This is a genomic window from Methanococcoides sp. LMO-2, assembly GCF_038432375.1.
Classification (GTDB): Archaea; Halobacteriota; Methanosarcinia; order Methanosarcinales; family Methanosarcinaceae; genus Methanococcoides; species Methanococcoides cohabitans.
In genome coordinates this window covers 173015-230685 of the sequence record NZ_JBCAUS010000002.1, presented here as the reverse complement: position 1 = coordinate 230685, position 57671 = coordinate 173015, and the positions used below count along the sequence as shown (strand labels likewise).

Annotated in this window: 60 protein-coding genes and 1 tRNA gene (2 of these 61 running past the window's edge); 35 read left to right on the top strand and 26 right to left on the bottom strand. The window is 41.3% G+C overall.

Translation table 11 applies throughout. The features are described from left to right. A protein-coding gene (locus WOA13_RS01275) for a hypothetical protein (RefSeq protein WP_342126194.1) crosses the window boundary here: on the top strand, positions 1-2888 show its 3' portion. Its footprint begins 850 nt before the window's first position; only the last 2888 of its 3738 coding nucleotides appear in the window; its start codon lies off the left edge, out of view; the stop codon is at positions 2886-2888. A 2-nt stretch (positions 2889-2890) separates the two neighbouring features. Continuing rightward, entirely contained in the window at positions 2891-3490 is a 600-nt protein-coding gene (locus tag WOA13_RS01270) for a hypothetical protein (protein ID WP_342126193.1), read from the top strand. A 237-nt stretch (positions 3491-3727) separates the two neighbouring features. Here WOA13_RS01270 and WOA13_RS01265 read toward each other — a convergent pair whose 3' ends face one another. After that, positions 3728-4390, bottom strand: a complete 663-nt coding sequence (locus tag WOA13_RS01265; RefSeq protein WP_342126192.1) for a SagB/ThcOx family dehydrogenase — start codon at positions 4388-4390, stop codon at positions 3728-3730. A 58-nt stretch (positions 4391-4448) separates the two neighbouring features. Between WOA13_RS01265 and WOA13_RS01260 the strand changes: the two genes are divergently transcribed. Then, positions 4449-5171 (top strand): DUF434 domain-containing protein, encoded by a 723-nt coding sequence (locus WOA13_RS01260; RefSeq protein ID WP_342126191.1) that lies wholly within the window; start codon positions 4449-4451, stop codon positions 5169-5171. Positions 5172-5239: 68 nt separating this feature from the next. Here the strand turns inward: WOA13_RS01260 and WOA13_RS01255 are convergent, their stop codons facing one another. Next, positions 5240-5551, bottom strand: a complete 312-nt coding sequence (locus WOA13_RS01255) for a cupin domain-containing protein (protein ID WP_342126190.1) — start codon at positions 5549-5551, stop codon at positions 5240-5242. A gap of 171 nt (positions 5552-5722) precedes the next feature. Here WOA13_RS01255 and WOA13_RS01250 point away from each other — a divergent pair, with 171 nt between their 5' ends. The 3 genes from WOA13_RS01250 (at position 5723) to cuyB (ending at position 8531) form a co-directional block, all read left to right on the top strand. Further along, the gene (locus WOA13_RS01250; protein WP_342126189.1) at positions 5723-6925 is read left to right on the top strand and encodes a multidrug effflux MFS transporter; all 1203 of its coding nucleotides are present in this window, start codon (positions 5723-5725) and stop codon (positions 6923-6925) included. A gap of 87 nt (positions 6926-7012) precedes the next feature. Next, complete coding sequence (locus WOA13_RS01245; RefSeq protein WP_342126188.1) at positions 7013-7645, top strand: hypothetical protein; 633 nt, start codon at positions 7013-7015, stop codon at positions 7643-7645. 145 nt (positions 7646-7790) lie between these two features. After that, complete coding sequence (gene cuyB / locus WOA13_RS01240) at positions 7791-8531, top strand: cysteate racemase (RefSeq protein WP_342126187.1); 741 nt, start codon at positions 7791-7793, stop codon at positions 8529-8531. Between the two features lie 26 nt (positions 8532-8557). Here the strand turns inward: cuyB and WOA13_RS01235 are convergent, their stop codons facing one another. Then, positions 8558-8707, bottom strand: coding sequence for a cupin domain-containing protein (locus tag WOA13_RS01235; RefSeq protein ID WP_342126186.1), 150 nt, complete (start codon positions 8705-8707; stop codon positions 8558-8560). Positions 8708-8832: 125 nt separating this feature from the next. Between WOA13_RS01235 and WOA13_RS01230 the strand changes: the two genes are divergently transcribed. Both WOA13_RS01230 and WOA13_RS01225 read left to right on the top strand, forming a co-directional pair. After that, complete coding sequence (locus tag WOA13_RS01230; protein ID WP_342126185.1) at positions 8833-9381, top strand: ferredoxin domain-containing protein; 549 nt, start codon at positions 8833-8835, stop codon at positions 9379-9381. 87 nt (positions 9382-9468) lie between these two features. After that, entirely contained in the window at positions 9469-10053 is a 585-nt protein-coding gene (locus WOA13_RS01225) for a hypothetical protein (RefSeq protein ID WP_342126184.1), read from the top strand. Between the two features lie 33 nt (positions 10054-10086). On the opposite strand, the gene WOA13_RS01220 is transcribed toward WOA13_RS01225, so the two are convergent. After that, entirely contained in the window at positions 10087-10995 is a 909-nt protein-coding gene (locus WOA13_RS01220; RefSeq protein WP_342126183.1) for a hypothetical protein, read from the bottom strand. Positions 10996-11158: 163 nt separating this feature from the next. Continuing rightward, entirely contained in the window at positions 11159-11428 is a 270-nt protein-coding gene (locus WOA13_RS01215) for a 2TM domain-containing protein (RefSeq protein ID WP_342126182.1), read from the bottom strand. 271 nt (positions 11429-11699) lie between these two features. On the opposite strand from WOA13_RS01215, the gene WOA13_RS01210 reads away from it, so the two are divergent. Continuing rightward, complete coding sequence (locus tag WOA13_RS01210; protein WP_342126181.1) at positions 11700-12188, top strand: AraC family transcriptional regulator; 489 nt, start codon at positions 11700-11702, stop codon at positions 12186-12188. Between the two features lie 75 nt (positions 12189-12263). Here WOA13_RS01210 and WOA13_RS01205 read toward each other — a convergent pair whose 3' ends face one another. From WOA13_RS01205 to WOA13_RS01190, 4 genes are all read right to left on the bottom strand, one after another. Continuing rightward, complete coding sequence (locus WOA13_RS01205) at positions 12264-12761, bottom strand: flavodoxin family protein (protein WP_342126180.1); 498 nt, start codon at positions 12759-12761, stop codon at positions 12264-12266. Between the two features lie 160 nt (positions 12762-12921). Continuing rightward, positions 12922-14358, bottom strand: a complete 1437-nt coding sequence (locus tag WOA13_RS01200) for a TrkH family potassium uptake protein (protein WP_342126179.1) — start codon at positions 14356-14358, stop codon at positions 12922-12924. A 295-nt stretch (positions 14359-14653) separates the two neighbouring features. Continuing rightward, positions 14654-15484 (bottom strand): YihY/virulence factor BrkB family protein, encoded by an 831-nt coding sequence (locus WOA13_RS01195; RefSeq protein ID WP_342126178.1) that lies wholly within the window; start codon positions 15482-15484, stop codon positions 14654-14656. A gap of 142 nt (positions 15485-15626) precedes the next feature. Then, a complete protein-coding gene (locus WOA13_RS01190; RefSeq protein ID WP_342126177.1) occupies positions 15627-15893 on the bottom strand; it encodes a DUF3303 domain-containing protein in 267 nt (88 codons plus the stop codon). A gap of 163 nt (positions 15894-16056) precedes the next feature. Here WOA13_RS01190 and WOA13_RS01185 point away from each other — a divergent pair, with 163 nt between their 5' ends. Then, positions 16057-16905, top strand: coding sequence for a hypothetical protein (locus tag WOA13_RS01185; protein ID WP_342126176.1), 849 nt, complete (start codon positions 16057-16059; stop codon positions 16903-16905). A gap of 107 nt (positions 16906-17012) precedes the next feature. Here WOA13_RS01185 and katG read toward each other — a convergent pair whose 3' ends face one another. The 3 genes from katG to WOA13_RS01170 all read right to left on the bottom strand — a co-directional run bounded on the left by katG (position 17013) and on the right by WOA13_RS01170 (position 20352). After that, positions 17013-19205, bottom strand: coding sequence for a catalase/peroxidase HPI (katG, locus tag WOA13_RS01180; protein WP_342126175.1), 2193 nt, complete (start codon positions 19203-19205; stop codon positions 17013-17015). Positions 19206-19491: 286 nt separating this feature from the next. Beyond that, a complete protein-coding gene (locus tag WOA13_RS01175; protein WP_342126174.1) occupies positions 19492-19980 on the bottom strand; it encodes a GbsR/MarR family transcriptional regulator in 489 nt (162 codons plus the stop codon). A 54-nt stretch (positions 19981-20034) separates the two neighbouring features. Beyond that, positions 20035-20352 (bottom strand): DMT family transporter, encoded by a 318-nt coding sequence (locus tag WOA13_RS01170; RefSeq protein WP_342126173.1) that lies wholly within the window; start codon positions 20350-20352, stop codon positions 20035-20037. A gap of 334 nt (positions 20353-20686) precedes the next feature. Between WOA13_RS01170 and WOA13_RS01165 the strand changes: the two genes are divergently transcribed. Continuing rightward, positions 20687-21478 (top strand): DUF1638 domain-containing protein, encoded by a 792-nt coding sequence (locus tag WOA13_RS01165; RefSeq protein WP_342126172.1) that lies wholly within the window; start codon positions 20687-20689, stop codon positions 21476-21478. Between the two features lie 74 nt (positions 21479-21552). Here the strand turns inward: WOA13_RS01165 and WOA13_RS01160 are convergent, their stop codons facing one another. Next, positions 21553-21828 carry a DUF3303 domain-containing protein gene (locus WOA13_RS01160; RefSeq protein ID WP_342126171.1) on the bottom strand — a complete coding sequence of 92 codons (276 nt, stop codon included), beginning with the start codon at positions 21826-21828 and terminating at the stop codon, positions 21553-21555. A gap of 426 nt (positions 21829-22254) precedes the next feature. Here WOA13_RS01160 and WOA13_RS01155 point away from each other — a divergent pair, with 426 nt between their 5' ends. Together WOA13_RS01155 and WOA13_RS01150 are read left to right on the top strand one after the other, a co-directional pair. Next, positions 22255-22713: a pyridoxamine 5'-phosphate oxidase family protein gene (locus WOA13_RS01155; RefSeq protein WP_342126170.1), complete on the top strand. Its 459-nt coding sequence runs from the start codon at positions 22255-22257 to the stop codon at positions 22711-22713. A 41-nt stretch (positions 22714-22754) separates the two neighbouring features. Then, on the top strand, positions 22755-24692 hold the full coding sequence (locus WOA13_RS01150; RefSeq protein ID WP_342126169.1) for a hydantoinase/oxoprolinase family protein: 1938 nt from the start codon (positions 22755-22757) through the stop codon (positions 24690-24692). Positions 24693-24705: 13 nt separating this feature from the next. Here WOA13_RS01150 and WOA13_RS01145 read toward each other — a convergent pair whose 3' ends face one another. After that, a complete protein-coding gene (locus tag WOA13_RS01145) occupies positions 24706-24981 on the bottom strand; it encodes a DUF1905 domain-containing protein (RefSeq protein ID WP_342126168.1) in 276 nt (91 codons plus the stop codon). Between the two features lie 98 nt (positions 24982-25079). On the opposite strand from WOA13_RS01145, the gene WOA13_RS01140 reads away from it, so the two are divergent. Beyond that, entirely contained in the window at positions 25080-25931 is an 852-nt protein-coding gene (locus tag WOA13_RS01140; RefSeq protein ID WP_342126167.1) for a class I SAM-dependent methyltransferase, read from the top strand. 34 nt (positions 25932-25965) lie between these two features. Here the strand turns inward: WOA13_RS01140 and WOA13_RS01135 are convergent, their stop codons facing one another. Beyond that, on the bottom strand, positions 25966-26481 hold the full coding sequence (locus WOA13_RS01135) for a GNAT family N-acetyltransferase (RefSeq protein WP_342126166.1): 516 nt from the start codon (positions 26479-26481) through the stop codon (positions 25966-25968). 556 nt (positions 26482-27037) lie between these two features. On the opposite strand from WOA13_RS01135, the gene WOA13_RS01130 reads away from it, so the two are divergent. The 3 genes from WOA13_RS01130 to WOA13_RS01120 all read left to right on the top strand — a co-directional run bounded on the left by WOA13_RS01130 (position 27038) and on the right by WOA13_RS01120 (position 30541). Continuing rightward, positions 27038-27541: an NTPase gene (locus tag WOA13_RS01130; protein ID WP_342126165.1), complete on the top strand. Its 504-nt coding sequence runs from the start codon at positions 27038-27040 to the stop codon at positions 27539-27541. 67 nt (positions 27542-27608) lie between these two features. Continuing rightward, positions 27609-29294: an acetate--CoA ligase gene (locus WOA13_RS01125; RefSeq protein ID WP_342126164.1), complete on the top strand. Its 1686-nt coding sequence runs from the start codon at positions 27609-27611 to the stop codon at positions 29292-29294. Next, on the top strand, positions 29291-30541 hold the full coding sequence (locus tag WOA13_RS01120) for a Glu/Leu/Phe/Val family dehydrogenase (protein ID WP_342126163.1): 1251 nt from the start codon (positions 29291-29293) through the stop codon (positions 30539-30541). The genes WOA13_RS01125 and WOA13_RS01120 overlap by 4 nt, the downstream gene beginning before the upstream one ends. 31 nt (positions 30542-30572) lie before the next feature. Here the strand turns inward: WOA13_RS01120 and WOA13_RS01115 are convergent, their stop codons facing one another. Genes WOA13_RS01115 through WOA13_RS01105 form a run of 3 tightly spaced genes read right to left on the bottom strand, consistent with a single transcriptional unit; the run spans position 30573 to position 33643 of the window. Next, a complete protein-coding gene (locus WOA13_RS01115; protein ID WP_342126162.1) occupies positions 30573-31508 on the bottom strand; it encodes a thiamine pyrophosphate-dependent enzyme in 936 nt (311 codons plus the stop codon). 3 nt (positions 31509-31511) lie between these two features. Beyond that, positions 31512-32732 (bottom strand): hypothetical protein, encoded by a 1221-nt coding sequence (locus tag WOA13_RS01110; RefSeq protein WP_342126161.1) that lies wholly within the window; start codon positions 32730-32732, stop codon positions 31512-31514. Then, positions 32732-33643, bottom strand: a complete 912-nt coding sequence (locus WOA13_RS01105; RefSeq protein ID WP_342126160.1) for a 2-oxoacid:acceptor oxidoreductase family protein — start codon at positions 33641-33643, stop codon at positions 32732-32734. Before WOA13_RS01105 ends, WOA13_RS01110 begins: the two co-directional genes overlap by 1 nt. A gap of 61 nt (positions 33644-33704) precedes the next feature. Between WOA13_RS01105 and WOA13_RS01100 the strand changes: the two genes are divergently transcribed. Genes WOA13_RS01100 through WOA13_RS01090 form a run of 3 tightly spaced genes read left to right on the top strand, consistent with a single transcriptional unit; the run spans position 33705 to position 34901 of the window. Continuing rightward, positions 33705-33842, top strand: coding sequence for a hypothetical protein (locus WOA13_RS01100; RefSeq protein ID WP_342126159.1), 138 nt, complete (start codon positions 33705-33707; stop codon positions 33840-33842). Between the two features lie 5 nt (positions 33843-33847). Beyond that, positions 33848-34204, top strand: a complete 357-nt coding sequence (locus WOA13_RS01095; protein ID WP_342126158.1) for a CidA/LrgA family protein — start codon at positions 33848-33850, stop codon at positions 34202-34204. Beyond that, positions 34197-34901, top strand: a complete 705-nt coding sequence (locus WOA13_RS01090; RefSeq protein WP_342126157.1) for an LrgB family protein — start codon at positions 34197-34199, stop codon at positions 34899-34901. The genes WOA13_RS01095 and WOA13_RS01090 overlap by 8 nt, the downstream gene beginning before the upstream one ends. A gap of 59 nt (positions 34902-34960) precedes the next feature. Here the strand turns inward: WOA13_RS01090 and WOA13_RS01085 are convergent, their stop codons facing one another. After that, entirely contained in the window at positions 34961-35533 is a 573-nt protein-coding gene (locus WOA13_RS01085) for a PGF-CTERM sorting domain-containing protein (RefSeq protein WP_342126156.1), read from the bottom strand. 164 nt (positions 35534-35697) lie between these two features. On the opposite strand from WOA13_RS01085, the gene WOA13_RS01080 reads away from it, so the two are divergent. The 9 genes from WOA13_RS01080 to WOA13_RS01040 all read left to right on the top strand — a co-directional run bounded on the left by WOA13_RS01080 (position 35698) and on the right by WOA13_RS01040 (position 47884). Then, positions 35698-36105, top strand: coding sequence for a DUF1801 domain-containing protein (locus WOA13_RS01080; RefSeq protein WP_342126155.1), 408 nt, complete (start codon positions 35698-35700; stop codon positions 36103-36105). Positions 36106-36208: 103 nt separating this feature from the next. After that, positions 36209-36484, top strand: a complete 276-nt coding sequence (locus tag WOA13_RS01075) for a zinc ribbon domain-containing protein (RefSeq protein ID WP_342126154.1) — start codon at positions 36209-36211, stop codon at positions 36482-36484. A 130-nt stretch (positions 36485-36614) separates the two neighbouring features. After that, positions 36615-37478 carry a hypothetical protein gene (locus WOA13_RS01070; RefSeq protein WP_342126153.1) on the top strand — a complete coding sequence of 288 codons (864 nt, stop codon included), beginning with the start codon at positions 36615-36617 and terminating at the stop codon, positions 37476-37478. A gap of 172 nt (positions 37479-37650) precedes the next feature. After that, positions 37651-37854: a hypothetical protein gene (locus WOA13_RS01065; RefSeq protein ID WP_342126152.1), complete on the top strand. Its 204-nt coding sequence runs from the start codon at positions 37651-37653 to the stop codon at positions 37852-37854. A 533-nt stretch (positions 37855-38387) separates the two neighbouring features. Then, positions 38388-40487 carry a histidine kinase dimerization/phosphoacceptor domain -containing protein gene (locus WOA13_RS01060; RefSeq protein WP_342126151.1) on the top strand — a complete coding sequence of 700 codons (2100 nt, stop codon included), beginning with the start codon at positions 38388-38390 and terminating at the stop codon, positions 40485-40487. A gap of 407 nt (positions 40488-40894) precedes the next feature. Continuing rightward, the gene (locus tag WOA13_RS01055; protein WP_342126150.1) at positions 40895-41923 is read left to right on the top strand and encodes a GNAT family N-acetyltransferase; all 1029 of its coding nucleotides are present in this window, start codon (positions 40895-40897) and stop codon (positions 41921-41923) included. 160 nt (positions 41924-42083) lie between these two features. After that, the gene (locus WOA13_RS01050; RefSeq protein ID WP_342126149.1) at positions 42084-43079 is read left to right on the top strand and encodes a GNAT family N-acetyltransferase; all 996 of its coding nucleotides are present in this window, start codon (positions 42084-42086) and stop codon (positions 43077-43079) included. 113 nt (positions 43080-43192) lie between these two features. Beyond that, positions 43193-46039 (top strand): NosD domain-containing protein, encoded by a 2847-nt coding sequence (locus WOA13_RS01045; protein ID WP_342126148.1) that lies wholly within the window; start codon positions 43193-43195, stop codon positions 46037-46039. Positions 46040-46207: 168 nt separating this feature from the next. Then, entirely contained in the window at positions 46208-47884 is a 1677-nt protein-coding gene (locus tag WOA13_RS01040; RefSeq protein ID WP_342126147.1) for a NosD domain-containing protein, read from the top strand. Positions 47885-48266: 382 nt separating this feature from the next. On the opposite strand, the gene WOA13_RS01035 is transcribed toward WOA13_RS01040, so the two are convergent. The 3 genes from WOA13_RS01035 to WOA13_RS01025 form a co-directional block, all read right to left on the bottom strand. Then, positions 48267-49256 (bottom strand): GNAT family N-acetyltransferase, encoded by a 990-nt coding sequence (locus WOA13_RS01035; protein ID WP_342126146.1) that lies wholly within the window; start codon positions 49254-49256, stop codon positions 48267-48269. 219 nt (positions 49257-49475) lie between these two features. Next, positions 49476-49877: a DUF2178 domain-containing protein gene (locus tag WOA13_RS01030; protein WP_342126145.1), complete on the bottom strand. Its 402-nt coding sequence runs from the start codon at positions 49875-49877 to the stop codon at positions 49476-49478. A 20-nt stretch (positions 49878-49897) separates the two neighbouring features. Continuing rightward, entirely contained in the window at positions 49898-50095 is a 198-nt protein-coding gene (locus WOA13_RS01025; RefSeq protein ID WP_342126144.1) for a helix-turn-helix transcriptional regulator, read from the bottom strand. Positions 50096-50437: 342 nt separating this feature from the next. Between WOA13_RS01025 and rsgA the strand changes: the two genes are divergently transcribed. Continuing rightward, positions 50438-51541, top strand: coding sequence for a ribosome small subunit-dependent GTPase A (gene rsgA / locus WOA13_RS01020; RefSeq protein WP_342126143.1), 1104 nt, complete (start codon positions 50438-50440; stop codon positions 51539-51541). Between the two features lie 16 nt (positions 51542-51557). Here the strand turns inward: rsgA and WOA13_RS01015 are convergent, their stop codons facing one another. Further along, positions 51558-52310, bottom strand: a complete 753-nt coding sequence (locus WOA13_RS01015; protein ID WP_342126142.1) for a class I SAM-dependent methyltransferase — start codon at positions 52308-52310, stop codon at positions 51558-51560. A gap of 182 nt (positions 52311-52492) precedes the next feature. On the opposite strand from WOA13_RS01015, the gene WOA13_RS01010 reads away from it, so the two are divergent. From WOA13_RS01010 to WOA13_RS01000, 3 genes are all read left to right on the top strand, one after another. Next, positions 52493-52675, top strand: a complete 183-nt coding sequence (locus tag WOA13_RS01010) for a hypothetical protein (protein ID WP_048193046.1) — start codon at positions 52493-52495, stop codon at positions 52673-52675. Between the two features lie 231 nt (positions 52676-52906). Continuing rightward, a complete protein-coding gene (locus WOA13_RS01005; protein ID WP_342126141.1) occupies positions 52907-53224 on the top strand; it encodes a glycine zipper family protein in 318 nt (105 codons plus the stop codon). A gap of 548 nt (positions 53225-53772) precedes the next feature. Continuing rightward, complete coding sequence (locus WOA13_RS01000) at positions 53773-54540, top strand: hypothetical protein (protein WP_342126140.1); 768 nt, start codon at positions 53773-53775, stop codon at positions 54538-54540. Between the two features lie 68 nt (positions 54541-54608). On the opposite strand, the gene WOA13_RS00995 is transcribed toward WOA13_RS01000, so the two are convergent. Next, a tRNA-Leu gene (locus WOA13_RS00995) sits at positions 54609-54693 on the bottom strand. A gap of 162 nt (positions 54694-54855) precedes the next feature. Between WOA13_RS00995 and WOA13_RS00990 the strand changes: the two genes are divergently transcribed. Beyond that, positions 54856-55602, top strand: a complete 747-nt coding sequence (locus WOA13_RS00990; RefSeq protein ID WP_342126139.1) for an MBL fold metallo-hydrolase — start codon at positions 54856-54858, stop codon at positions 55600-55602. 48 nt (positions 55603-55650) lie between these two features. Here WOA13_RS00990 and WOA13_RS00985 read toward each other — a convergent pair whose 3' ends face one another. Beyond that, complete coding sequence (locus WOA13_RS00985; protein WP_342126138.1) at positions 55651-56283, bottom strand: metallophosphoesterase family protein; 633 nt, start codon at positions 56281-56283, stop codon at positions 55651-55653. 23 nt (positions 56284-56306) lie between these two features. Beyond that, a complete protein-coding gene (locus WOA13_RS00980; RefSeq protein ID WP_342126137.1) occupies positions 56307-57086 on the bottom strand; it encodes a TIGR00266 family protein in 780 nt (259 codons plus the stop codon). Positions 57087-57345: 259 nt separating this feature from the next. On the opposite strand from WOA13_RS00980, the gene WOA13_RS00975 reads away from it, so the two are divergent. Further along, on the top strand, positions 57346-57671 hold the 5' portion of the coding sequence (locus WOA13_RS00975; RefSeq protein WP_342126136.1) for an META domain-containing protein. 175 nt of this gene lie beyond the right edge of the window; only the first 326 of its 501 coding nucleotides appear in the window; it begins with the start codon at positions 57346-57348; its stop codon lies beyond the right edge, outside the window.

Below are 57671 nucleotides of genomic sequence, written 5' to 3'. Positions count from 1 at the left end.
CAGTAGTTCAGATATATGGGAATCTTAAGACTTCCTCTTATGGCGGAAAGAAAAAGATTGAAGCTGAAAAGCTGGCAAAAACAATATCAGAAGCTCTTGTGCCCGGTTCAACTGAAAGAAAATATTCTGCATATGGAATATTTGAAAGATATGGTTATGGAAAAGGACTGTATGGCCATATTCAAAATGAATTAAGGCCTATATGGAAACACACAAAGAATTCGCCTCTTCCTCAAAAGCTATATACAGACTATTTAGGAGATACACTCAATAAGAAGTTTGCTATTAGCTTTCTTGAAAATACTTCTGATAAAGATTTGCTTCGGATTGGAAAAAATCCAGACGGGAGAAAAGCACTATCTCTGTTGTATCATGCTTTAACTTACAGTTCTAACAGTAAAGCATCAGAACACACAAATCGTATTATGGCTACCTTAAGCTATCTTGATGCCAAACAATTTGTAGGTAAAATTGTCAATAAAGAAAAAATTCCTCTTATACCCACAAGTGCTGCCATGTTTAGAGGGATCTTACCCTTTGCATACCTGAATAAAGATGGTAACATCCTTCTGAATATTGGTTATCTTAGTTCTTTAAATGAAAAATATAAAAAAGAAATCTCTACATTACCTGATTCCGTAAGTACCATGGATGGTGCAATGTTTAAACCGGATCAATTAATTGGCATAGTTAATTATGATCAAGGCGGCATTGTCATGTATCGTCCTGCAATCTATTTGCTCCAAATGAATAAAAAATCGTTAGAAGCCGTATCAGATAAAATCTGGACAAGTGTTGAACTGGGTGTTTCTATCGGCACATTAGGCGTGGGTCTTGCTCCAAGTATTCTAGAAAAAGCAGCTGAAATAACTACAATAGCCCTTACTGCGATCAATATTGCTGTAAAAGAATATCAGGGGTGGATAATCAGTAATTATAAAGAGAAGGGTAAGGAATTCATCAATTTAGTAGACGCAGTAACTTTTTGTGCAAATATTGCTATGATGGGAGAAGTTGTGGTTTCACCCCTATTAACAAAATTAATCAACTCATGGGATGAATTAAAAAATATCAATCCTGCATTAACTGCATCAAAAGAATTCAAAGCAATAAATTCAGATGTAGACAAATTAAGTAAAAACTTGAGAAAAATTGATGAGGTCCCTAATGCAGATATACGTGTTTCCAGAAGAAGAAATGCATCACAGGAAAGAGCTCCTGTTCAACGTACTAATAAAGGAGTGGATGAAGAATCCAGATTTTTTGGAAGGAGGGATGTTCCAAATACAGAAGCAACTGTTCCCTCTTCAACTAATAAAAATCTGTCACTTACCATGAAGAAGAATCTGGTTAAGGACGATAAATTGACAACACTTTTTGTTCATGAAGTAGGAGCTAATGAACTTCACAAAGATTATATGTTTCATACTCCAGAAACAGGAAAATCAATACCCTATGACCACGATAGTGATAAGGATTTTAAATTTTTATATGGATTATCAGAAGCAGCACAATCCAATGATAGAAATGAGATTATAAAAGCAGCGAAGAAGCATAGTGTTAAACATGAAGATGGAGGACATCATGCTTCTTACACAGATACTAACAATTGTACTGAAAAAGCGTATGATCAATGGTCAAATGTTGTCCGGTTGCCAATGATACGTGATAGGTGGATCACTCCGGGGGATATTGCTATGAGTGATACAGTAGCTGAATTCATTCGGAGATATGATAATAAAAAATTTTATCCGGGACCGGATAAATATAAAACCCCTGAAGCAAAGGTCAAAACTGATCAAAAGTGGAAAGAAGCTAGAGAATATACTTTAGATTATATCCGCAAGAAATTCAATATAAATCCCGATACCACGACAATGGAAAAATATATGGCACTTTTGGAGACAATGGGAGATAAAATTGGCAGACCAGAAATTGATCGTATTCGTCGGGAATTACGTTTATCAGAAGAGATGGCATCAAACACTCCCAGAAGAGAATTTCCTTCTCCTCTGAATGAAAATGTTTCTCCTGATACAAGACTTGTTAATGATACTAAGCCAGATATTGATGACACTTTACCAGGTGCACAGAAAGATACAATACCAATATCTCCTAAAAGAGGTTCCTCTCCAAATGAAGATGTTCCTCCTGGAACAAAACTCGTTAATGATACTCAGCAGGATATAGGAGATACATTACCAGGGTTGCCGGGTGAACCACACTATTCACGTATAAATATCCGAACTCTTGGTGATGAATGTACTAACATGGTGAAACAGTTAAATATGTCTGAACAGGACTTGAACGATTATTTATTTATTCATGAGAAGGCTTCAAGAATTGATGGAGACTGGAAAGAAGGAGCTTTCCAGAAGGTTGTTCAGGCAGAGATAAAGAAAACGTACGAAACATTGGGCCCTCAACTTGGAAAGGAAATGATTTCCTTTGGGCATAATCCTCACAGTATATCAAATGCTATAGACCAATTGAAAGATTCTGGTTATGACAATAAGGCTATTCAAAAGGTATTCAAAGTCGAGAATAAATTAGCCGAGTCTTTACAATCTATGTTAAATGGTTCCCGCCAAGATGCAAGGAGTGCAATCAGGGGAAGTGATGGTGATGTGACAAAAGCGATAGAGAACCAAAAGTGGAAACAACTAGTAAATTCCTGGAATAAAGAACATTCTTCATCAATGCGACAGATGACTCTATCGGAGAAACAGCAGATACAGAAAGAGGCAGAAAATTTTGCTAAAACAGAAGAAAAAATAGCTAAAAATAAAGTTAAGAATGAATTCACAGATGAAAGCAAATTGAAAAATAGGGAACCGGATGAATTGAAGGAATCTCAAAATCAATTTAAAGAAAAGGTTGGGCGATAAAAGTGTCAACCGAAAAATCAAGAAAATTCTTTGCTAAAAAACGTAAAGAAATGGAAGAACGGAGACAAAATACTCAGGAGAAATTCAGGAGTTGGATAAACAAAAGTTATCTGGGTACGAATAAAGAAAGGGGTAGTGGAGAAGTAGAATTATCATCATATTCCGAAGAGTTTTTACAACGTTCTGAAAAAAGGCATCAAGAGAATCTAAAATTATATGGTGGTAAAAAACCAAAGGGTGGTAGATTAGATGGAGGTGAAGAACCAGAGGGTGGTGGACTAGACAAAACTGATGTTAATGCTGTTGGAAGCAATTTAAACTTGAATTCCAATGTAAAAGGCGATTTAGGTAACGTTTCCGACATAGGTTCCAACATTGAAGCTGATTTTGGTAACGACATAATTCTAGATTCCGAAGCTGAAGCTGATTTTGGTAACGACATAATTCTAGATTCCGAAACTGAAGCTGATTTTGGTAACGACATAATTCTAGATTCCGAAACTGAAGCTGATTTTGGTAACGACCTCTTTCTAGATTCCAAAGGTAAAGGTGATTTTGGTAGCGATTCCAACTTTGTTTCTGATCAGGCACCTATGGAATAACTTATTGAGAATTTGGCTCTGTAAAAAACCTCGATGTTCTGGCAAAAATGAAAGTTAATAATAATTCAAAATATGCTGTCAGCTATTGAATATACATACTTATTTTTCCCTGTTGACAGTGACTTCGACATGTTTTCTACATAACCGAAACATTATTCTGTTAAGTACTTAGAACTGCAATATAATCAGAGTATGCATCATGTAAATTCAAATCAACGTATTTCTATTCAAGGTTCATTACATATACCCCAGAGGCAGTAGCAGCAACGGCTCTTCATCGACCGGCAGGTCAAGGATAGCAGCAACTTTCTCGTCCTCGAACGCACCTACTGCACACGTCCCGATTCCAAGTGACATTCCCTGAAGATATATATTCTCAGCAGCACAGCCCACTTCGATATGTGCATACCTGACCCCGCGATTCCCGTACTTTACCATTATGCGTGAATAGACTGCTGTGATCACGACAACCGCAGCAGCATCCCTTATCTGTGGTTGTGACAGCGATACCCTGCAGAGATCATCCCTTTTGTCGCCATCAAGGACTTTTACTATTGAATGCCTGGATGGCACATACCTGTAAACACCAGCATTCATCCCATCCACATTACCGACGACCAGGTATACCTCAAGAGGATAAAGTGCACCGGCTGAAGGTGCTGTCCTGAAGAAGTTATCCAGGGTCAAACCCTGTGCAGCCCACATTAATTGTGACACATCGGAAAGTGATAACGCCTCCCCTGAATAGGAACGAAGTGATCGCCTTTCTGAAAGGGTTTGTTCGATGGAAAAGCCGCTTTGAATTGTCGGTTCCGGAAGTTCGATCTCAGGTGATGGATCAACAGGATCTGCTCCCGGATCAAGCTGATCGTTTCTGTCTTTTTGTCTATCCCCACTCATCAAAATAAGAGATTGTCCTGCGACATCTATAAATCTTACTCACAGCAAAGTATTTGCAATGTCTGATGGACAACCTCTTCCAGTCAATAAACTTAGAGAAAAGCTCTTAGAGCCTGCAACCGACATAAGGTACCTGCTCTCAAAGGGCTATGTAAGAAAGAGTGCGATCACTTTCGTAAGCAACCATTACAGGCTTACCGAACATGAAAGGCATGTACTCGCAAGACTGGTACTCTCATCCGAAACTGCAGAAAGACGCAGTAAAAAGAAACTCAGTTGCTCAAGGTTAGAAGGATGCGACGTTCTAGTTGACGGTTACAACGTCATAATAACCATAGAAAGTGCACTGAAAAATGAACCAGTGTGGTCTGCAGACGATGGATTCCTGCGTGATACCAGTGGAATATTCGGAAATCACAGGATCACGGATACGACCTTCCTGGCAATTGATGAGATGCTGGCAACTCTTTCGGCTTTGAAATTAAAATCAGCTACTATCCTTCTTGATTCACAGATGAGCAACAGCGGGAAATTGGCACAGTATATCCGAGAAAAGGCCAAAAGTAATAACTTTAAAGCCAATTCAAGAACCTCAAAACATGTGGATTTCGACCTTAAGGAAGCGGGGGCGGATTCTGTGATAGCAACTGCTGATGGCATTATAATCGATGCTGTGGAGAAGGTGGTTGATGTTACGGAATGCTGGATGATGCAGAGTGGGAAGATCGATGAGACTTTCAGTCTTAATTCTCATGGGAAGAGAACTAAAGAAAAGAACTGAAATGTGGGATATGCCAAAATGAGGTGAGATAATGTTTTTTAACCCTCCCCACCTTCCTTTGATCAAAATCACTTAGTCAGACAGAGCAATATTGCCAGATCCTCATCTGCATGAAGGGAGTGAGGTGCATTTGCCGGCATGAAAATAAAGGTTCCTTCTTTCATCTCGATGGCCTTATCGAACAACCTGAAAACGCCTTTTCCTTTCAATACCTGAACCACTCCTGTTTTCGTAGAAGTATGCTCATCAATGTTCGTTCCGGCAGCAAGGCACATCAAAGTATAATTGTAGCCTTCGTCATTGGCAAGAACCGTACTGAAAATTCCCTCTGTCGGGAACTGCATCAATTCATTCAGGTCTTTTGAGAATCCTTTATCCATATCTAATACCTCTTTTTAATATTCGTTTTTGATAATTTATAGATTTGCATATTCTTTAGCAGGTTCACATTTGTTAATGGTAAAAATCAGAAAATTAATAAGCAATGTTATTATTCCCACTCTCAACAATAGGCAGCCATCGATTTCGTAATAAAGCAAAAGGAATTTCTCATGTCTTTTAAGCAAAATGAAGGTATCATCAACGGAAGCCTAAAAGGAGTAATTCCCCTCCTTGCCCTTCTGACAGCCTTCCCCGCCCTTTCAACCGACATGATCCTGCCAGCCATACCACTACTTGCGGAAAACTGGAACCAGCCGATATCTGTTGTTAACCTTATCCTTGTCTGCTTTTTTGTAACCTATGGATTCTTCCTTCTCTTCTACGGACCGATATCCGATCGATTTGGTCGTCGCCGTCCTTTACTTCTTGGGCTTGGCGTGTACATAATTGCAAGCTTCCTCTGTGCTTTTGCAACCACAGCCCATATGCTGATCCTCTTCCGGATACTCCAGGCAGCAGGAGCAGCAGCCAGCTCATCGCTTTCCATGGCCATGACAAAGGATCTCTTTGCCGGCCAGGAGCGTGAAAGAATACTGGCACACATCGCGATCATCATGGCAATTGCCCCAATGATGGCCCCGGTACTTGGTGGCTGGATACTGCTTGAACTTTCCTGGCCATGGATATTTTTCAGTCAGGGACTTCTGGGAGTAATCGGATTGGTTGGCGTCCTCCGTTTTCCTGAAACCCTGTCTCATGCTTCCGATGCACCTCTATCCAGGGTAATGCATGCTTATGGTCGATTGATGCTGAAACCTACCTATGTTGTCATGGTCTTTGTCATGTCAGCAACACTCTTCCCGATGTACAGTTTCATCGCAGGATCTTCTGACATATACATAAACGGATTCGGCCTTACAGAGCAGAAGTTCAGTTACTTTTTCGCGTTCAATGCTATTGCCCTGATGATGGGGTCTTTCTTCTGTCTACGATTAACAAAATACATCAATTCAAAACATCTGATGACAACCGGTTTCATGGGAATTTTACTTGGCGGGTTTATTCTTATCATGAACAGACATCAGGACCCGTGGGGATTTGCTCTTCCGATGTTCCTCGTTACATTTTCAATCGGCTTGAGCCGTCCACCCAGTAATAACCTTGTACTTGAACAGGTAGACAAGGATGTAGGTTCGGCCTCCTCACTGCTGATATTCACTTACTTCACCATGGGTGCTGTGGGAATGTGGCTCATCTCCCTGGAATGGGCAGACAAGATCAATACACTTGGATTGATCACACTGGGATGTGGTTCTATGATACTGATCGCATGGTTGATCTTGCAGAAAAAAGAATGCATTGCTCCATCATAATGCTTACATGATTATCAATGATATCTGAAGATCGGAATATTTTGCTTAACAGACATATTTATAAAATTGAATGCCTTCTTCTATTTTATGAAAAAAGTCGACGTACAGGAACTATACAGGGAATCCTATGTTGACAACAACTTTGAAAGAGCAGATCTATTTGAAACCCTGAAAACCAGATTCAACATAAAAAGATCTCTTTATCCGGGAAGTTTTGCCCATGTGACTCCTTCTTTTTTCATTCCTGAGGTCGTATATGTAGATACCGATCCACGAGCAAAGAAGTTCTTTGAGCAAAAAGATGCAGTTGCTGACCTGATCTCAAAGAAGAAGACCTATGACACAGATACTATGCTACACTTCATATCTTCTGACTACTCAGGACCACTTGACCTTAAAGAGAAAAGTTTCGATCTGCTCATCTCCCAGTACGCTGGATTTGTTTCACAGGAATGCAAAAAGTACCTGAAAGTTGGTGGCATACTGCTTGCAAACAACAACCATGGGGATGCAGGGATGGCATTCATCGATGATGACTATGAACTTATCGCGGCTATCGATGTAAAGAGTGGGAAATACAATATAACAGATCGAGACCTTGGATCCTATTTCTTCCCTAAGAAGCAAATTCCTGTTACAAAAGAATACCTCAGGGAACTTGGAAAAGGGATCGGATATACTAAAACAGCCAATTCGTATCTTTTCAGGCGGATCTCCTGAGAAGATTGCTTACTTCGGATCTAACTGCACCAAATTTTTTTGTGCGCATGGATAAAGATACCAAATTGATTTATGATAATAGCCCAATTTTAATATCCAGTACTTAATTTTAAGCAAATATTAGATCCAGGGGGGAGATCTACAAATGAATAACTTTGAGGAGCAGCTGCCGAAAGTTAAAGCACATGATAAGACCGTAGGCATTTTAGGTGGTGTGGGATCCGAATCAACTGCACGTTTTTTCCTGAAGCTCATAAAAAATACTCCTGCCAAAACCGATCAGGACCATTTGAGGATCTTCATCGATAATAATCCAAACATACCAGACCGCACACAGGCAATTCTTGGACTTGGTGTAAGCCCCGTAGAGGAAGCAAAAAAGTCTATTGAGATCCTGGAAAATGCCGGTGCAGAGATCATCGCAATACCATGTAACACAATGCATTACTTTTATCCCGAGCTACAGGCAAGCACAGAAGTCCCCATAATAAACATGATCACGGAAACTGCCTCTTACATCCAGAAAGCATTTCCGGATATGAAAAAGATTGGTTTATTAGCCACTACCGGTACAATAAAGACCAGACTATATCATGAGGCCATCAATGGGTTCGAACTAATAACTCCGGATGAAGAATTACAGGAAAAGGTCATGAACTCGATCTATGGGGAAGATGGGATAAAGGCAGGGTACACAGAAGGAAGTCCGAGGGATGATATTCTAAAAGTAATTGAAGTGCTAATCGAAAAAGGTGCTGAAGCCATAGTTCTTGGTTGTACCGAACTCACTTTACTTTCTATAAAAGAGGAAGTTCCTGTTCCATTGGTAGACCCATCATTGATCCTTGCAGAAGTTGTGGTCAAAAAGGCAAGGTTGCAGATCTGAGATAATAAAAGAATGGTTTCTCGCCATCATTCAAAAAATTCTTCCCTGATAGAGTGGAACACTTCTATTGCCACGGAATCCTCAAGGATCTCTGCTTTATTAGATTCGTTGCCTGCAATGCTCCAAGAATTACTCGAATTTACTTCAAAAGTTTCCTCACCTATTGTCAGCAGCATCTTACCGAAAACCAGATAGCCAGTATGCTCATGAACGTGATCATGTTCCGGCAGGAAAAAATGTTCCTGCTCTTACTACTATTTTCATCACAATGAGTAAATATCATTGAACGTTTTCTTTTCTCATGAAACAAAATCCTGAACTCGAAGTACTTGAGTCCCTTGCAAAGACCATTCTTGTAGCTGCAAGAACCGCACCCAAGGGAAAGGGAATCGATGACATCGTGACCTTCCTGCTGGATGACACTGACAGAATGCAACTTGCAGATAAGATGGAAGAGCTTAGTGACATAAAGGGTATGAAGTTCCTGATACGTGATGCTAAGAATGTCAGAGATGCTGATTCACTTGTAATTATAGGCCTGAAATCCTCAGGAGTGAGCTCACTTAATTGCGGTGCATGTGGATTCGAGAAATGCAAGGAAATGCTTGAACAGAAAAAGGTCAAGGTGGAGTTCACAGGCCCACACTGTATGATAAAATACATGGATCTCGGGATTGCAGTTGGTTCTGCTGTTTCAAAGGCAAAGGACCTGTGCATCGACAACAGGATACTGTACTCTGCAGGTGCTGCGGCATGTTATTTTGACATGATCGATGCCGATGTTGCAATGGCCATTCCTTTGAGTGTCAGGGGGAAGAATATCTTCTTTGACAGGCCATCCACAAGGTGAATGGGCGATAGACCGTCTGCTGGGTAAACGATCGGTTGACCATAAACCAAAAGGTATATACCATCATGATCACCCATAAATAACAGTATGTCTGAAAATGGGGACGTACATGAAAATGATGGAGCTGTGATCGGAAAGTATATTTCCGAATCAGACAACTACATCACAAGGGTGGGGTTTTTTGCTAAACGGGGTGACAGACTCGTAATTTCTCCTGAAGAGCTCAGTTGTTATGCACCTCAGGTCATCGAGGGTGGAAGGTGTGAAAAGGCAGGAGAAAATTGGCGTTTTTTTGATGAAGAGAAGGATGCCGACATCAAAAACATCACTCTCGTCTATAATGACTTCCAGGATTCCCTTCGTGTCTATAATTGTAAGAAACTAAAGAGAATATTCGGGGAACCTACCGGATATTGCCTGGTAGATAACAGTTTCATTGGAACTGATGCTGTGTGCCTGTTAGAACAATTCGGAGAACGTCCTATTCAGGAAGATGATTTCTGTATCTCATGTCATCCTCTAACTGAAGAAGAGATAGAGAAGTTCAAAGACTCGGTCGAGAAATACATCAATCACTATTATGATTCCAACTTCTGTAACTATAATAGCGAAGAAGAATCTCTTTTGAGGCGTTTTTTGAGTTCACTAAAAAAGATGCTTGGGAATTCCTGAGAACGACTACTGCTCAACATCACATCCAGATGTTCAAACTACGTAGAGCAGATTGAGCACTCCGTGGCAGTTGCAGGTAGTTGCAACAAAAAAGGCCTTTTCCCCAATGGGATCGTCAGCCGCATTCTCACAAATGCTTTTCACGTGCTCAAGGATAGAAAGCATGTTTTCTTTAAGGTCAACTCCACGTATTCCACCGATCCCGGCTTTCATCTGGCAACTATCAAAAACCCACCCGGCATACTCAGGAACCAGACCATTTACATAAGACGTGATAGTTTGCCGTTTTTCTCTTTTGAAATTATAGCAGTAATCAGCCTGACCCATACAATTGTCAGGACAGATCTCACCTGCTCTTGCATAGGAAAACATGATCACTCCGCTTTCAGGGTAACTGCCCACAATGACATTTTCAGGTAGAACCGACTGGAAGTTTTCAAAATATTCCATCATCTGAGTATCTTCTTTGTCTATGGAGAGCTCACTCGCAATATATTCACCGGAATCCATTCTTAACGAATCAACCACCATATTTGCAGTTGCATGGGTGGGTACAGCTGGAATAATGAACTCGGGCATTCCCAGATCCAGAAGAGAAGTAACTTCATTTATATCCATACAATAGAAGTAGACATTATTGTTTAAAGCCGGATCTTTACCGGTATCTATTGAACTTTCGGTAGGAAATTCAGCACTACTTTCAGTTATGGATCTGATAAGTTCCGGGATCTCAGAAATATCCTTAATTACAGTTGTGTCCATTGACGCAGGTGCATCGGGATCACTATCAATGATAAGCACAAAGGGAAAGTTGGAATTGTTTGCATATTCAACAAAATTGCTTCCGATCTTCCCGCCACCAAGGATAAGGTAATATCCATTAACTACTGACAGAGATTCAAAAGAAGCAATTTTATTATTCAACCATTTAATTCGATCCATAGACACAATCGAATATGTTAAAAGAAGTATATAGTTACATAGGTTAAGAAATTGAGGACGTTTTTGACTTCTTTTTTATGTAGCAAATATCGAAATGAATAATATAGATACTATCTTCAACTCATTGTATGTTGATCCATGAATAAGTACCATTAAGAGAAACTCAGTTTTCTTTTTCCTCTTCTTCCATGATCTCCTTTAGCTTCTTCTCTTCCCAGCCTTTAGCAAATTTGCTCACACTAAATCCCTGTATTACTACAAAAATTCCCCATCCGATCATCGGCCAGTGAACCCACCAGTTTCCCCCATCAGAATAGTCGATGAACAATAATATTGCCATGACGATCAGGTATACTGCCAGATGATTGTAGAACTTTTTGAGTTCCTTTACCCGTTTCTGGGCACGTAATAATTTCTCATCTTCCTCTGCCATTTGCTATCTCTCCCCATTATAAAAATAGTGAGAAAACTATTTACTATTTTTGGATGTGTTCAAATTTGAGAAATTCAGAAGTGATATTTATTTCATGTGTATATGAAGGGTAATTTAAGGATTAGGAAGAATGTTGAGCAATTTATTTAGCTAGAGATACCTTATCCTTTCCTTTCCCCTTAAGAAAGATCATTACTTTCACTCGACTTACTATGAACTTTTATAGTACGCATTACAGATAATAAGTTGAAATTAAAGGTGGGTGCTAATTTTGGAATTAATAAACGAGCCAGAGATAACAGATTTAGAAGAAAGAACTGTAGCATACGTTTCTTTTGTCGGAAACTATGTTGGCAATGTCGAAGTCTTTGCAGAACTGTTCGGTAAATTGGGAATTTGGGCAGGTCCGAAACAATTGATAGGACCAGACACTCTCTTCATGTCTGCCTATTATGACGATCCGGGTGTTACCCCTCCGGAAGAACTTAAACTGGAAGCATGCATGACCATCGACGATGATGTTAAAGTCGAAGGAGAGATCAAGAAGCAGAAACTTCCCGGCGGAAAGTATGTAGTAATGCGGGCAGAACTGACGGGAGCAGAAGAATATGGTCCTGCATGGGAAAAGATCGTAGAGTGGCTGATGCAAAACAACCTCGAAATGGACATGTCAAGGGCAAGCTATGAGGTCTATTTGAATGATCCAGAGCAGCATCCGGAAAAGCATCACATTCTTGATATCTGTATGCCTGTTAAATAAATAAGATACAAAGAGGCATTTTTTGGATAAATGCCTCTATTTCTGATATTAAAAATATCCGTGTACAATCTCCGGTCACTGAACTTTTGCCTGGATCTCTTTTGCGAATTCCCTTGCCTTCTGTACACGGGTTTCGTCAGGCTGACCTTTAGTAGAAGGACCCATCTCACCAAAAGCTTTCATCTGTGGATCATCTGATTGCAACAACATGTCAATGATCGGTTGTGCAAGTTCACCCTGGCATTCAAATGTACCAAGATAATTTCCACTAGCTGCGATATCCTTGCAGGAACCGGTCCAGGAATGTATGGCTTCAAATCCCTCAGGAACAGCATGGGTCATGAAGAATGCTATGTTCTTGCCAGCCGAATTCTCTTTTACAAATTTTGAAACATTCTCAGGAACGTTGAATTGCATTACCGGGAAACCCACAAACACAAGGTCGTAGCCTTCAAAGTTGCTTATGTCTTTGAGATCTTTGATATCCTTCTCCCCAGCAATTTCTTCATAAATTGCATCAGCTATCTTTTTCGTGTTGCCTGTCTGTGTCATGTATGCTACTAATGTTTTCATATAACCACTCCTCATGATCTGTAAGAAAAACTGGTCTTTACAAGGTTATATACATATGTGTTAGTAAAATGTACTTTTTTGAATTCAGTACAAAATTCTAACCTTCAAATTTGTACAGATGGAACAAGATCAAAAACAATCGGAATAATCAAGATAGCTCTCACTTCCTCCAGAAAGCCGGCGTCAATATCACCATAACAGTAAACACCTCAAGCCTTCCGATCCACATGTTAGCAGTGAGGAGCAACTTGCCAAGGGCAGGGATGTTATCAAAGCTCTCCATAGGACCCACGAGACCAAGACCCGGACCGACATTTCCAAGAGTTGCGATCGAAGCACTCAGGGAAGTTACAAAATCCATTCCCATCAACGAGAGCATGGTCGAACTGGCAACGAAGATCATGAAGTAAATTACCATGAAAGAGACGATGGAATGGATCACATCTTCAGGGACTGTTTTTCCGTTGAAGCGGATGTGTCTGATGGCCTTTGGATGGAGTACTTTGAAAAGCACATTCTGTGCGTATTTCATCAGGAGAAGCATACGCACCACTTTTATGCCACCTGAGGTGGAACCTGCACAGCCGCCGATGAACATCAGCAGGAAGAGAATGAACCTTGAGGAATCCGGCCATAGGTTAAAATCCGCTGTGGCATAACCGGTGGTCGTAAGAATGGAAATTACCTGGAAACTGCTGTACCTGAAGGCTTCTGCAAGGGGATAGACACGACTGCTGAAAAGCATATAGGCAAGGACAAGGGTCGCCATGGCTATTAACAAAAAGTAGAATTTGAACTCCTCATCCCGTATCAGGCTTTTCCGGTCAGAGAATACAGTTTTGTAATGGAGGGCAAAATTTGCTCCGCCAAGGAACATGAAAACTATGAAGATAGCCTCTACCACCGGATCATTGAATGCCGCTATGCTATCTGAGTAAGGGGAAAACCCGGAGCATGAGATGGATGTGAATGTATGGGTCACAGAATCATAAAGGGACAAACCCGCAAGGTCAAGGACGATGATCTCTGCAAGGGAGAGCATGATATAGACAAGCCACAGGATCTTGGCAGTCTCCCTGATCCTCGGGCGAAGCTGTTCCTCATGAAGACCCGGGACCTCTGCACGAAACATCTGGCGACCTGCAATGCCGAGCTTTGGCAGGATGGCAATGAACAACATTATGATACCCATGCCACCAAGCCACTGGGTCATACTTCTCCAGAAGAGCAGGCTCCTGCTGTGGCTTTCAATATCAGTAAGTGCAGTAGCTCCGGTGGCCGTGACCCCGGACATTGATTCAAACAGGGCATTGAGTACAGGAACTCCTTCGAGTATGTAAGGTATGGAATAGATAACTGCTGCAATAAGCCACCCGGATGCCACGATGAAAAACCCTTCCTTCATGTTCCATTCCTCTTCCACTTTTGTGAAGAACAATGAGAATACGAAAGCAGCGAGAACTGTGATGAGCAGGGGGAATCCAAAGGTAAACAGGTTTTCGCCATAGTATACAGCCACGATCAACGGAATGACCAAAAATCCGGCAAGCAGCCAGAGAATGGAACCCAATACACCCAGAACTAAACTATATCTCAAACGGACCACACCACATTATTTAGATCTCATCAGCCATCAAACACATATCGGATCTTAAGACCCTTCACTCTTCTTGCAGGAATAAACCATGGAGAGCCTTAATTCCTGCTAAATATCGGGGTATTGAGATTTGTTTTCTAAAATATTCCCTATCTACTTAATCTGCCCAATTTATTTAGATGTTCTGTAGGTTCCTCTTCGGATAGAAAATGAAAAACTATCATGAATTATCAATGATAGATATTGAACAATGAATCAAAACTTACGAACAAGTACATCCTGGTCTCAGGAGATCTTACTCATCAATATCAGAATAAACCTTGATGAACTCAGCCATCAATGTAACGATTATGGAAGAATAATAGATCCACAAAAAAACAGCTATAAAAGCACCAATCTGAGTATAGACGGTCGTAAGGTTGCTATATGAGAGATACAGGCTGAAAAGATATTTGCCAATGGTGACAAAAAGAACGGTCAGGAATGAACCTGTCATTATATACCTGAGACCGAGCTTCTTTTCCGGAAGTGTCGTATAAAGATAAACGAAAAGCACAGTGAGCACGCAGAAGTTTGCCACAGAAGAAGCATACTGGACAAGATCCAGTGAAAATGGCAGAATTGTTGTAATTACCTTTGATATGACCACAAGGAATATCTCTGTAAGAATGCTCAGGACCAGAAGCACGCTGAATATAAATACAGCAATAAATGAGGACATCCTTTTCCTGAAGAGCCTTTCTGCCCAGCCCTTCCTGTAATCCTGAACTCCCCACATGTTGTTAACCGTCTTCTGAAAATGCAGGAAGATATTGCCGGCACTCCATAGGAAAAGCAGGAAACTGCTAACAAGTCCAAAGGTCAGTGAACTAGTTTCGGGTAACTGCTGAAAAAGCAGGTTCAATGAGTTTATGATCTCTGCATTGGCAAAAGGGGATATATACCCTATGATGGTTGCTTGAAGGCGTTCCACTTTCAGGAACATTCCCCCAAGGGATAATGAGAAAAGAAGAAGGGATGGAAGACTTATTATCAGATAGAATGACAGAGCTGCACTGAATGATACACCATCATCTGAATTCCATTTTTTAATGGTTTGTAGTGCTACGTCCCTGAATTTATCCATGAAAAGTAATTAATTTACAGATACAATTAGTTTCTGATATAGATAAACAGATTTAAAAACTCCTGAGTGTCAAAAACCCTGTTGGAAATCAGAAAAGATCTCAGGGCCATTCACTCAGGAGAGATCATTTTAAGCCAGCTGTTCACACATATTCGGACATCATTGCCATTAATTTTGACGTTTCCATAACAGGAACTGTCTCGATATGGCAAATATCCTTCCATGGAAGCGCTGCAATAGCATAACTTTCAGAATCCTTTATGTCTACCACAGCAACATATCTGCAGGTTGAAAGATCGGTCCATTCACTGATAACTTCCACGCTATCAGGCCAGCTCCATTCGCTGTATCTTCTTGTTACTTCATCGTTATCTTTAGGTTCCCATGTTATTATGTCCATAAATAACATTTTATTGCCACTCCCGAAAATCAAAGGCCAGTTTATGACCACATATAACAATTATTTTGATATCACATATAGGTATCGAAAGAAAATTAAGCAGTCCCTAACTTTCTGTTCCAATATGAAACAATCAAAAGAACTATTCATAATAAAAGAATAATTACATCTAATGGAAGAAATTCCAATGGAACCCTGGGCAAACATAGGTTTTGATCAACCTGATGAAGAAATTGCAGCGATCTACCGGATGGAGCAGCTAATCACCCCCATACCAAAGATAGCCCAAACCATCCGCAACCTGATCACCCGGCTGGAGATCTGCCATTTTAAATTTGAGCACCACGTCCTGCGAATAATTGAAGCAATTGGCAGCATGGAGTTCGATATTGATCCGGATTCAATTGGCAGTGCACACCCGAAATGCGGAGAAGATGCCTGGCGTGAGGATAAAACCGGAAGAAGCAGGAAATGTCAGGAATATATCTGGGTACTAAAGGCATGGGTTGCAGGAGAGAAGATGCCTGAAGAGGATCCCAGAGGCATTCCCGAAAATCTTTTCGAGGAAGTGTATAGTTCACTGGGTCAAAGGAACAAGCACAAGGAAGCACTTGTTTTGGCACTGCTGGACAGGCTGCTGTGGAACTTCGAGACGGAAAGAAAGGAACTGGAGAGACATTTTGAAGCACTTATCTACCAGATCGATCGCACCGACATCTGCCATTATGCATTCCCGGAGAACCTCGAAAAGATGATAAAGGCAATAGGGGAACTGAAACCATCTTCTGAATTCGAAGGCTGTGGTTCTCATGATGAGGAACACCAGATAATGGCACTGCATTATGTCATGGAGTTGAATGCATGGCTGCACGACGAGGTGAGTGAGATCGGCAATGTATTGGGAAAAAGAACTCTTCTGAAAGAATGGCTTGTCTCATGTCTGGCTAAAACGATAAAGGAACTTGCCTGGTTTGAGGAAAAGATTCCTGAAAGTAGTGGCTTAGGGGAGACTAACAACTAAGCAAATCCTAAGAAATAGAAGTCGTTTATTAATAAAGATTAAATTTCCACCGAAAAGCCAGATATTTTGACTTTACGGTGGATATTGAATTTTGCATCAATTTCCGATCAGGCGAGATCGAAGCGATCAAGGTTCATTACCTTGTTCCACACCGCTACAAAGTCTTTCATAAACTTCTCCTGTGAGTCCTCACATCCGTAGACTTCCGCCAGAGCCCGGAGTTGGGAGTTCGAACCGAAGATGAGGTCGACTCGGGTACCGGTCCACTTGAGCTCGCCTGTTTCGCGATCATAGCCTTCGAAAACATCGTCGGAAGTTGCCTTCCACTCCGTGCTCATGTCAAGCAGATTCACGAAGAAGTCATTGGTGAGCGTCTCCGGCTGCCTGGTGAAAACACCGTGTTGGGACTGCCCAAAGTTGGCATTCAAGACGCGCATACCGCCTATAAGAACCGTCATCTCAGGAGCGGTCAGTGTCAGCAGTTGCGCCCGATCGACCAGCATTTTCTCTGCCGATACAGCGTACTTGGTTTTCTGGTAGTTGCGGAACCCGTCTGCTTTGGGCTCGAGTACACCAAATGACACAACGTCGGTTTGCTCATCAGAAGCATCTGTGCGTCCCGGCATGAATGGAACGGTCAAATCGTGACCCGCATTCTTTGCCGCTTGCTCGATACCTGTGCATCCACCCAGAACGATCAAGTCGGCAAGCGAAACCTTCTTCCCGCCTGACTGAGCGTCGTTGAACTCCATTTGGATTCCCTCAAGGATCTCAAGCACAGTAGCAAGTTGTTCAGGCTGGTTGACTTCCCAATCTTTTTGCGGTGAGAGACGGATGCGTGCCCCGTTTGCCCCGCCACGTTTGTCGGAGCCACGGAACGTGGACGCTGATGCCCAGGCGGTCGATACCAGTTGAGAGACAGACAGTCCCGAGGCAAGGATCTTGCTCTTGATATCTGCGATATCCTGTGCGTCGATCAGCTCATGATCCACTGCGGGAACCGGATCCTGCCAGACCAGTTCCTCTTCCGGGACCTCCGGGCCGAGATAGCGGGAGCGGGGGCCCATGTCGCGGTGGGTTAGCTTGAACCAGGCGCGTGCGAAAGCATCCGCGAACTCATCCGGGTTCTCCAGGTAGCGTCGGGCGATGGGTTCATAGATAGGGTCAAACTTCAGCGATAGATCGGCCGTGGTCATCATCGGCCGGTGCTTCCTGGACGGATCATGGGCATCAACGACCATGTCCTCTTCGTCCACGTCCTTGGCCAGCCACTGGTTCGCGCCGGCCGGGCTCTTGACAAGCTCCCAGTCGTATTTGAACATCACTTTAAGATAGCCCGAGTCCCATTGAGTTGGATTCGGCTTCCAGGCACCCTCGATACCACTGCTGATCGTGTCGCCGCCCTTGCCACTGCCGAAGCTGCTCTTCCATCCGAGACCCTGCTCTTCGATAGGGGCAGCCTCTGGCTCGGGTCCCACATGTGCTGCATCACCGGCGCCATGGCACTTGCCGAATGTATGCCCACCAGCGACAAGCGCGACGGTTTCTTCATCGTTCATAGCCATGCGCGCGAAGGTCTCTCGAACGTCATGGCCGGAGGCTACCGGATCTGGATTACCATCCGGTCCTTCCGGGTTGACGTAGATCAAACCCATCTGGACGGCTGCCAGAGGGTTTTCCAGATCCCGATCTCCACTGTAACGGCTCTTGGGCTTGTCGCTCGTGGCCAGCCACTCCTCTTCGGATCCCCAGTAGATGTCTTCTTCAGGCTCCCAAATATCCTCGCGTCCTCCAGCGAAACCGAAGGTCTTGAATCCCATGGACTCGAGTGCACAGTTACCGGCGAGGATCATCAGATCGCCCCAGGATATTTTTCTGCCGTATTTCTGTTTGATCGGCCAGAGCAAACGACGCGCCTTGTCGAGGTTCACGTTGTCCGGCCAGCTGTTTAGAGGTGGAAAGCGCTGATTTCCGGACCCAGCACCCCCACGACCGTCGCCCATGCGATAGGTACCTGCACTGTGCCATGCCATCCGGATGAAGAGACCACCGTAGTTACCGTAATCGGCCGGCCACCAGTCCTGCGAGTCGGTCATCAGCGTATAAAGGTCCTTTTTCAGAGCCTCCAGATCGAGTTTATTGAATTCCTCAGCGTAGTCGAACTCTTCCCCCATCGGATTGGACTTAGAAGAATGCTGGTGCAGAATGTTAAGATTCAACTGATTAGGCCACCAGTCCCGGATCGACGTGCCACCACGGGCAGTAGATCCCATTACCAGGCTCTTGGTATCTTCATTCATAATGTTTCCTCCTTTCTCTGATCATCAGCTACCGGGATTACAAATGCAGTAGTTAAGGACAATTTATTTTCACTCATTAAATCCACTCCATTATTTGATCGGACACATTGAATATACTATCAAGTAAACAACTAAGCTAAATTCCCAATTATGCCCCCTTAAGCAAATAAAAAGAATGTTTTTTGCATATAAAAAGATATTCAGAATTTAAGATAGTATAATATTATAAAATATCCTTAAACAAAGTAATGGAAAATAGAATTAAAAAGTGAAAACAGCGGCACCCTTAAGCTTGATTCACTTTTAATTTATCGATCAGATCGTATATTTGATGAATCAATTCTTCAAACTTATTGATCTCTGAGAGATAATTCTCATAAGCCTGGAGCTTTATTTTTTGTTCTTCACTATCGGCATGGTTCCTGTATTCTTCTATCAAAGGAGTGATCTTGGTCTTAGCGATCTCAAGTTCAGTTTCAAAACCATTCCTTACCTGGGTAGCAAAAGCATCCAGCAGATTCTTTTCCATATACAGATATGTCTTGCGTGATCCGGGTTTATGTATCCTTTTTATGCTCCAGAAATGCTCAAGATTCTTTATTTTAAGACTGATAGAAGCAAGGCTATATCCGGTCCTATGTGCCAGTTCCTCCATACTTATTTCTCTGGACTCAAAGTTGAGGATCGAAAGGATCTGAGCAGTAGTATCATCGACCCCATAGCCTTTGAATATCTCCTGACCAATATCAATTATCTTTTCTTCAATATCACTCATTTTCCCACTTCTGTATCAACAGAATTCTTATTTATCATATCTGGAAATGCAGTATCAGGCCGATACCATTTTTAAGCCACCGATACCAACGGCGATCAGGCCTATAAAGAAGAGCCTGGACATATTCATTGACTCATTGAAAAGATATATTCCAACTATGGTTGTCCCGATGATACCGATTCCTGTCCAGACTGCATATGCAGTTCCGACAGGTAATGTTCTCAAAGCTCTTTCCAAAAGATACATGCTTAAGATCAAAGTAGCAACTGTAAACACCACCGGGTAGAACTTGGTTAAACCATCACTGTATTTCAATCCAACTGCCCATCCGGTTTCAAACAATCCTGCGATTAGTAAGTATATCCATTCCATATTTTATACCATTTATAGATTTTAATAATTATTAAAAGCTATTGATGTTAAACTCTTATTTAGATGTTTTGGCAGACATGAAGAAATTAGGAAAATACCATTTACTGAAACATATGATCAACATAAGAAGAGCTTTTTTAGTTTACTATGAAAATTATATGACCGGGTCATTTTTCTGTACCAATCAAATCCAGTACAGAATTATAACGCTTAAGTATATAATCATACATAACTTATCACTAATTGTGACAGATGATGAAGTTATAGACATCATCACTATCACAGGATGCCAGCCCTTAAGAGCATCACAAATTAAATCAATTCGGAGAAATAAATGCCTGTATTAAGCCTGTTAAGTTGCAAGATACTTCAAGACGAGATCGTATGGCTTTTGGGTAATGATTCCCAGATCACAAATATTGTGATAGTAGCAAATGAAAATATTTCCGAATTTACAGAAAAGCTTGATGAGCAGCATACCTCTTATGAGATCACACCAATTGAAAAGATCACGAAGGCTCTTGAAAACGTGGATAAAAATGAATTTGTGGTTGTTGTTAACATTCTGGAACTTGGACTCCACGAGGTACCAAAAGAACTGAAATCCCAGGTCTACCAGAACATAGAGAAAATGACACCTTTTTCTAAGGGAATACTCATCTTTTACGGTCTTTGCGGTAATGTTCTTGGTAACGTAGAAGAAGATTTCTGCCTGGAAAAAGACGACTGCATCGTACGAATACTCCGGGATGATGAGAGGATTGTGGACGACTGCATTGCAGCAACGGTAGGTGGCTGTGCAAACTATCTGAAGTTGCTCAAAGAGCACAGCAAAGAACCTGCTTTCTTCTTTACACCCATGTATGCAAGTTCATGGAGAGAACTCTTAGCACCGGAAAGATATCATTCAGATCCTGAAGAAGCAATGAAGATGGCAAAGATGGTAAACGACTGTGGCGGATACTCAAGAGTTGCAAAGGTCAAGACTGGCCTTACTTATGTAAAAGATATCGACAAAAAAATCGAAGAATATGCAGAGCTATTTGGATATAGCATTTTCGAGATATGTGGCAGCCAGGAACTCTTTGAGAAATGCTATCGTTCGATAAAGGATGAAATCAGCTGAAATATCAAAACTTAAAAATAAATATTAAAAAGAAAAATGAAAATTGACGATAAATCAATAAGCACCCTGATCTATCACACTACCGGATTATATCCCATGTGCTCGGCCATGAATTTGGCAACATCACCCGATTCCATCACTGGAAAACTATCGAAATGGCAGATATCCAACCAGGGGTACATACCCTCAGCATAAGATTCAGCATCCTCTACTTCGTATAGAACAATATGCCGGCAACTGGACAAGTCAGACCATTCACCGATTACCTTAATTCCTTCCGGATATTCCCACTTTTCAAAGCGCTTCCACATTTCATTATGGTCCTTTGGGTCCCATGTTATTATGTCCATAAACAACATTTCTTGATACTCCCCTTTACTTCATTTACAGTTTGTCTGTTCAAAGATATACAGCCAAAAGCCCCCGCCTACGACTGATTTAAGTTAGAATTATCCTTATCAAAACCCCAACCCAAATTAATATTCCACATTACGGTATAAATTCCTACTGAAATAAAATATTCTTAAATTAATAGAAATTGAACTTTAGCACATATCAAAAAAATCAGAGCATACTGAATTAGAAAAGATGATTACATCAAATCTTTGATAGCTCAATGAGTATATAGTAGTTTTAAGTTTGTATTATTTTCAAAAAAAGACATAATTGCTGCTGAAAAATGCCCATGTCAGTTGAAAACACCAATGGCTTAAGTATATATGCAAATATACCTCATTTTTTGTTATAATTTCATTAAAACAAACGGCTTGGTCATAATGGGCAAAAAAATAAAAGATGAAAAGATGCTCGAGGACATACTTTTAGATGCACAATATCTGAGGCTGGGACTTTGTGATAATGATAGACCTTACATCGTACCAATATCGTTCGGATACAAGGACAGAACAATCTATCTACATAGTTCCAGGAAAGGTACGAAAATTAACCTCATTAAACAGAACAAACATGCCTGTTTTGAAGTGGACAATTTTTACGAGACACTCCCATCCGATGAACCCTGTTCGTATTACATGAAGTACCAGAGCGTCGTAGGCTATGGAACTGCAACTATCCTGGAAGATGAAGAAGAAAGAAAAGAAGGCCTTAAGATCATAATCGATCGCTACCATAATAAAGAATACAACATCGAAGACCTGAAAACCAAGGGAGTGGCAATCATACGTATCGATGTTGAAGAGCTGCATGGTAGGCAATATGGAATGGACTACGATTGAGCAAATCTGACCTCTCGTTACGAAAAAAGGAGTGGATGAAAATGAAGTACGGAATTGGAATCGATGCAGGTGGAACGTACACCGATGCTGTTATCGTGAGAGAGGATGACGGAAAGGTCATAGACTATACGAAATCACCGACCACATATCCAGATCCACTTCCAGGGATACGGAACGCCCTTGATTCCCTTGATCAGTCCTACCTGAAGAAGGTATCAAAGGTCTCTGTTTCCACGACCCTTGCAACGAATGCCGTTCTTGAGAATACTGTTTCCGAAAGACCTTCAGGACATGATGTTGCACTGATCATGATAGGAGACACTAAAGATCCTGCTGACCCCAGGATACCCTATTACATCACTGTGGAAGGCGGACATAGCGCAAACGGAAGAGAGATCCGTTTTCTGGACACCCAGAGCATAAAGGATTTTGTTCTCGAGACGAAGGACAAAGTCGCAGCTTTTGCAGTTTCAGCAAATTTCAGTGTAAGGAACCCCGACCATGAGCTCAAGGCCAAAGATATCATTGAGAAAATGACTGACCTTCCAGTCGTTTGCGGACACGAGCTTTCACAATCACTTGGTTCCTATGAAAGAGGTATAACAGCTTACATCGATGCCCAGCTGGTACCAATTTCCACGCAGTTCATGAATGCAGTGGTCTCTGAGATCAAGAGACGTGGTATTGATGCCCAGATAATGATGCTCAAATGCGATGGTTCCGTTGTGGGCATTGATGAAGCTCTCAGGCATCCTATCGAATCCATATTCACCGGACCGGCAGCCAGTCTCGTTGGTGCAGCCTATCTTTCAAAGATGAAGGATTGCATCGTTATTGATGTTGGAGGAACCAGTACCGATGTCGCAAAAGTGACCGATGGAATTCCAGAGATCACGGATGAAGGTGCAGTTGTAGGCGGATGGCAGACCAAAGTGAAGGCCATACGCATGGAAACCTCGGCAATGGGAGGAGACAGTCACGTCTGGATAAAGAACGGAGTTATCAGTGTCGGACCACGCAAGGTCATCCCTGTCTGTATGGCTGCAGCAAAATGGCCTTCCATCAAGGATAAATTAAAGAAAGCTTCTGTTCCTTCAAAGATACAGTTATGCGAGAATATTCAGCCGACAAAATTCTATATTCGGACAGGCAGCAAGCCTGACATTATGGGAAAGACAGAGAAAGAGCTGTTCGATCGCATAGGTGATGAGCCGACCTCCATAAGCGAGATCTTCACCGATGGATTGCCTTCCTCAGTATTCCTGGAGCTTTTGGTCAAGAAGAAACTTGTCCATGCAATCGGGTTTACCCCAACAGATGCTTTGCACGTTCTGGGAGATTACACGGAGTGGGACAACGAAGCTTCCGAGATCGCAGCCGGCATCCTGTCCAAAATGATCCAGGCTGAACGCACAGACTTCTGTGAAGATGTCAAAAGTTCCTTCGGGAAGAACATGGCCGCATATGTCATGTCATACCTGCTGAGAGAGATCGATCATGCAGATATCAGGAAGATCATTGACAACAAGGATGAGTACCTTACCAGCTTCAAGGTCGGTGTTCCCGTGGTCTTACTTGGTGGTCCGGTCCGGGCTTATGTTGATGATGTACGGGATGCAATCGATGCAGAGATCATTTTGCCTGAACATGCAGAAGTAGGGAACGCAGTTGGTGCCATCGTAGGCAAGGTCACAAAAAGGATCGAGATCCTCATCCGCAACGTTCGTGAAGGCAACAAGTCAGTTACAATGATGTTCACCCCTGCCGGTAGAAAGCGTTTCAATAACTATCCCCAGGCCCTTGAGGAAGCGAAAGTTGTGGGAAGACAACTTGTGCTGGAGTATCTGGACAATTCCGGACTTCCGATAGAGGATCATAAGATAGAGATAATAAGGCAGGATATCAGGATCAATGATTCCGACCTTTTCCCGCTGGAAACTAATCTGGTTTTCGTGGGTGTGGGTGATATTGAGGATTGATCCCAACATTTCATCATCGCAACTGGAACGAAACACTAATGCTCATTCCTAACTCGATATTTTCCTTCTTTCTCACCTTCGCATTCAGTGCAACAAAGTGAGTTCCGTCTCCCATGGGCATAAGTGATGTCTCCCAGGATGTTTCACCGACAGTCGCCCTGATGGGGATCAATCCCCTTTGGGCTTCGTGAAGTAACATCTCTGTGATATCAGTGGGAACCCGTACGTAATGCCAGCCCCCTTTTTGTGGAAAGATCTCAACTTCCCCCTTCGTTGTATAAATTTCCATAGTAACAAATTGTACTTCCGGACTTATAAGTTCATCTTTCTTTCGCAGGAAGCCTGACGAATACTTATATTAATTTAAACTGTCAAAACTACATTATCATGAAAAAAACCTTACTCAGCAGGAAAGAGATCGAAGACCTTGACTACTACGATTTCATGAGTTACCTTGGAGTACCTTATTTCCACGTCGGTGGCCTGACATCAACGAAAGAACTGGCTGAACTTTGCCGGATCAACGAGGAAAGCAAGGTGCTGATGGTAGGATGCGGAGCAGGCTTCAGTGCATGTTTTGTGGCTCAGACCTTTGGCTGTTCCGTTGTTGGTGTTGATATTGCAGAAGTGTCCATCAGGAAGGCAAACGAGAGAACAAAGGCATTGGGTCTTGAGGACAAAGCGAAATTCCGCATAGGTGATGCCTATAATCTACCATTTGAGCCTGATACTTTTGATATTATCATCACAGAGTTTGTATCACAGTTCCTGGACACTGACAGAGCATACAGGGAATTCGTACGTGTGTTGAAACCCGGAGGTATGGTTGGGATAAATGAGATGTACAGTGATGCAGATGTGCCTCCGGAAGTTGCAGAAAAGATCAGAGAGGCTGAACATATTTTCAGTGAGATCACACAGCTGCCCTTTTCACTTCCATCACCTGAAGAGTGGAAGTCATGGCTTGAAGGGGCAGGATTGAGCGATGTTGAGGTGCATAAACATAAGGCCTCTGTGAAAGCGAAAGAATTCAAGCTGATGGCAAAAGCATTGGGAGGTTACGGAAATTTTGCCCGTCTGTTCGTTGATTTAATGATAGGAATGACCAGATATACTTTATCAAGCAGGAAGATAAGGAACCATTTCAGGAAACTCAGTAAGGGCAAAGGGATCCTGATGAGGAACAGGTCCACTTCGAAGCATGTGGGATATGTACTTGCTGTTGGACGGAAAGCTTGAACTCAAATTTAAAAAATGAAAAATTGAGATATACTCACGTTGTGCGATCGTTCTTGCTTTCTACAAGTTCAGATATTCCTTTTTCATCCAGAGTATAAACTACCCAGTCACTTTCAGGTTTAGCACCAAGACGCTCATAGAATTTTCGGGCAGGATTCCAATCCAGAACACACCAATTCATTGTTCCACAGCCTCTTTCCTTTGCGATGCCTGCACAGTATTTCATTAGTGCCTCCCCAACACCGGACCCTCGATATGCAGGATCCACATAGATGCCCTCAATATATATTCCAGGTTTCCCAACATATGCAGTAAAGTTATGGAAAAATATCATAAACCCGGCAGGACTGCCATCAATCTCAGCGATCACAGCTTCTGCATAGGGTCGTTCTCCAAAAAGTGACCTTTTAAGGTCTTCTTCGGTAGCAACAACGGTATCACTTAACTTTTCAAAATCAGCAAGTTCCTTGATGAAACGCATTATCAGAGGAATATCAGTCTCATCCGTAGACCTTATATTTACTTCAAGATCCTTAGGCCCATTGTTCATGTTCTAATCTATTAGCTATTCAAATAAATAATACTACTGAACGAAAAAACAAAGCAAAAGCTGATAGATAAGAGATAGTAGAAAAGGAAGTTAATGGCAGTGATCAGGGATCGATCCGTCGACCTCTCAGACGACATCTCTTTGGGCGACCCTTACCCCGATGCCCTCCCCATCTCAGGTCGACCTAAAGGGATTACGAATGCCATTTTAACCGTGAATGGTTATGGGGTTTTATGCCCTTTGGCTTTCTACCTTCTGATTCACTGCCACACCGTATCCCTTATGATACGGTAATAGAGAATATGTTTTAAAACTACTAATGGCTTTTGATATACAAGTTGGTAACAAAAAAGAACTTAAATTTATTAAAAGAAAAATGATAAAGACTGGATCCATGATCCTGATCCTTAAGAGCAGTGAATCTGCATCTACAAGGAATTTCTTGTTCTTAAATCATGTGGTAGCCCACAGTCAGACCACACTAATCCCGGAGAAGTGAAAACCAATTCAACTTAAATACCACCCAACACATCTTTTATATGGGGAAATTGTCCGGATGCTTAGAATAGCAATAACAGGAAAGCCTGGAGTGGGGAAATCAACGGTAGTATCAAAGGTTGTGGAAAAGCTAGAGCTGAAAGCCTGTGGTATCCGGGCTGCAGAGATACGTGTGAACGGCAAACGCCAGGGATTTTCTATTGAGGATATAGACACCGGCAGGAAAGGGATCCTTAGCCATATCGACTGTACCGGCCCGAAACTGGGAAAATATCATGTTAACCTTGAAGATCTCGATGACATCGGTGCAGCAGCGATCAGGACTGCCGCTGGCTGCGATCTTGTGGTCATTGATGAAGTCGGGCCCATGGAGCTCAGATCGGAGAACTTCATCCGGGCCGTGGAAGAAGTCCTTGATTCGGATAGACCGATACTTGCTGTACTTCATAGATCGAGCAAACACCCACTGGCTCAGAGGATAAGGAAAGACTTCGAGGTACTGACAGTTGATGAGAATAACCGGGATGACCTGCCGGAAAGGATCGCAGCAAGATTCCGGTGAGGTAATGGGATAGGACGAAAGCTGGAATTATACTCCGGACAAGCGCACATCAAAGGAGGACGATCAAGTGGGGAAAGAAAAGGAAGCATTCGACTATGAAGAAGAAAGAAAGAACTTCAATTGGGATATTCCTGAAGATTATAATTTTGTTGACACCATCAGGAAATTGGCAGCAGACAGCTCAAAGCTGATGACGGTTACCGGGTACCCGGATGGGACGGTGGAGAAAGCATCGTACCGGGAGATCTGGGATAGTGCCATGAGGTTAGGGAACGTCCTTCGGGATTCCGGAATCCATAAAGGTGACCGGGTGCTGGTTATACTTCCCAGGGGATCAGATGTCTATGTAACAAGTATCGCCATCTGGGCGATCGGTGGCGTGGTGGTTCCCGGTACGATCATGCTCAAAAGCAGGGATATAGAATACAAGATATTGGATGCAGGGATCAAGGCTTTGATCACAAACGACAGGGTAGTTGCTGATGAGGTAGACAGGATCAAGGATAGTATCGCAGACAGGATCCCGACCATCGACCTTTTCTTTTCAGGCCAGAGGGAAGGATGGAGAAACTATGAGCAGGAAATTGATGCTGCATCAGGGAAACTGAAGATCGAAAAGCTTACTGCAAATGATCTACTGGCGATAAATTACACTTCCGGGACCACCGGAGCACCAAAGGGTGTATTGCATACACATTCATTGATGTACTGCTTCGACAGGCTGAACAGGCACTACTGGTGGAATACGCAATCTGACGAGCGATGCTGGGCAACAACAGAACCTGGCTGGGCAAAATGGTATTGGGGACCCTTCGGAGCTGTCCTGAATGCAGGAGCTATCAACTTCCATTACGCCGGGAGGTTCGAGCCTGAAAAATGGTTTGAAATGCTTGACAGATGGAAGATAAACAGGGCATGTTTTACTCCAACGGAACTCAGGTCCATGGCAACGATCGAGGATGCAGATCAGATATACGACCTGTCTGAACTAAAGGTCATATTAACTGCAGGAGAGCCCTGCACCCCGGGCATTGTTAAGTTCTTCGAAGAAAAGTTCGGGGTACCTGTGCGGGAAGGATATGGACAAACGGAATCCTGCGTTATTGCATGCACCCTGCCAGGAATGGAAATAAGACCCGGATCCATGGGAAAGTTCACACCCGGAGTTGAGGGAGCAATTGTCGATCCTGATACAGGTGAAAAGTTACCGCCAGGTGAAAAGGGAACAATTGCTGTGGTAAAGAACCACCCCATGCTTTTCAAAGGATATCACAATAAACCGGAAAAGACAGCAGAATGCTTCGTTGGGAACTGGTACCTGACCGGTGACCTTGCAATGATGGACAATGACGGGTACATCTGGTTCGAATCAAGGGCGGATGATATCTGTTTAAGTTCAGGATACAGGATCGGCCCCTTCGAGGTAGAAAGTGCAGTAGATTCACATGAGGCGGTCCTTGAATCTGCAATGATCCCGAGTCCGGATCAAATAAGGGGAGAGATCGTCAAGGTCTTTGTTGTCCTGAGAGAGGGATCTGAGCCATCTGAACAACTTGTAAAGGATATCCAGAATCATGTCAAAGAAGTGACAGCTCCTTACAAGTATCCAAGGGAGATCGAATTTGTCAGGGAGCTTCCCAAGACCATCAGTGGCAAGATCAAACGCAAAGAGCTCAGGATAAACGAGTTCGAGACAAAAGGGGATGTGATCGAAAAGCTGAAGGAAAAGGGACTCTGGCAAAGATCGGATTGAATTTAAGATCAAAAAGTAAGCCTATTGACAAATGTTATTATCCAGGAGCGAGAAAATACAATATAATATCCTGTAACCTTGTAGGTCAGGATACGTTTAAGGGAGGGGTTGTTACGGAAGATATCTTTCGATTTGCGGATGAGCTCGGACCGAGCAAGATCATCCATGTATATGAACCGTCTGTGGGATTAAAGGCAGTGCTTGTTGTGGATAATGTAGCAGCTGGCCCTTCTATCGGAGGAGTACGCATGGCACCGGATGTCAGCACAGAGGAGTGTTTCCGTCTGGCAAGGGCCATGACACTGAAAAATGCAGCCGCAGGCCTTCCCTATGGAGGAGGAAAGGCTGTTATCTATGCTGATCCGAAGATGGAGAAGGAAAAGAAGATCGAACTTATACGAGTCCTTGCCTGCTCACTGAGAGAGATAGAGGAGTACATCTTCGCCCCTGACATGGGTACGGATGAGGACTGCATGGCCAGTGTCAAGGATGAGATTGGAAGAGTAGTAGGGCTACCCAGGGTTCTTGGCGGGATTCCATTAGATGAAATAGGAGCTACAGGATGGGGTCTTCGACATTCCACTGAAGTTGCCCTTGAGTTCTGTGACTTCAAGCTTGAAGGAGCCAGGGTCGCAGTGCAGGGATTTGGTGCAGTGGGTAAGAATGCAGCCCGTTTCCTTGCAGAAAAGGGATCTGTAGTAGTTGCAATAGGTGATTCACGAGGAACGTTGTATAACCCGGACGGACTTGACGTTGATGTAGTGATAGCCTTAAAAGAATCCGGAGGAAGCGTGGTCGATTATCCCGGAGGACAGAAGCTCGAGCGCGATGCGGTCATAGATGTTGATTGTGATATATGGATCCCGGCAGCACGTCCGGATGTCCTGAATGAGGAAAATGTGCATCGCCTGAGGACAAAACTTGTGGTAGAAGGTGCCAACATCCCGATCACTCAGGGAGCTGAAAAATACCTTCACGAAAAAGGGATACTGTGCGTTCCGGATTTCATTGCCAACGCTGGAGGAGTGATCTGTGCTGCCATGGAATATGAGGGAGCTAGTGAGTGTGCAGCACTTCAGGCCATAGAGGAAAAGGTGCGTACCAATACCAGGTTGGTGTTGAAGAATGCCGCGGACAAAGAAATACTTCCACGGGAAGCTGCCCTGGAACTTGCCCTATCAAGAATACACAAAGCTATGGGTTACAGACGATGGTCCCTTTTCTCATCAGCTCCGGGATTCGTTTAATTAAGGAAAAAGATGAAGGAAAGAATGGGATTTAAGGGAGCAACGTGTTCTTCCTCCAGTACTCATCCACCATCTCCTGTATACTTTTCAAAGCATCCTCCTGTCTTTCCGGCTTGAAAAGATGGGAGAACCTTTCCTGTGCTTGCAGGTATTCTTCCACAGGCTTGAACTTCTTCGGGACAAATGTATGTTCCACCTCCCCATGGATCGACTCTTTCAGAGGCCATAGGCCGGTCTCAACTGAGAGCTTTGCGAGTTTGACAGATTGAGATGGATCAAATCCCCATCCTGGAGGGCAGGGGATATGGGATATGAAAAGCTTTGGCCCTTTGAACTGCTCAGCCTTTTTGAACTTGTTCATCAGGTCAACAGGATAGGCCGGTGAAACAGTTGCAAGGTATGGTGGCTTGTGACTGTTCCATATATCGAACAGGTTCTTCTTTTGAAGCTGTGACCCAACCGGGACCTTCTCTCCTGGAGGAGTGGTTCCTGTCCTTGAACCAAATGGTGATGCACCTGAATGCTGGAATCCGGTATTTCCATAAGCCTCGTTATCATAACAGATGTAATAGAAGTCCAGGTTGCGGTATATGGCACCGGATGTGGACGAGAGGGCCATGTCGTATGCAGAACCATCGCCTGCAAGTACGACCACCTTCAGGTTCTCTTCAGGGTCAAGTTTTCCTTTTTTGATCAGTATATCCAGTGCATCCCGTACTCCCTGGGCTCCTGCAGGTGCACAGGCCATTGCAGTGTAAAGCCAGGAATTCCGGAAAGGTGAAAATGGATAAATGGTAAGCAGAGTGAAACATCCTGCTGCATTTACGATTACGATATTTTCCCCCAATGCTTTCAGGCAATATCTCAGGGTCAGGAGGCCACCACAACCTGCACAGGCAGCGGTCCCCGGTTGCATGTTCTCTTCAGGTGGCAGTTCCTTTATGGACCTGATGTTTTCTGAATCCATATCTCATTGCCTCCCTGCGATATCTTTCAATTTTGTTATGCCTTTCCACTCATTCTCTGTGTAAAGGAGATGAAGAGGCTCTACGACTTTAGTATCAACTGTGCGGATCATTTTGTCAAAGATGAGATCGAACTCTTCCTGGCTGATGTTCTTCCCCCCAAGTCCACCAATAAAAGATAGCAAAAGGGGCCTGTTTTCTTCATTGTACAGGCAGCCGGCCATTTCAGAATAGATGATACCGCCCTTGCCTACGCTGATGTTCTGGTCGATGACAGCCACAGCCTTCTTTCCTTTAAGTGCATTCCTTATATCAGAATCAGGGAATGGGCGTAAGAACCTTGGTCTCAACAAACCGGCCTTGATACCTTTCTCACGTGCTCTTTTTACAGCAGCTTTTCCAAGGGTGGAAAAGGAGTTTGTCATCACAAGGACATATTCAGCATCTTCCATCATATATTCGTCAATGGTTCCATACTTCCTGCCGAATATCCTCTCGAAATCATCAGATACTTCCCTGTAGACCTCAAGAGCATTCTGACTTGCAAGGTGCATCTGGTACTTGAAATAGGAATAGAACTCCCCGCCAAGGACCGCAACTCCCTGTGCCATGGGCTGACCTGCCCTGAAGAAGGCATGTTCGGGCTGGTATTCCGGCAGGAAGCACCTGACAGCTTCCACATCAGGAACCTCCACAGCCTCCCTGGTAAATGAAAGGAAAAAACCATCCATGTTCACCATCACTGGCAGAAGCACACGCTTATCCTCTGCCAGCCTGTATGCCATCAGGACAGAATCAAGTACCTCCTGGCAGGTCTCGCAATGGATCTGCAGGAATCCCGTATCCCTGAGTGCAAGGATATCATTGTGGTCCGGTCCCAGGGTGATGGGGGCGGATAAACCCCTGGATACATTGACCATCACAAGAGGCACTCTCCATCCTGCCACCGTGTAGAGCATCTCAAAACCATACATCAAACCCTGGCTGGATGTGGTGGTGAATGTCCTGGCACCTGTTGCTGAAGCAGCGCCTGCTGCCGTGATCATGGAATGCTCCGAGTCCATGGTAACAAAACCTGCATCCATCTCTCCATCGGATATCCACTTTGCAATTGTCTCGATGATCTCTGTCTGTGGAGTTATAGGATAGGCCGGAATATAATCAACTTCTGCCAGTCGCACTCCCCAGGCAGCGGCACGGTTACCGGTAAGCATCTCTTTTGCCATTACTGATCACCCTCTTTTGTTTGGGAGTGCGACTCCCGCACTTTACTGATAGCTCCCACAGGACATTCCTCGGCACAAATCAGGCAACCTTTGCAGTTCTCGTAATCTGCGAACGGGTATCCTTCCTCGTTCAGCCGGATACAGCCCTCAGGACACCTGGCAACACAGGTCATGCATTTGGTACAGGCATCATAATCCCAGACTGGTCTGAATATGCGCCAGTTACCTGTTCTTCGTAAGGGTGTATTGCCTCTGGATAATATTGAAGGACTCGAGACCAGAGCAGTTTCAAAAGGTATGGAGATAATATTCTCCTTTTCCCGAACCTTCTCAGTGGTTTCTATGCTGATCGGTTCTACTGAATTGTAACAATAAATTGCAGCCTCTATATTTCTATCTAAAAGATCCTTTTCAGAAATTATCGCTGAAAGTTCCTTTTTCAGAGCATCCCTTAGGGCCTTCTCTCCAATACCTGCTACCTTTGCGGCAACTGCGGCTGCAAGGCTGCTGAGAACAGGCTGTCCTATCATGTCAAGGCTGACCTTTGTGATATCCAGTGTGATCACATGATCTTCGATACCGTACCCTTCCTTTGTTTCAAAAGGAGTACGGGGTGTGTTAACAAAAACGACACCTCCTTTTTTAAGTCCTGATAAAGGAGAAGACTGGGGGTCCAATAGCAGGGTTTCGTCCATAACTACCACAACATCCGGTTGTGATACTAAACCCCGCTCCATGATGTCATCTCTGGATATGCGGGTAAAGGCCGTTATTGGTGCACCTCTCCTCTCGGCACCGTACAATGGGAAATCCTGAGCATTATAGCCATCCAGAAATGCAGCACTCCCAAGCACTCTACTGGCTACTTTTGCTCCCTGGCCACCCCTGCCATGGAATCGCAATCTGAGCATTTATACCCCCAATATAATTAGGATTTTATGTGTATAAAAACCCTCTCATGCATAAGTTCAGATGAAAATATTTCCGCCCACAGAACAGCAAAGACCTGATTTCGGACCGAAAAAACTAATATCTGCCACTGACGTTACACCCACCAACACCCGGATGCCGGTAAAAGACTCCGGGCTGATCTCAAATATCCGAATGTGATAAAAATGAAGCGTATCGTTCAGTTCGCCATTATTCTTTCTATATGCATTGCAGGCAATGCTCTCCACAATTTCCTTAACGTCCCGATCCCCGGAAGTGTACTGGGAATGCTGCTATTACTGGCACTTCTGCTTACCGGAATACTGAAGCTTTCCATGATAGAAGATGTGAGCAACTTCCTGCTGAAACACCTGTCATTCTTCTTCATACCAGCAGCTGTCGGGCTGATCACTTGCTTCTCCATACTTGAAGGAAAATGGGCTGCCCTGCTGTTCATATCAGTAGTATCCACCATCATCATCGTAGTGGTGACCGGCGTAACGGTACAGATGTTGATGAACAGGAGGCGTTCAATTGAATGAACTTATCGAAAGTCTGATAAGATCACCTGTCTTCGGAATAGGAATATCCATATCAACATTCTACGCAGGTAGCCTGCTCTACAAAAGAACGCGTTCACCTATCATGAACCCGCTGCTACTAAGTATGCTGATGATAATTGCCCTTCTGCTAAGTTTCCACATAACATTTGAAGATTACAACCAGGGAGGTCAGTTCATATCGTTCTTCCTCGGGCCTGCCACAGTGATCCTGGCAGTTCCGCTGTACAAGAAGATCAGCCTTTTCAGGGAAAATATCATACCCATAATCGGAGGAATCGGAATTGGGTCTGCGGCAGGCATCGTGAGCATAATCCTGATGTGCAAAATGTTCGGTCTTGACGAACTGCTAAGTGTTTCCATGATCCCGAAATCCGTCACAACCCCCATCGGGATCGAGATATCAAACCAGCTTGGTGGCCTGCCTTCCATAACAGTTGCAGCCATAGTCTTCACAGGAATAGCAGGTATCCTGATGGGACCCCAGGTTTGCAGGTTGTTCAGAATAGATGACGAAGTGGCAATCGGTATTGCCATAGGAACCTCGTCCCATGCCCTCGGTACCACAAAAGCTGTTGAGATCGGAGAGACCGAAGGAGCTATGAGTGGCCTGGCAATCGGTATTGCAGGATTGGTAACGGCATTCCTTGCTCCGATATTGGCTAAGCTACTACTTTGAAACAGGATAAGTGCTTCTAAATTACTAAATTAAAAAAAAACGGTAAACGGAAAGGGATGTTATCCCTTTCTAAAGAAGAATGCTACAGCCAGGATACCAAGAACAGAAGCCATTAATCCAAATCCCGGAATCGAAGGAAGTTCAGATTTGGCATAGATGTCCTCGGGCTGGGTGTTGCCTACCATGTGCCATTCTGCCTTATTTCCATCAACAACGTTTGCATTGGAATCAACGATATCACCCGGCATCTCCAGATAATAATGCACATCTATGGCAGAAGCCCCCAAGTCAGAGTAATCAGTCGTGAAATTGTCGGTTATTGTGTGTCGGTATATTAGGTAGCCATCCTCTGTTTCTGTGTAAATGTTTGGTGGAATAAGTCCACTGATGATCATCTGGACATCGTCCCCTTCCCATACCTCACTGTATTCCCCACCTTCGGAAGCAACAATCTCACTTATCTTTGTCTCCTCGTTCATTAACGAATATACGTATGAACTGGTCTCAATGATCATCGTATGCTCTGCAATGTCACCATTTCTATCGACCTTAGTATCATATGTAAGCGTCACACAACCGCTAATAAAGATACTGAAAATAAGTATCAAACATGAAAGATATTTGTAATTCATTGATATTCCCCTCATAAATATTCAAACATAAAACAACATGCTAAAACGCAAATTATTGTTTCTAAATATAAATGGGGAACAGGAACATACTTAATCTTATCTATACATATTAATTTCTGACGTGAATTTTTCATGGCTCATCGGGGGTATCCTTAATAGCAGAATTGAAGACAAAGAAGAACGAAGCGAGCGTGGAAGACTTTCTCAATACTGTGGAAAATGAGAAAAAACGAAGCGATTCTTTCACGATCATGGACCTGATGCAGGAAGTGACAGGTGAAGTACCCACCATGTGGGGAGACAGCATCGTCGGTTTTGGAAACTACACCTACAAATACTCCACCGGGCGAACAGGAGAATGGATGCTAACCGGATTCTCACCCCGGAAGCAGAATCTCACCCTCTACATCATGCCCGGCTTTGAGCAATATGATGATCTGCTGAGCAGGCTCGGCAAGTACACCACGGGTAAATCCTGTCTCTACATCAAGAAGCTGGAGGATGTGGATCAGGATGTGCTACGGGAGTTGGTGAGACTGTCTGTGGAATATATGAAAGAAACAAGTGAATGAGATCCACTCTCTTTTTTTATTCGGATTTTACTATAGTAGGATTGATATAGACTGTTTTACAATTATTTAATGGGTACTAAACTAATGGAGTCGGGGTTAGAACATGGATATGGAACAATTTGAAGGCAAGGTCTTTTGTCAGAGTTGTGGAATGCCTCTGGAAAAGGATGAGGATTTTGGAACCAATGCCGATGGCTTAAAGAGTGACGAATATTGTAATTATTGTTTCCGCAATGGTGAGTTTATACAACCTGACATAACTCTGGAAGAAATGATCGAACAATGTTCCAGAGCAATGGATGAATATGGAATTGTGTCCCTGGAAGAAGCAAAAAAGCTGAGCCAGCAGAACATTCCAAAGCTCAAGAGATGGAAATGATCCTTGATCTTATCTTACATGTGTCGCAGACCACAAAGCAGATCGTTATTTGTGGCGAGAAATTGCTTTCAAATTCACCTAAACTCATGAACCTGAGTGATAATCAGCATAACATAAGGGAGTTCTGTTAATGAACGGACAGATTCCCATGCGATACATTGAAAATAAAAGCAGAATACTTGTCAATACCCCATTGTACTTTTTCCTGTTCATGCTTTTTATGATAGCAGGTACTCTTGGATACTATCTCCGTACAGAAGACGAATTCGCACCTGCCATCATACTCTCCGTTCTGTGGCTGATCTTCTGGAAGAACAGCAAAACAGGAGGACGAACGTTTCTTGTTGTTGCATCCGTTTTTGGATACATACATGAATTACTGGGTGTACAATACGGATATTTTACATACCTAAATGGAATTATAGGGAATGTTCCGATCTGGATATTGCCCGGGTATGGAGCAATTTTCTGGTCCTCTTACAATTTCTGGAAGATATTCGAAAACCAATTTTCTGAATCTAAATGGTTTCATTTTACAGATCATTTTATTATCCTGAGTCTTTTGATGCTTGTGGTGGCAGATTACAGTTATTTTGACCTGAAAGAGGATTCACTGATCATATCTGTTAAATTAATAATTGCATTTATGCTGATCAGAAATTTCGACCTGTTAAGACTTGCATACTTCACAGGAGTCTTCACGCTTCTCAATGAGATCTCAGGAGAAATACTTGGAACATGGTCACACCGGAACTTTTCATTACTTTCACTTATGGCAGGATACATTTTCCTTCTCTGGTTATGCCTGTCGATAGCCGAGGTAAAGGAAGCAAGTAAAGGAAAATATCATGAAAAGAGCCATCTGATAAGTTACATATCCGCATTCAAAGGACTCGTGGATGGGCGGAAAGAATGGACAAAAAGAGAAGCAACTGCCGCATTTATGATTATGTCATATTACACGTTGTCTTTGCTTGGGATAATTAAAGTCTGAACATATTATATTTCTGAGAAACAGATAACTGATACAAAGCTTATTAAAGGTTAAGTACGCTATATAAAGTAAGCCTTTTTTCAAGGTTTTAGTAATTTGTAAAGATTTCTTTTTCGTTCTGTGAACGCTGAACAAATGTTCATTCTTTCATTATATTTGTTATGGGGCCAACATGTGCAATAAACCAAAATGTACTTTTTACGGTGAAGCTAACGATATCAATGCTTTGATCCACTGCGTTATAAGAGCATTGGATAAAGCAAATATGCAAAAAGAGAAAATCGAATACATCAGAAAGATCAATCGTGATGGAAACATGTTCGATTCAGCTATCAAAACTTCAAGTAACTATGTAGAATTTGTGGAAATTGAATAAGTTTCACAAATTACTTTTTTAAATTAAATAATGTGTTCACTCTTTGTAGATAATTCTGAACAGAATGTTACAGATATTCGATAAAGAGGAACAATACATACCATTTACTAAAAAATAAAAAGACAGATGGACCAATGAAATCTGTTCATTTTGCTAAAAAAGATACCCCGATCTGTTTGAGGGTAAATCAACATAAATTATACTAAATGAAAAAAGAAGGTCATAATTGGATCATATATTAATTCCCTGACCATCTGAAGTCAATGATTGGAACTATAAACCAATCGAAATGATATACAATATTTATTGATTTTCAAGTACCACTTCACTTTTTTGTAGAAATATCTATACCATGACGAAACTTATGCAATAAGGTTAACTTTTCGACAAGATAACTTTATATGTAATACCGTTACCCCTGTAGCAATCAGATCCTTGCTAAAAAGCCAATCAAACGAGTTTCAAAAATGGAATCAAACGATATCTCCCTGAAGACAAAAATCCTTTTTTATGGACTTATAGGTGCTTTTTTAGTGCTATCAATATCTGCAATAGTCACTATTTCTACGGTAACGGACCAGCAGGAGGAAATGGCATATCAGCAGTCCATAGAAATGACCAGAAATTATGCGAATTATTTCGATGGTAATACCAGAACAAATCAGGGTATTGTTAAAACGATCTCAACAACACTGAGCAATTATGAGAATGCTGACAGGGATGAGGTTAACGAAATACTAAAGGGCCTGCTCCTGGAAAATCCCCAGCTGGTCGGAGTTTATGTTGGCTATGAACCCAATGCTTTTGACGGGAGAGATGCTGAGTTCATAGGAGAGGAAGGACATGATGAGACCGGAAGGTTTGTGCCATACTGGAACAGAATCGATGAGCAGGTAAGTGTCGAGCCTCTTGTAAATTATGAAACATCAGAATATTACCAGGGTCCAAAGGAACTCAAACAAAATGTGGTCACAGAACCTTACCTTTACCAGGGAATACTGGTGGTGAGCTATGATTCTCCTATAATCATCAATGATGAGTTTGTTGGAGTTGCCGGGGTCGATGTGTCGCTTAACTATTTTGATGAGGTCGTCTCAGAGGTTTCTGCTTTTGAAAATGGTTATGCTTTTGTCACAAGTAATAGTGGAAAACTGTTGACCCATCCGGAGCATAAGGAATGGATCGGGACAAAGACGTTAAATGATTTTGATGTAGCGGAGATATCGGAAATGGCAACCGATATCAAAGACGGGAAAAATGGATACATAGAAACAGTTGACCCTGCCACCGGCAGAGAGGTTGTGATGTTCTATGAACCTATCACTGAAGGGACCTATAGTTTCGTACTCTGTGCTCCAAAAGATGAGATGCTTGCAGGAGTAGCGATCCTGAGGAACAGGCTGCTATTTATGTCGGGTTTTTCAATAATTCTCGTAGGCGGGGTCGCTTATATGATCTCACGATCTACAGACCATTCCATCAAAAAGATGTCAAATGATTTTAAAGTGATATCTGATAATGCATTAAACGGAAATTTTGATACAAGGGCCGATACAAATGTGCAGGTTGATTTTAAAAAGATCCCTGTGGGTCTCAACCAGATACTGGATAATATGAGCAAGCTCACAAAGAGCAATGTAAGATCAATGGCTGCTTTGCAGAGATCGGAATCTAAATTCAGATTATTCTTTAATAATTCCAATGATCCAACCGTAATATACGATTTAGAAGGTAAAATCCTGGAAGTGAACGAAGTTGCTTGTGAATTCACAGGATACAGTCGGGACGAAATGCTGAGTATGGTAATAAGTGATCTGGATTCTCCTGAATATAAATCAAAAGCATCTGATAACGTCAAGCAATTGTATGAGGAAGAAAGTGCCATATTTGAAAGCACGGCTTTCTGTAAGGATGGTAGCCTTGTCCCCATAGAAATAAGCAACCGTATTATTGAGTACAATGGCAAGCAAGCCGTGCTATCCACTTCCAGAGATCTCACTGAACGCAAGAACGCAGAAAAAGCCTTGATCAAGAACGAAGAGATGCGTAAAAAGGAGATACACCATCGTATTAAGAACAACCTGCAGATCATATGCAGTTTGCTCGACCTTTGCGCTATGGAGTTTGATGATAGTTCCGTTGTCCAGGCATTTATGGAAAGCAGGGGCCGTGTTGTCTCGATCTCGTTGATCCATGAAGAACTTTATCAGTCAACAGATATGGAAAGCATCAATTTTGCAGATTATGTCCGGAAGTTGTCAGATGAACTCATCAGTTCATATTCCGTTGATAAGGATGTTGAACTGAAGCTTAACGTTGAAGATATCTTTTTGGGTATGGATATAGCGATCCCTCTTGGAATAATCATAAACGAAATGGTGACCAATTCCCTGAAACATGCTTTCCCGGAAAAATCCGGTCAGATATGCATTGAACTGCATCATCCGGATGAAAATGAATGCGTACTGATCGTAAGTGATGACGGAATAGGCTTCCCTGAGGAAATTAATTACAGGAACAGCACTACGTTAGGGTTACAGTTGTTGAACACGCTTGTCGACCAGATCGGGGGAACCATTACTATGGATTCCACTTCCGGAACTGCTTTTTCAATTGTATTCAATGAACTTTGAAATGAGGGTCTCTTAGTGACTGGAAGTACTTTAAGGCACGAAGGATAAGACAATATATTTTGAAAGTTTCTATTCATCCAGGTATAATCAAAAATTAGAAGGAAATTCAAAAGATTTATCATATAAAAAATACGATCAATAAGCTCAAATATATCCTCTTTTTGAGATTACAAATATACCATGAATTTTAAGAATTTTTTGAAAATTGGTTTCTATTATGGAACTAACAATTAATACTTCATAATAATAGGTTTCGATTTTGCATAAATATATCAATGCCATTTAATCTATTATAGTATAGGGATAGTTTGGTCAATCAATATCATATACGAGAAGATATTGAAGTCTCTCTATGAAAGATGACAGGATGACATGTCAAAAAGACATGTGTATATGGTGGAGCGGGAATGTCTGAAATAATAATTAGAGAATTAAGAGAGGATGAAATTCATTTATGGGATGACATTGTAGCACAATCACCTCAGGGAACAATAGTTCATGAAATTAGCTGGCTGAGAATTATTGAAAAACACACAAATTCTAATTTGCATCTATTAATTGGTTGTTTGGGTAGCGAAATTATTGCAGCGATTCCATTATTTTCTAAAAAAAAATATTTTTTAAATGGCTTCTATTCTCCAATTAGTGGTGCAATGATCCAGCATTTGGGTCCCATATTTCCAAATTATGATAGTCTTAAGCAGGACAAAAAAGAGTATTATTTTCGGGAATTCTGCTTAAAGTTAGATCACTATCTCAATTCAAATAAAAAATCAGACTTCATACTTATAGAAACATCACCAAATCTACTTGATGCACGCCCATTTGTATGGAATCGTTATGATGTAACTCCAAAATATAATTATGTAAAAAACATTGAAGATTTGGATTCCACATGGAATGATCTTAAAAAGCAGATCCGTAAAAACATATTAAACTGCGAAAAAAATGATGTCGAGGTCTATGAAGGAAATCTTGAGGACTATAATTTCATAATTGAATCACTTTCCAGACGTTTAAGTGAACAGGAAGTTGAACTTCCACCTTCAAAAGATTATTTTTTAGATTTGTATCACAAATATTATCCAGACAACCTGAAAATCTTCATGGCAAAGTATGATGGAAATCCGGTTACGGGGATAATTGCAACTACCTACAAAGACAAAATTTCAATATGGGTTGGTGCTACTAGAACTGATACAAAGGGCATTTATCCTGTCGATCTGATCCAATGGAAAATAATGGAATGGGGCCACAAAATGGGTTATAAATATTGTGAAATACAGGGTGCAAATATGCCTTCCATTAGCTATTTTAAGTCACGTTATAATTTCGATTTAGAAATCTATTATAGTGCAAAAAAGGAAAATAGGAAAGTAAAAATAGCATTACAATTTAAAAAATTATATGGGGTAGTTGAGGGTCTTATTAAGTAATTTTGCAGACCGGATGCTAAAATCAGATTATAAAGTTAATTGTAGTCATTGAATTTGTACAATAATGAAAATTAGAGAGTTTGTAATAAGAATCTCCACACATTGAGTTGTCAATTTAAGATTTGTGTTCTTCAATTTAATTGGGAATAGTGAAATAAGAATGTCTGATCTTGAAGTTAGGGAAATTGATCCTTCTGAATATGGACTCTGGGATGATCTTGTAAAAAGTTCTCCACATGGTACAATATTTCATACAAGCGATTGGTTGATCATTTGCAGAGATGTCCTTGATGAAGATCTAAAGATATATGGCTGCTTTAAAAATGATGAATTAGTTGGCGGTTGCTCTCTTTTTATCAGAAACATTAAAGGAATCCTGAAGATTGCGTCCTCGACATCTAAACTAACTCCTTATGGAGGGTTAGTTATCAAAGCATTTCCTAATGCTAAAGAAAGGATAAGGGTACAGGAAACTCATAAGATAATGAATTCTTTGAGAGAATTTCTTTGTGACCAGAATTTTGATAGTATGTGCATAACATTATCCCCTAATTTTCTTGATGTAAGGCCATTTACATGGAATGGATGGAAATCTGCTGTTTTTTATGCTTATTATGTTGATCTACAGTCAAACATCGATGAAAATATTTCAAAAAACATAAAACGAGATATTCGGAAGGCTCGTGAGGCAAAAATAAACACAAAACGTTTTGACGACTACAAGATCTTCTATGATCTATTTTCCATGACCTTCAAAAGGCAAAATTTGAAACCACCTGTGCCAATTGAATTTTTTAGAAGAGTATTTGAATTTATTGAATCTAAAAAAATAGGTTACATGTTGGTTTCAGAAACAGAAACATCAGAAGTTGTTGCAGCACATATCAGGTTATATGATAAAGATAAACTATGTGCCTGGTCTGCAGCCTCAAATCCGGATTTTAGAAAAGCTGGATCTAATACTTTGCTTTATTATGATGAGTTCAAAAAACTACAAGGGCAAAAGTATTCATATATGAATATGATGGCAGCAAACACTCCTCGATTTACTAATTTTATAACTGGTTTCAATCCAAAATTAGTTCCCTATTATTCAATTAGCTGGAATACAAAAAAAGATGTTGTTTTGAGACGATTGTGTAATGTCATGAAATGATTTAAAAGTAAATCTCTTTCTCTGCACCACTATTTTTCTCCAGGTTATGGATTGAGTTAATCGAGACTTTTATTTACTGTTACTTCTATTATATATTAGGGGGAATTATCCAAATGAAATTATATGGTATGATTTTCGTAGTACTTTTGGCTTTTATTACCATTGGTACAGCCTCTGCAGACACGATCACGGTGAATAACAGCACCGGAACAATAGCAAACTATACTTCGATACAGGACGCTGTAGATGCTGCAATAAATGGTGATACTATCCTTGTATATTCAGGAACGTATACAGAAATTGTGAGTGTGGATAAAGAATTAACAATCGAGTCAGACTCCGGGAATCCGGATGACACCATTGTCCTGATAACCTCTCCGAGCAATTATGTAATTTTGGTAGAGGAAAACAACGTAAATATCAATGGTTTCAGTGTGGTAGGATTGAACAACAATACCGGAATACTCCTCAGTGGAGTTGAGGGTTGTACTATTTCTGATAACGTTTTATCAGACAACTTTGCCGGCATCAGGCTTGATCATTCCAGCAATAATGTGGTAAGTGGTAATAATGCAAGCTTGAACAACGATACAGGTATCGGTTTGCAAGATTCCAGCTATAATACATTGAACGACAATACTGCAAACCTGAATCTCGATGTAGGTATCTGGCTGTCGAACTCAAGTAACAATATGCTGAGCGACAACACTGCAAACCTGAATACTGAAAAAGGTATTGGCTTGCTGGATTCCGATGATAATACATTGGATAGGAATATTGTGAACCTGAATACTGAAACAGGTATCGATCTGCTGAATTCCAACAATAACATCTTTGATAGCAACAATGTTTTGAATAATTCAGAGGGTATCATCCTTGAAAATTCCAGCATTAACAGACTGGAAAGTAACATTGTTTCATATAATCTTGATGATGGTATTTTCCTTGAGAATTCTAGTGATAATATGCTGCTTAGTAACACTGCAAACTGGAATGGTAATGTAAGTGATGATTCCGCTTATGCAGGTATCAAGCTTCTGTATTCAATTAACAACACGCTGAGTAGCAATACTGTAAGCTGGAACGATGATACGGGTATTGGTCTGTTTGATTCCAATAACAACATCCTGAACAGCAATGTTTTATCGTATAACCTCGACGACGGTATTTATCTCGAGAATTCCAACAACAACACGCTGAGTAGTAATACTGCTTCCGATAACTATTACGGTATCAGGGTAGTAGAATCTAGTGACAACGAATTGCTCGATAACATCGCAGATTTGAATGAACACGCAGGCATAAGCGTGCGCCAGTCCAGTACTACCAACACGTTGAGCAACAACACTGCAAACTCGAACGTTGACATAGGTATTGGTCTGCTGAATTCCAGCGAAAACACGTTTACAGATAACACTGTGTCGAATAACTCTTATGGTATCTATGTCGAAAATGCCAGCAGTAATCTGCTTTTCAACAATTACTTCAACAACACAAACAATGCCAATTTCTTAGGTACCAACGATAATACCTGGAACACCACAAGAATTGTTGGAACAAACATTGTTGGAGGTATCTACCTTGGTGGAAACTTCTGGGCAGATCCGGATGGCACAGGTTTCAGCCAGGTCACTGATGATCTGAATGGAGATGGTATCTGTGACGAGCAGTATAACCTCACAGATCCTGTATTTGATATTGATTTCCTGCCACTCAGTATTGTTAACGATGATCTGCTGCCTGTGATCAACATAACCTCACCTGCAGATGGATCAGGCACAAATGTAAGTTCAGTTACGGTTTCCGGTCTTGTCAATGGAACCGGATCAATGCCATTGGTAACAGTTAATGGAGTTGCTGCAGCAACCACTATCGTCGATTTCGATGGAACTTTCACAGCGACTGTTCCGCTGGTTGCGGGTTCTAATACCATTTATGCAAATGTTACCGATGCTGCCGGGAACACTGGCACAACATCTATGAATGTTTTCTTTGACGAATTTGACCCAGTGATCAACATAACCTCACCCGCAGATGGTTCTTCTACAAAATCAAGTTCAATTACAGTTTCCGGTCTTGTTGATGGAACCAATTCAGTGCCGGTAGTTACTGTCAATGGTGTTAATGCTGCAACTACACTTGTAGATTACAACGGTACTTTCACAGCAACGGTACCTCTGGTTCTGGGTTCTAACACCATTTATGCAAATGTTACCGATTCTGCCGGGAACACCAACACCACATTTGTAAATGTCACACGCACATCTTCATCCTCTGGTAGCGGAAGCAGCAGTGGTGGCGGTGGCGGCGGTGGTGCTACCGGTGAAGCCTTTGAGAATATTCTTGTAAAAGATGCTGCAACATCTAAAGTGATCACAGGAGAGTTGTCAAGATATGACTTTGGTGAAGAGAAATGCCACATTATATATGTTCAATTCAGTGGCTTGATCAATGCCGGTCAGATCAGCACACTTATTGAGGTTTTGAAAGATACTTCAACTCTTGTAGATTCTTCAGCTCCAGGAATCGTGTATCAAAACATGAACATCTGGGTTGGCAATGCTGCATTTAGCGATGACAAATTAGAAGATTCTGTTATAGGTTTCAGGGTAAGCAAAGAATGGCTATCTGAAAATGGAATTGACTCTTCCAGTGTTAGTCTATACCGCCATAATGGTGGAAAGTGGAACCAGCTTTCTACAAACAATGTCGATGAAGATGATGAATACATCTACTTTGAGGCAAGAACTCCTGGATTCTCACCGTTTGCTATAAGCGGTTTTGAGGAAGGAGCTGAGATTGTGCATGGAGAGGACAACACAACAGCATCAGAAGATGACGCACCCGCAGAAGAGAATGAGGATTCACAACCAGAGCCTAATGGTATTCCATGGATCTCAACAGGATCAATGGTCCTGATACTGGTTGGAGTCCATTTGATAATGAGGAAGAGAAACTAATACTTCACTTCCTCTTTCTTTTTTATATTAAACTTATAGTGTCTCCTATTAGAACAGAACTTCATCATTCCTGAAATTTCAATCTAATCTTATTCTATTACTTATTAGGCAAGTGAATAGAGACATTTATTAATTAGTACCCCTATTATAAATAGGGGAATTATTCAAATGAAAATATATGTAACAATTTTAGTAGTACTTTTGAGTTTAGTGACTATTGGATCAGTATCTGCAACTACATTTACTGTGAATAACAGTATCGGACCAGTAGCAGATTATACTTCGATAAATGCTGCTATCAATGATGTGAATACAAGTAATGGAGACACAATTCTTGTTTATTCCGGCATATATACAGAGAATGTCGATGTGGACAAGGAGATGACGATTCAGTCACATCCAGATAATTCGGAGGATGTAATTGTTCAGATTTCCAGTCCAAATCCTTATGTATTTAATGTTGTTGCAAACAATGTCATTATCAATGGCATTAATGTGGTGGGATCAAATGATAACATTGGAATACTTCTCAATGAAGTTGAGGGGTGTACTATCACTGAAAACAGCTTATCGAACAACTTTGTAGGTATCAGGTTGGATCAATCCATCAACAACATGGTTAGCTATAACATTGCAACCTTGAACAACGACACAGGTATTGGTCTGTTGAATTCCAGTGACAACACGGTGAGCAACAATATTGTAACCCTGACCAACGATACTGGTATTTGGTTGTTCAATTCCAGCAGAAATGTGCTAAGCAGTAATAATGCTTCATTTAATCTTGAGTTTGGAATCAGACTGCTACAATCTGGTGACAACACACTGGAAGATAACACTGCAACCCTGAACGATCATGTCGGTATAAGTTTAGGTGAATCCAGTAATAACAATATTCTTACTGATAATACTGCAGAATCGAACACTGACATCGGTGTTGGTCTTTTGGATTCCAGTGACAACACGTTGACTGGTAACTTTGTATCGGGTAACTCTTATGGTATCTGGATGGATTCTTCCAGCAACAGTCTCATTTATGACAACTATTTCAACAACACAGATAATACCAACTTCTTAGGGTCTAATAACGGAAATATTTGGAACACTACTGTGGCTGCTGGATCAAATATAATTGGAGGCTCCTACCTTGGTGGAAATTATTGGGCACATCCCGATGGCACAACAGGTTTCAGCCAGATGAATGATGATGCGGATTTCGACGGGTTCTGCGATTCACCTTTAAGTGAATATGAATTAGATCTGAATAACACCGATTACCTACCACTTAGTCTTGATGACATCGCTCCATTGATTAGTATTACTTCACCCGCAGATGGACTTTCCACAAAAGCAAGTTCAATTACAGTTTCAGGTCTTGTCAATGGAACCGGTTCGTTGCCAGTGGTTACAGTGAATAATGTTGCTGCAACGACCACCCTTGTCGATTTTAATGGCACTTTCACAGCAACGGTACCTCTTGTTGTCGGTGCAAACACCATTTCTGCAAATGTTACCGATGGCGCTGGAAACACCGACACAACATTTATAGCTATTACACGAACCTCTACTTCCTCAGGTGGTAGTAGTGGTGGTGTTGGAAATCCTGTAATCATACCAATTCAGGAAGAGCCTGAAGAGGAGGAAGAAGATGATACCTCTAATTCTGATGGTGTCGGTAATGCAACCATAATTACTCCGGAGCAGGAAAATACTGAAGATGAAGTTGTTGAAGAAAACCCAGAATTGGAGGAAGAATCAGAATCGGAAGCAGCTTCCGGATTTAGTATAATGCTGACAGTAGGTATTCTACTATCAACATATTTGATTTATACAAGGAAGGATTGATGATCAATTCTTCCAACCTGTTCTTTTTTAATCCTTATATTAAGACAACGTTTTTTTATTTGTTGAGTTCATGAAACCTATTTTTATTGCTGAAGAGGGATGATTAACCTATGAAGAAAACGATCATTGACATGCCTTATGCACACTGGAAGAAGATGGGATTTCAAAGAGTACTCTCCATTAAATGAAACAGAATACCAGGTGTGATCAACAGTTTTCCCGCAATGTTCATGTTAGAGAAAGATTGTATATCTGAAGGAGGTAATTTAGTATTACCCAACTATCCTAGATTGGAATTAAATATTTGGCCCCACCAGAATAATGTTTCATTAAGTTTGATTTGGAACAATTGATTATAAAAATCAGAAACCGGAATCAAGATTTAGAACCGATGAATTGTTTTGAATAGATTATACAATGGTTTATTCCAGTATACCCGGAAATAAGGCACCAATTTAGGATTAAAACCTGAAGCAAATTTTGCTAAATGAAGACTATTTGCAGACATGATGTTTATTTCTTTGAACTCCCTATCTTTAAAGTCCTGACATGTATCGTACATAAGAAAAGAAGTTGATCCAGTATAGTTCAATTCTTCATTTGAAGCTGCAGCCCAACTATATGCCCTTTTATTGTCCCAAATTGTTATTTCGGAAGATGCAAACTCATCAGAAGGTGTTTTCATAAACCGCATTTCACCGCAATTTTTAGATTCAAATAAATCCATCATGTTTACAAAAAATTTTTTGTCTGCTGGTGGTTTAAGGTTATGTTTTGCAAAAGTCATTGTATAAAGTTCATAAAAAGCGTCAATGTTGTTTATTTTTGTTATTTGTAAATCCAGATTAATTGCTTTTTTAACATTAGACCTGACATCTTTTGAAAAGGATGCATAAAGATCTTTGTTCAAATCCAAATAGTATGCATAGAAAACATCACAACCCCATTTATTCCATTTGAAAGGCCTTATATCTAATAAATCAGGAGAATTAGTAATTTCGATGCTAATAAAGCCTTCATTATAAAGCGAACTGCACAAAACACTAACCCACTTTTGTTGTTCTTGAAGCTGTTTTCTTACCTTAAAGCTGGGAAATTGTTTGAATATAACTCCGCCATAAGGTGTCATAGGGCATGTAGAAGATGCTATTTTAGAGATATTTTTAAGTTTGTGCACAAAAAGAGAGCAACCACAGACCAGTTCATCATTTTCAAAACAACCATATATTTTTAGTTTTTTGTTGAATGATTCACTACATCTTGTTAACCAGTCACTGCTATGAAAAATTGTAGCATTAGGAGATAATTCAACCAATTGGTCCCATATTTTGTATTCTCGTTTATCTAATTCCCTTACTTCAATTTTACACATATCTGCAATCCCCGTTACAAGAATATTAACTCAAACTCCCAATATATTATTGGTTAAAATAATACTTAAATGACATACAATAAAAACTTATTTTATTTTATAGATTATAGCCTAATATCTTAATATAAATAAGAAATAGACTCTTTTTTTGTCTATTCTTTTTTAGGAATAACAGCCTTCGAAAAATCTAAATTTATACAGAACCAAAAAAAGAGATAATTAATATCTCCTTTTGTAATACATATAAAAAACAGCATTGCAAAAAAGCATAGCCAAACCAATTCCTGATAGTATTGAAGCAAGACCATGTGCTGTGATGGTTTTTTCCAAAGGATAGAACACATTTAACAGACCTATAAACAAGAATCCAAACACAAAAATTGCAAAGGTCGTGCTAGAAGCCATCTGGCTAATTCTTTTTAATCTTTCATCTTTTCCAACAAGATCGTGTTTTTTCCTGTATGAGACCAGTAAAACCATCCAAACGATTGCAGCAATTATTGTCAAAGCTGCAATTGTAGTGTTTTTCTGCTGGATAGCCAGGTTTATTCCTATTGAAATTATGATCAATCCTGCTAGAATATATCTCTTATACGTCTTTTCATAAATTTGTTCAATCATTTCTACCATCACCAATAATTTTAATCCGTTTTAAAAATAAAAAGATCATCAACTGTTGTTTCGAAGAAAATAGCTATCTTGAAAGCCAATTCCAATGAGGGACTATATTTCCCTTGCTCAATTGCATTGATCGTTTGTCTTGTCACTCGCAATTCAAAAGCTAACTCTTCCTGTGTTATCTTTCTTTTTTTTCTAAATTCTTTGATCTTGTTTTGCACACAAAAGTAAAAGATGTTTTACTATATGAATATTATGTTTTTGTTAAACATGTTTTACAAAATATATCGTGATGTTTTCTTATGAAATAATCCTCAGAAGGCTGTTTGTGTTGGTAAGAGGGGTTATTCTGATCTGTTGAGAAAGAAGATCCTTGTTCTGTCTTACATCAAATGGAAAAAGATGGCTAAGGGAACGTTGCGTTACATGAAGTAGAATGACATGAGTGATAATCCATTTACTCTGAATTCTCATGTTATGGGGAGGTTGAAGAGGTTGGAGAACTGGGGAATTGTTGTTGAATGTCAAAAAGCTTATCTGCATTTACATTTTAGTTTAATGGTATGAATGATGAAGACAGGGACAAAATGGGTGATAATTCAGATATCTCCTCTATCCCCGGCTGGAACGCTTCACTTGCATCTGCATTTTCAGCCTATAAAGGACCATATATTCCCGGCAGGATCGTAACCCAACATAAGACTATATGGAATATCCTTACTGAAAAAGGTGAGTTGCAGGCAGCAATATCAGGAGCTATGCGTAAAGCCGGCAAGCAGCCGGTTGTCGGTGATTTTGTAGTACTGCTTGATCAAAGTGACCTTAATTCATACACCATTGTGGATATCCTTCCACGAACTTCCTGTCTTTCCAGAGGCTCCGCGGGCGATCTAAGTGAAGACCAGCTAATAGCTGCAAACATCGATACGATCTTCATCGTCACTGCAGTAGGGCATGATCTTAACCTGCGAAGGCTTGAACGATATCTAACCATCGTGTATTCTTCCGGTGCAAAACCTGTTATTCTAATTAACAAGATCGATCTCACTGAGGACCTGCCGGATGACCCATCAGCAACTATACAGGAGATAAAGGATATTGCTGGCGATGTTCCTGTGATAGCTCTTAGTGCTCTCTCAAAGACAAATCTGGAACAATTAGGTCCTTTCATGAAACCGGCTGAAACCATAGCACTCATCGGTTCTTCCGGAGTTGGCAAATCAACCCTCATCAATGCTCTTTTGCATCATGATGTCCAGAAGACATCAGGTGTTCGTGAAGATGACGATAAAGGCAGGCACACAACCACTGTCAGACAACTTTTCATTCTCCCAAATGGAACGATATTCATCGATAACCCGGGTATTCGTGAGATCCAGCTTGGAGATTCATCCGATGGCATTGACAGGACATTTTCCGATATTACTGAACTTGCTCAAAATTGCCGTTTCAAGGATTGTACTCATCGGAATGAGCCACGCTGTGCCGTCAGGGAAGCAGTCGATCTAGGAGTTATCACACAAGAAAGGCTTGATAGCTTTCATAAGCTGAACGATGAGCTGGCCTTCCAGGCAGATAAGGCTGAGATCGGTTTGAAGGGAGTGGAAAAGAAAAAGTATAAAGGAATAGCGCTCGCCAGAAAATATATTGTGTCTAAGAGGCAGTGAAGGAAAGGTTGAGGGGTCACTTATCTGTGTTCTTCTGTAAAATGAAGAACGTATAACCATATTCATCCGGGTGTTCTCTGAAGAGCTTTATCTCCCTTCTGTTAAAGCTAAGTATCTCTTCTGCCTCGGTGTTTCCTTTGTAGATATCACCGATGTCATCGACTCTTTTTTCCAGATTGTCGTAAAATTCCCACCAGGCAGAAGCTGGCAGTCTAAAGCTGTCAATGAGATCATATCCTACTGTAGTGATAACTTTTTCAGTGTCAGGTATGTTCTTGATATCAGGATAACAGTCCTGCCAGAACTGAACTACATCCGAAGAAGGTTCCTCCGTGAACCATGTGCTTTCTGTCAATGCAATATAACCCCCTTCTTTCAGAAACTGTTTCCAGTAGCTAAGTCCTTTTTCAAAACCAATGACAAAGATTGAGCCTTCTGCCCAGATGACATCGAATTCTCCTGCTTCAAAAGGCAGGCCATCCATGGAAGCACGAACCGTGGTGATCCTGTCATCAAGTCCTTCTTTAGTTGCATTTTCCATCAGCTTATCCAGAAAAGGCTGGTAAATGTCAGTTGCAGTGATGTGACAGTCGTTGCAGATCTTAGCAAGATGAATTGTCTGCATGCCCACACCGCAACCAATGTCAAGGATCTTACTGCCTGCAGGAAGGGAAGAAAGCAAATTAAAGGCTTTTTCAGTACACTCGTTACTACCCGGACCCTGTCTGGGCAATCCATCAAATATCTCAAAAATCGGTGATTCTGTCATAAATATATCAAACAGATAATTGCTTAAACCTGTTGTGGTCTCCTGATAATGATTGCGTTTTCATCAATGTTTTTCTTAAGATCCTTCAAGCTTCATAACAAAGATTATATGATGCCAAGTTGCACTCAACACCCAACTTTTCTACGAACAGTTCATATAATCCCTATGATATATTCAATATTATGAAATATAAAGTCCATCGCATAGATGTCAAGAGCGATAATATGCAGGATTATTTGGAACAGTTTTTAAATAACCTTAATGGAGAAGTAATTGCAGTAATTCCAAATGTTAAACCTACTTTCCAACTCATGGGAGCAACAGCTAAAGTAGACTTTCTATTAATTGTGGAAAAAACAGGGTAAAAATAAACATGTAGCAATTAGAAGTATTGCAGCATTAATTTTTCTAAATTGATGATCATCTCTTTTTCTATAACCATTGAGTTTGTCCTTTCTTGAACTGACTGATAAGCCTGCAGTATGTGGAGCATCCTCTTTTCTTTTTTATATAATACTATAGTTTTATATTATTAGTAATAGTAAAAAGATAGCAAAAGTATTATCTAGTATAAAATAGTCAAAATGTTCCAAATTATGAAACTCTACGTAATCTGTACCTGTGGGGAAAAAATCTATCTTGAATTTGATTCTCCAATTAGACTAAGAAGTGACTTGAATAGTTACATGACTGTTAAATGCCCCAGATGTAGAAATAGACGTAGAATTACAAATCGAAATGTATATGCTGAAAAATCTTCATCGGATGCAACAACTGGTGCCATAATTGGTGGTCTAATAGGATTATTAGCTGGACCTGAAGGCGCTTTGATAGGAGCAGGGTTGGGAAGTCTTATTGGAGCAGATTCAAACAAAAATGATGATAATGCAGTTAGGAGGTTCAATAGGAGTTGAACAGCAAACATTTTATTTGGATCTACGTTCTAGCGTTCATTTCTATTGCTGTAGCTTGCTTGCTAACCATCCTTGATCCATGTTTAGGAATGTACAGCCTTTCAGCAATTTCATTTATATTTATGGTTGCATATTCCTGCAAACGTATTAATGAAGACAATCCTGATCGATTTCATTATCAGATAGTTACCGTTAGCACAAAAAAGCAAAATAAAAGGTTTGATTTTGATTTAATAAGAGAGATATTGCAGAATTCTTTCTTCTTTACCTTAATGTTATTTGTAATTCTAAACGTTGTATCCTTTTTGTTCTTTGACATTTGGCCATGCGATTTGAAATTTACAATGGGAATTGTTGGATTCGATTGGATAATCCTATTTACAATGGTTATGCAAAATACTTACAATTTTATAATGGATAAGTGCGAAGAAGAAAGCAAATGTATCTAATCATATGGATAAAGGATCCAAGAATATAAATTTATTTATTCATGTGTGAGGAGATTATGGTTAACTAACCCATAAGCATATATCCATCATAATAAAATTATGATTACAAAGATGAATATTATTAATATTTTTAATAACCTTATTAAGAAGGATGAGAAAGAACTCTATTCTCTATTAGCAGTACTTACACCTATTGTTTTATGCAAACATCATTTTCCAAACAATTTTCCCGACAACGAATTAGTTTCTTTGATATCGGTTTTATTCTACATGATACTTTTTTTGGTTATTTATAAAATCCCAATTAACAAGAAGTTGTGCATAAATAAAAAAATGGTTAATAATGTAATAGTACCACTTATTAATACCAAATCCCAATTCGAAGAGGTTAAATTCAGTCTCGTCAATTTAAAAAATTCTTTTGTAGATGAATCCACAAATTCAGATTCATTTAAATATTTCTATAAATATCTCATCCAAAAAATAGATGGGAAAATTAATCAAACAGCCAGATTAATTAAAGAATTAGATGAGATCTCAGAAAAATATAATAATTTAGATCCAGAAGAAGTATATAAGCAAACGGTTGAAAAAAACCATAGAATGATGGTTTACCTGTTATTCATTACTTCTTTTGTTTTTTGGGTTTTAAAAATTCTTCCGTTTTCATCAGAGTTTAATATATTTATTATTTACAATATTATGGGATTTATTTTCCTATTTTTCTTGTTTATTCTTGTATTAATAGTTGCATACTATATTTCATATGTAAAATATAAGTTTGCAAAAAGTATTATGCTTTACTTAATACCCATTGGAATGTACTTTTTGAATTTCTCCTTAAAAAAGAGAAAGGATCAAACTTAATCAAAAATTGATTATTTTTAAAAGGTTGCATTTTTTTGCTGTTACCTATATCCCAAAAAAATTAGTGATGCGAGGGGAGGGATTCGAACCCACGAAAACCTTCGTTATCGGATCTTAAGTCCGACGCCTTTGACCTGGCTGGGCAACCCTCGCAAATGTGTTTTTTGAATTTTTGTTCATTACAGCGCAGAATCTCTTAAGTCTGACGCCTTTGACACGGTCTGGCAAGCCCTGTATGAGAATAGAACGGATGCCTTGTGCCACTGAACATCCCATAATTAAAGTTAAGTTACTTAAGCCTTATTCTAATGAAGCATGAAGATCACATTTCTTGGAACCGGTGTGGCAATACCACAGAAGGGCAGGGTGCAATCAGGATTACTGATGGAGATTGGTGAGAAGAAGGTCCTCTTTGATTGCGGAGGAGGTGTCCTGAACCGCATTTTCGAGAGCGGGAACTCGCATACGGACATCGATACCATTGTGCTTTCACATCTGCATTTGGACCATGTTGCTGATGTGATGTGCCTTCTCAAGGCGAACTGGCTGTGCGATAAGTTCGATTCCACCATTTATGGTCCCTCAGGCACGCGGGAGTGGCTTGACAGGCTCATGGACCTCTATCCTTACATGAAGGAGAAGGTAAGCGTCGATGTCGTGGAAGTTGCGCCGGGTGAGGAGTTCAGGCTCTTCGATGGCTGTGATGTTAAATGTGCAGCGGGGATACACAGCGTGCCCTCACTGGCGTATCAGGTCCGTTATGATGGCAGGACCGTGGTCTACTCCGGGGACACCGAGCCTTGTGATGACATCATGGCACTGGCAAAGGGTTGTGACATGCTTATCCATGAGTGCTCATTCCCGCTGGACTTTGAGATGACGAATCACACCACGCCTGACATGTTGAAGCCCTATCTCAAGGATAACGGCATCGGGGCAGTATATCTTACACACCTCTATCCCCACATGCAGGGGCATGAAGAAGAAGCTCTTGAATACCTGAAAGAAGAGTTCGAGGGGGAGGTTCACATACCCTCCGACCTCATGGTAGTTGAGATCTGACAGGAACCAATAGGTCCTGCCGGATCCTTTTGATTTTAATTCTTAATCTTAGTCCTCGAGGAAGACCACACTTACATTGTCGTGATCAAGCTCGATAAGGGCACCATATCCCTGTGCTGCCATGCCCGGATTTACCAGGAAGGTATCGCCTGATCTGGCAAATCCCCTTGCTTCGTGGATATGCGCACAGATCACAAGTTTTGCACGGTCAAAGAACTTAGCCACGGCTGTACTTCCCACATTCTCGCCGCCTACATCATCCAGCAGGCCTTTTGGCGGGGTGTGTGAAAGCAGTACAACAGTACCTTCGGCAGCTTCGAAAAGCGGCTCAAGGATCTTCTCGATCTCATCCTCCTCAAGTTCGAAAGGAGTGTTGAACGGGGTCGGGCAGGAACCGCCCAATCCTATGAACGTAACGTCGTCTATCTTCTCCACAGCATTGTGCAGGTTAACGACATCTGATGCATCGAGCACATCCATGACCTCTTTGGGGTCGCAGTTCCCTGGAACCGCAAGGACAGGAACATCGAACATCGACAGGACTTTTTCAGCTTCACTGCCAGGTCCGAACTGGGTCAGGTCTCCGCTGATCACTGCAAGATCGATCTTGCCTGCCATCTCCAGCAGGCTATCGATATGTGAATGATCACCATGTACATCCGCAAGAGCAAGTATTCTCATTTTTCACACCTCGAAAAAGGATATCAGAACTTCCTGTCACCGCCGAGGATGCCACCAAGAGCACTCTCACCGATACCGGAAATACCACCGCTTTCTCCTCTGTTGGATTCCATAGGACCGATAGCTGCAGCGATCCTGTCAGCAAGGCGTGAGAACGGAAGGCTCTGGAGGTATACCGTGCCCGGTCCCTTGACCGTTGCCAGTACCACACCCTCGCCTCCGAAGAGTGCGTTCTTGAAGCCGCCCACGAACTGGATGTCGTAGTCAATGCTTTCAGAGAATGCCACCAGGCATCCGGTGTCCACCCTCAGGGTCTCTCCCGGTGCAAGCTCCTTTTTCAGCACAGTACCGCCTGCATGGATGAATGCAAGACCGTCACCGTGAAGTCTCTGGAGGATAAAACCCTCGCCTCCGAAAAGGCCTGCTCCGATCCTCTTGGAGAATGCGATAGTAACATCGGTACCATCAGCAGCACAGAGGAAAGAATCCTTCTGGCAGATGAAGCTGCCACCCTCTTCCTTAAGATCGATAGGCATGATCTTACCAGGATACGGGGCACCAAAAGCTACGCTACCCTTACCGCTTCCGGTCTGGGTGAATGAAGTAATGAAGAAGCTCTCACCTGAGATTGCTCTTTTAAGGCCTTTCAGGATACCTCCGCCTGTGGACGTTTCCATCTTGATACCGTCGCCCATGAACATCATGGCCCCGGCCTCTGCCTTCACTGTTTCACCTTTATCAAGGCCGATCTCCACCAGCTGCATCTCATTTCCATAAATCCTGTAATCGATCTCATCTGCCATTATTAGTACTCCTCTATGGGACAGCATCCGCACTTTGGAACGTCCCCTCTGCAGGAATATTGCATTTAAAGACAAATAAACATATTGTAGGTAATTAAAAAGACTGAACTCTGCCTGCAAAGAGCTCCTGGTGTTTATACAAACGAATCAAACAAGAGAAAATCAGCATGCTAAGACTTCAAATTGAACTGTAGTTTAAGCAACCGATATATAGGTACCAGACATAGTGTTATTTAGAGAACCAGGAGGTAATCAAATTATGAACACACAAAAGATATTATCCATATTCATGATCTTTGCTGTACTTACAGGTACCATGCTGGCATTGGGCTGTACTGAAGCTGACAATGAGAACGACGTTATTGAGACCGAACACGACGAAGAAACCACCATAACCCTTGATGAGATCATCAACATCGAATGGCAATGGTCAGGACTGATCGAGACACTTCCTGCAAGCCAATCCGTAGTTCCTGATCCGGAAAACTACACAATTACCTTCAGTGAGGATGGAACATACTCCATTAAAGCAGACTGCAACCGTGGCAGTGGAAGCTACACACTGGAAGACAACAAGATAACCAT

What these genes read in the sequence shown, in the direction of transcription:
- WOA13_RS01265 (WP_342126192.1), bottom strand. Translation starts at nt 4,390, where the DNA reads ATGAGTGGGGATAGACAAAAAGACAGAAACGATCAGCTTGATCCGGGA.
- WOA13_RS01260 (WP_342126191.1), top strand. Translation starts at nt 4,449, where the DNA reads ATGTCTGATGGACAACCTCTTCCAGTCAATAAACTTAGAGAAAAGCTC.
- WOA13_RS01255 (WP_342126190.1), bottom strand. Translation starts at nt 5,551, where the DNA reads ATGGATAAAGGATTCTCAAAAGACCTGAATGAATTGATGCAGTTCCCG.
- WOA13_RS01250 (WP_342126189.1), top strand. Translation starts at nt 5,723, where the DNA reads ATGTCTTTTAAGCAAAATGAAGGTATCATCAACGGAAGCCTAAAAGGA.
- WOA13_RS01245 (WP_342126188.1), top strand. Translation starts at nt 7,013, where the DNA reads ATGAAAAAAGTCGACGTACAGGAACTATACAGGGAATCCTATGTTGAC.
- cuyB (WP_342126187.1), top strand. Translation starts at nt 7,791, where the DNA reads ATGAATAACTTTGAGGAGCAGCTGCCGAAAGTTAAAGCACATGATAAG.
- WOA13_RS01235 (WP_342126186.1), bottom strand. Translation starts at nt 8,707, where the DNA reads ATGCTGCTGACAATAGGTGAGGAAACTTTTGAAGTAAATTCGAGTAAT.
- WOA13_RS01230 (WP_342126185.1), top strand. Translation starts at nt 8,833, where the DNA reads ATGAAACAAAATCCTGAACTCGAAGTACTTGAGTCCCTTGCAAAGACC.
- WOA13_RS01225 (WP_342126184.1), top strand. Translation starts at nt 9,469, where the DNA reads ATGTCTGAAAATGGGGACGTACATGAAAATGATGGAGCTGTGATCGGA.
- WOA13_RS01220 (WP_342126183.1), bottom strand. Translation starts at nt 10,995, where the DNA reads ATGGATCGAATTAAATGGTTGAATAATAAAATTGCTTCTTTTGAATCT.
- WOA13_RS01215 (WP_342126182.1), bottom strand. Translation starts at nt 11,428, where the DNA reads ATGGCAGAGGAAGATGAGAAATTATTACGTGCCCAGAAACGGGTAAAG.
- WOA13_RS01205 (WP_342126180.1), bottom strand. Translation starts at nt 12,761, where the DNA reads ATGAAAACATTAGTAGCATACATGACACAGACAGGCAACACGAAAAAG.
- WOA13_RS01195 (WP_342126178.1), bottom strand. Translation starts at nt 15,484, where the DNA reads ATGGATAAATTCAGGGACGTAGCACTACAAACCATTAAAAAATGGAAT.
- WOA13_RS01190 (WP_342126177.1), bottom strand. Translation starts at nt 15,893, where the DNA reads ATGTTATTTATGGACATAATAACATGGGAACCTAAAGATAACGATGAA.
- WOA13_RS01185 (WP_342126176.1), top strand. Translation starts at nt 16,057, where the DNA reads ATGGAAGAAATTCCAATGGAACCCTGGGCAAACATAGGTTTTGATCAA.
- katG (WP_342126175.1), bottom strand. Translation starts at nt 19,205, where the DNA reads ATGAATGAAGATACCAAGAGCCTGGTAATGGGATCTACTGCCCGTGGT.
- WOA13_RS01175 (WP_342126174.1), bottom strand. Translation starts at nt 19,980, where the DNA reads ATGAGTGATATTGAAGAAAAGATAATTGATATTGGTCAGGAGATATTC.
- WOA13_RS01170 (WP_342126173.1), bottom strand. Translation starts at nt 20,352, where the DNA reads ATGGAATGGATATACTTACTAATCGCAGGATTGTTTGAAACCGGATGG.
- WOA13_RS01165 (WP_342126172.1), top strand. Translation starts at nt 20,687, where the DNA reads ATGCCTGTATTAAGCCTGTTAAGTTGCAAGATACTTCAAGACGAGATC.
- WOA13_RS01160 (WP_342126171.1), bottom strand. Translation starts at nt 21,828, where the DNA reads ATGGACATAATAACATGGGACCCAAAGGACCATAATGAAATGTGGAAG.
- WOA13_RS01155 (WP_342126170.1), top strand. Translation starts at nt 22,255, where the DNA reads ATGGGCAAAAAAATAAAAGATGAAAAGATGCTCGAGGACATACTTTTA.
- WOA13_RS01150 (WP_342126169.1), top strand. Translation starts at nt 22,755, where the DNA reads ATGAAGTACGGAATTGGAATCGATGCAGGTGGAACGTACACCGATGCT.
- WOA13_RS01145 (WP_342126168.1), bottom strand. Translation starts at nt 24,981, where the DNA reads ATGGAAATTTATACAACGAAGGGGGAAGTTGAGATCTTTCCACAAAAA.
- WOA13_RS01140 (WP_342126167.1), top strand. Translation starts at nt 25,080, where the DNA reads ATGAAAAAAACCTTACTCAGCAGGAAAGAGATCGAAGACCTTGACTAC.
- WOA13_RS01135 (WP_342126166.1), bottom strand. Translation starts at nt 26,481, where the DNA reads ATGAACAATGGGCCTAAGGATCTTGAAGTAAATATAAGGTCTACGGAT.
- WOA13_RS01130 (WP_342126165.1), top strand. Translation starts at nt 27,038, where the DNA reads ATGCTTAGAATAGCAATAACAGGAAAGCCTGGAGTGGGGAAATCAACG.
- WOA13_RS01115 (WP_342126162.1), bottom strand. Translation starts at nt 31,508, where the DNA reads ATGGATTCAGAAAACATCAGGTCCATAAAGGAACTGCCACCTGAAGAG.
- WOA13_RS01110 (WP_342126161.1), bottom strand. Translation starts at nt 32,732, where the DNA reads ATGGCAAAAGAGATGCTTACCGGTAACCGTGCCGCTGCCTGGGGAGTG.
- WOA13_RS01105 (WP_342126160.1), bottom strand. Translation starts at nt 33,643, where the DNA reads ATGCTCAGATTGCGATTCCATGGCAGGGGTGGCCAGGGAGCAAAAGTA.
- WOA13_RS01100 (WP_342126159.1), top strand. Translation starts at nt 33,705, where the DNA reads ATGAAAATATTTCCGCCCACAGAACAGCAAAGACCTGATTTCGGACCG.
- WOA13_RS01095 (WP_342126158.1), top strand. Translation starts at nt 33,848, where the DNA reads ATGAAGCGTATCGTTCAGTTCGCCATTATTCTTTCTATATGCATTGCA.
- WOA13_RS01085 (WP_342126156.1), bottom strand. Translation starts at nt 35,533, where the DNA reads ATGAATTACAAATATCTTTCATGTTTGATACTTATTTTCAGTATCTTT.
- WOA13_RS01075 (WP_342126154.1), top strand. Translation starts at nt 36,209, where the DNA reads ATGGATATGGAACAATTTGAAGGCAAGGTCTTTTGTCAGAGTTGTGGA.
- WOA13_RS01070 (WP_342126153.1), top strand. Translation starts at nt 36,615, where the DNA reads ATGAACGGACAGATTCCCATGCGATACATTGAAAATAAAAGCAGAATA.
- WOA13_RS01065 (WP_342126152.1), top strand. Translation starts at nt 37,651, where the DNA reads ATGTGCAATAAACCAAAATGTACTTTTTACGGTGAAGCTAACGATATC.
- WOA13_RS01055 (WP_342126150.1), top strand. Translation starts at nt 40,895, where the DNA reads ATGTCTGAAATAATAATTAGAGAATTAAGAGAGGATGAAATTCATTTA.
- WOA13_RS01050 (WP_342126149.1), top strand. Translation starts at nt 42,084, where the DNA reads ATGTCTGATCTTGAAGTTAGGGAAATTGATCCTTCTGAATATGGACTC.
- WOA13_RS01045 (WP_342126148.1), top strand. Translation starts at nt 43,193, where the DNA reads ATGAAATTATATGGTATGATTTTCGTAGTACTTTTGGCTTTTATTACC.
- WOA13_RS01040 (WP_342126147.1), top strand. Translation starts at nt 46,208, where the DNA reads ATGAAAATATATGTAACAATTTTAGTAGTACTTTTGAGTTTAGTGACT.
- WOA13_RS01035 (WP_342126146.1), bottom strand. Translation starts at nt 49,256, where the DNA reads ATGTGTAAAATTGAAGTAAGGGAATTAGATAAACGAGAATACAAAATA.
- WOA13_RS01030 (WP_342126145.1), bottom strand. Translation starts at nt 49,877, where the DNA reads ATGATTGAACAAATTTATGAAAAGACGTATAAGAGATATATTCTAGCA.
- rsgA (WP_342126143.1), top strand. Translation starts at nt 50,438, where the DNA reads ATGAATGATGAAGACAGGGACAAAATGGGTGATAATTCAGATATCTCC.
- WOA13_RS01015 (WP_342126142.1), bottom strand. Translation starts at nt 52,310, where the DNA reads ATGACAGAATCACCGATTTTTGAGATATTTGATGGATTGCCCAGACAG.
- WOA13_RS01010 (WP_048193046.1), top strand. Translation starts at nt 52,493, where the DNA reads ATGAAATATAAAGTCCATCGCATAGATGTCAAGAGCGATAATATGCAG.
- WOA13_RS01005 (WP_342126141.1), top strand. Translation starts at nt 52,907, where the DNA reads ATGAAACTCTACGTAATCTGTACCTGTGGGGAAAAAATCTATCTTGAA.
- WOA13_RS01000 (WP_342126140.1), top strand. Translation starts at nt 53,773, where the DNA reads ATGATTACAAAGATGAATATTATTAATATTTTTAATAACCTTATTAAG.
- WOA13_RS00990 (WP_342126139.1), top strand. Translation starts at nt 54,856, where the DNA reads ATGAAGATCACATTTCTTGGAACCGGTGTGGCAATACCACAGAAGGGC.
- WOA13_RS00985 (WP_342126138.1), bottom strand. Translation starts at nt 56,283, where the DNA reads ATGAGAATACTTGCTCTTGCGGATGTACATGGTGATCATTCACATATC.
- WOA13_RS00980 (WP_342126137.1), bottom strand. Translation starts at nt 57,086, where the DNA reads ATGGCAGATGAGATCGATTACAGGATTTATGGAAATGAGATGCAGCTG.